The 55,706-nt window shown below is 70.8% G+C and carries 56 protein-coding genes, 1 pseudogene and 1 riboswitch (2 of these 58 running past the window's edge); of the genes and pseudogenes, 31 read left to right on the forward strand and 26 right to left on the reverse strand.

Annotated elements, in window-relative coordinates; genetic code table 11:
* The 4 genes from ABH920_RS10645 to ABH920_RS10660 form a co-directional block, all read left to right on the forward strand.
* Window positions 1-87, forward strand: partial view of a hypothetical protein gene (locus ABH920_RS10645; RefSeq protein WP_370348738.1) — the 3' end only. It extends 807 nt beyond the left edge of the window; 87 of the gene's 894 nt are visible here — the last part of the coding sequence; its start codon lies off the left edge, out of view; its stop codon occupies window positions 85-87.
* Window positions 88-169: 82 nt separating this feature from the next.
* Window positions 170-370 (forward strand): hypothetical protein, encoded by a 201-nt coding sequence (locus tag ABH920_RS10650; protein WP_370348739.1) that lies wholly within the window; start codon window positions 170-172, stop codon window positions 368-370.
* 44 nt (window positions 371-414) lie between these two features.
* Window positions 415-1,260 carry an ATP-binding cassette domain-containing protein gene (locus tag ABH920_RS10655; RefSeq protein WP_370348740.1) on the forward strand — a complete coding sequence of 282 codons (846 nt, stop codon included), beginning with the start codon at window positions 415-417 and terminating at the stop codon, window positions 1,258-1,260.
* Window positions 1,260-1,919, forward strand: a complete 660-nt coding sequence (locus ABH920_RS10660; RefSeq protein WP_370348741.1) for an ABC transporter — start codon at window positions 1,260-1,262, stop codon at window positions 1,917-1,919. The genes ABH920_RS10655 and ABH920_RS10660 overlap by 1 nt, the downstream gene beginning before the upstream one ends.
* A 171-nt stretch (window positions 1,920-2,090) precedes the next feature.
* Here the strand turns inward: ABH920_RS10660 and ABH920_RS10665 are convergent, their stop codons facing one another.
* Window positions 2,091-3,050 (reverse strand): carbohydrate kinase family protein, encoded by a 960-nt coding sequence (locus tag ABH920_RS10665; RefSeq protein ID WP_370348742.1) that lies wholly within the window; start codon window positions 3,048-3,050, stop codon window positions 2,091-2,093.
* A gap of 28 nt (window positions 3,051-3,078) precedes the next feature.
* Window positions 3,079-4,020, reverse strand: coding sequence for a pseudouridine-5'-phosphate glycosidase (locus ABH920_RS10670; RefSeq protein ID WP_370348743.1), 942 nt, complete (start codon window positions 4,018-4,020; stop codon window positions 3,079-3,081).
* 83 nt (window positions 4,021-4,103) lie between these two features.
* Between ABH920_RS10670 and ABH920_RS10675 the strand changes: the two genes are divergently transcribed.
* Complete coding sequence (locus tag ABH920_RS10675) at window positions 4,104-4,394, forward strand: GNAT family N-acetyltransferase (RefSeq protein ID WP_370348744.1); 291 nt, start codon at window positions 4,104-4,106, stop codon at window positions 4,392-4,394.
* 12 nt (window positions 4,395-4,406) lie between these two features.
* Here the strand turns inward: ABH920_RS10675 and ABH920_RS10680 are convergent, their stop codons facing one another.
* Window positions 4,407-6,059, reverse strand: coding sequence for an acyl-CoA dehydrogenase family protein (locus ABH920_RS10680; RefSeq protein ID WP_370348745.1), 1,653 nt, complete (start codon window positions 6,057-6,059; stop codon window positions 4,407-4,409).
* Between the two features lie 153 nt (window positions 6,060-6,212).
* On the opposite strand from ABH920_RS10680, the gene ABH920_RS10685 reads away from it, so the two are divergent.
* The 3 genes from ABH920_RS10685 to ABH920_RS10695 all read left to right on the forward strand — a co-directional run bounded on the left by ABH920_RS10685 (window position 6,213) and on the right by ABH920_RS10695 (window position 9,513).
* Window positions 6,213-7,295 (forward strand): YihY/virulence factor BrkB family protein, encoded by a 1,083-nt coding sequence (locus ABH920_RS10685; protein WP_370348746.1) that lies wholly within the window; start codon window positions 6,213-6,215, stop codon window positions 7,293-7,295.
* A 147-nt stretch (window positions 7,296-7,442) separates the two neighbouring features.
* Window positions 7,443-7,784 carry a hypothetical protein gene (locus ABH920_RS10690; RefSeq protein ID WP_194920988.1) on the forward strand — a complete coding sequence of 114 codons (342 nt, stop codon included), beginning with the start codon at window positions 7,443-7,445 and terminating at the stop codon, window positions 7,782-7,784.
* Window positions 7,785-7,998: 214 nt separating this feature from the next.
* Complete coding sequence (locus ABH920_RS10695) at window positions 7,999-9,513, forward strand: globin domain-containing protein (protein ID WP_370348747.1); 1,515 nt, start codon at window positions 7,999-8,001, stop codon at window positions 9,511-9,513.
* A 77-nt stretch (window positions 9,514-9,590) separates the two neighbouring features.
* On the opposite strand, the gene ABH920_RS10700 is transcribed toward ABH920_RS10695, so the two are convergent.
* The 5 genes from ABH920_RS10700 to paaA are packed head-to-tail and all read right to left on the reverse strand — an operon-like array spanning window position 9,591 to window position 13,388.
* Window positions 9,591-10,643 (reverse strand): 2Fe-2S iron-sulfur cluster-binding protein, encoded by a 1,053-nt coding sequence (locus tag ABH920_RS10700; protein WP_370348748.1) that lies wholly within the window; start codon window positions 10,641-10,643, stop codon window positions 9,591-9,593.
* A 22-nt stretch (window positions 10,644-10,665) separates the two neighbouring features.
* On the reverse strand, window positions 10,666-11,343 hold the full coding sequence (paaD, locus tag ABH920_RS10705; protein WP_370348749.1) for a 1,2-phenylacetyl-CoA epoxidase subunit PaaD: 678 nt from the start codon (window positions 11,341-11,343) through the stop codon (window positions 10,666-10,668).
* Window positions 11,344-11,371: 28 nt separating this feature from the next.
* The gene (gene paaC, locus ABH920_RS10710; protein ID WP_370348750.1) at window positions 11,372-12,151 is read right to left on the reverse strand and encodes a 1,2-phenylacetyl-CoA epoxidase subunit PaaC; all 780 of its coding nucleotides are present in this window, start codon (window positions 12,149-12,151) and stop codon (window positions 11,372-11,374) included.
* Window positions 12,148-12,432: a 1,2-phenylacetyl-CoA epoxidase subunit PaaB gene (paaB, locus tag ABH920_RS10715; RefSeq protein WP_370348751.1), complete on the reverse strand. Its 285-nt coding sequence runs from the start codon at window positions 12,430-12,432 to the stop codon at window positions 12,148-12,150. The genes paaC and paaB overlap by 4 nt, the downstream gene beginning before the upstream one ends.
* The gene (paaA, locus tag ABH920_RS10720) at window positions 12,429-13,388 is read right to left on the reverse strand and encodes a 1,2-phenylacetyl-CoA epoxidase subunit PaaA (protein WP_370348752.1); all 960 of its coding nucleotides are present in this window, start codon (window positions 13,386-13,388) and stop codon (window positions 12,429-12,431) included. The genes paaB and paaA overlap by 4 nt, the downstream gene beginning before the upstream one ends.
* Before the next feature lie 122 nt (window positions 13,389-13,510).
* On the opposite strand from paaA, the gene ABH920_RS10725 reads away from it, so the two are divergent.
* Window positions 13,511-13,930, forward strand: coding sequence for a nuclear transport factor 2 family protein (locus ABH920_RS10725; protein ID WP_370348753.1), 420 nt, complete (start codon window positions 13,511-13,513; stop codon window positions 13,928-13,930).
* Window positions 13,931-13,995: 65 nt separating this feature from the next.
* On the opposite strand, the gene map is transcribed toward ABH920_RS10725, so the two are convergent.
* Together map and ABH920_RS10735 are read right to left on the reverse strand one after the other, a co-directional pair.
* Window positions 13,996-14,763, reverse strand: coding sequence for a type I methionyl aminopeptidase (gene map, locus ABH920_RS10730; RefSeq protein WP_370348754.1), 768 nt, complete (start codon window positions 14,761-14,763; stop codon window positions 13,996-13,998).
* On the reverse strand, window positions 14,760-15,299 hold the full coding sequence (locus ABH920_RS10735; RefSeq protein ID WP_370348755.1) for a GNAT family N-acetyltransferase: 540 nt from the start codon (window positions 15,297-15,299) through the stop codon (window positions 14,760-14,762). The genes map and ABH920_RS10735 overlap by 4 nt, the downstream gene beginning before the upstream one ends.
* Window positions 15,300-15,561: 262 nt before the next feature.
* A riboswitch (M-box (ykoK) riboswitch) is annotated at window positions 15,562-15,730 on the forward strand.
* Between the two features lie 355 nt (window positions 15,731-16,085).
* Here ABH920_RS10735 and ABH920_RS10740 point away from each other — a divergent pair.
* Window positions 16,086-17,747 carry an NRAMP family divalent metal transporter gene (locus ABH920_RS10740; RefSeq protein WP_370348756.1) on the forward strand — a complete coding sequence of 554 codons (1,662 nt, stop codon included), beginning with the start codon at window positions 16,086-16,088 and terminating at the stop codon, window positions 17,745-17,747.
* A gap of 510 nt (window positions 17,748-18,257) precedes the next feature.
* Here the strand turns inward: ABH920_RS10740 and ABH920_RS10745 are convergent.
* The 3 genes from ABH920_RS10745 to ABH920_RS10755 form a co-directional block, all read right to left on the reverse strand.
* Window positions 18,258-19,868: a Na+/H+ antiporter gene (locus ABH920_RS10745; RefSeq protein WP_370348757.1), complete on the reverse strand. Its 1,611-nt coding sequence runs from the start codon at window positions 19,866-19,868 to the stop codon at window positions 18,258-18,260.
* A 52-nt stretch (window positions 19,869-19,920) separates the two neighbouring features.
* Entirely contained in the window at window positions 19,921-20,589 is a 669-nt protein-coding gene (locus tag ABH920_RS10750; RefSeq protein ID WP_370348758.1) for a hypothetical protein, read from the reverse strand.
* 130 nt (window positions 20,590-20,719) lie between these two features.
* A complete protein-coding gene (locus ABH920_RS10755; RefSeq protein WP_370348759.1) occupies window positions 20,720-21,850 on the reverse strand; it encodes a peptidoglycan-binding protein in 1,131 nt (376 codons plus the stop codon).
* 146 nt (window positions 21,851-21,996) lie between these two features.
* On the opposite strand from ABH920_RS10755, the gene ABH920_RS10760 reads away from it, so the two are divergent.
* Window positions 21,997-23,319, forward strand: a complete 1,323-nt coding sequence (locus ABH920_RS10760) for a DUF5925 domain-containing protein (RefSeq protein WP_370348760.1) — start codon at window positions 21,997-21,999, stop codon at window positions 23,317-23,319.
* A gap of 51 nt (window positions 23,320-23,370) precedes the next feature.
* Here ABH920_RS10760 and ABH920_RS10765 read toward each other — a convergent pair whose 3' ends face one another.
* The 3 genes from ABH920_RS10765 to ABH920_RS10775 all read right to left on the reverse strand — a co-directional run bounded on the left by ABH920_RS10765 (window position 23,371) and on the right by ABH920_RS10775 (window position 26,095).
* Window positions 23,371-24,222, reverse strand: a complete 852-nt coding sequence (locus ABH920_RS10765; protein ID WP_370348761.1) for a hypothetical protein — start codon at window positions 24,220-24,222, stop codon at window positions 23,371-23,373.
* Complete coding sequence (locus ABH920_RS10770) at window positions 24,219-24,770, reverse strand: SigE family RNA polymerase sigma factor (RefSeq protein WP_370348762.1); 552 nt, start codon at window positions 24,768-24,770, stop codon at window positions 24,219-24,221. The genes ABH920_RS10765 and ABH920_RS10770 overlap by 4 nt, the downstream gene beginning before the upstream one ends.
* A gap of 83 nt (window positions 24,771-24,853) precedes the next feature.
* Window positions 24,854-26,095, reverse strand: a complete 1,242-nt coding sequence (locus ABH920_RS10775) for a nitric oxide synthase oxygenase (protein ID WP_370348763.1) — start codon at window positions 26,093-26,095, stop codon at window positions 24,854-24,856.
* Window positions 26,096-26,186: 91 nt separating this feature from the next.
* On the opposite strand from ABH920_RS10775, the gene ABH920_RS10780 reads away from it, so the two are divergent.
* From ABH920_RS10780 to ABH920_RS10795, 4 genes are all read left to right on the forward strand, one after another.
* Window positions 26,187-26,501, forward strand: a complete 315-nt coding sequence (locus ABH920_RS10780; protein WP_194922211.1) for a DUF6295 family protein — start codon at window positions 26,187-26,189, stop codon at window positions 26,499-26,501.
* A gap of 10 nt (window positions 26,502-26,511) precedes the next feature.
* Window positions 26,512-28,104: a GMC family oxidoreductase gene (locus ABH920_RS10785; protein WP_370348764.1), complete on the forward strand. Its 1,593-nt coding sequence runs from the start codon at window positions 26,512-26,514 to the stop codon at window positions 28,102-28,104.
* A gap of 411 nt (window positions 28,105-28,515) precedes the next feature.
* Window positions 28,516-29,127: a YidB family protein gene (locus ABH920_RS10790; protein ID WP_370348765.1), complete on the forward strand. Its 612-nt coding sequence runs from the start codon at window positions 28,516-28,518 to the stop codon at window positions 29,125-29,127.
* Between the two features lie 33 nt (window positions 29,128-29,160).
* Window positions 29,161-30,105 carry a ribose-phosphate diphosphokinase gene (locus ABH920_RS10795; protein WP_370348766.1) on the forward strand — a complete coding sequence of 315 codons (945 nt, stop codon included), beginning with the start codon at window positions 29,161-29,163 and terminating at the stop codon, window positions 30,103-30,105.
* Between the two features lie 24 nt (window positions 30,106-30,129).
* Here ABH920_RS10795 and ABH920_RS10800 read toward each other — a convergent pair whose 3' ends face one another.
* Window positions 30,130-30,894, reverse strand: coding sequence for a dienelactone hydrolase family protein (locus tag ABH920_RS10800; protein WP_370348767.1), 765 nt, complete (start codon window positions 30,892-30,894; stop codon window positions 30,130-30,132).
* 10 nt (window positions 30,895-30,904) lie between these two features.
* Window positions 30,905-31,744, reverse strand: a complete 840-nt coding sequence (locus ABH920_RS10805; RefSeq protein ID WP_370348768.1) for a methyltransferase domain-containing protein — start codon at window positions 31,742-31,744, stop codon at window positions 30,905-30,907.
* Between the two features lie 118 nt (window positions 31,745-31,862).
* Between ABH920_RS10805 and ABH920_RS10810 the strand changes: the two genes are divergently transcribed.
* The gene (locus ABH920_RS10810; RefSeq protein WP_370348769.1) at window positions 31,863-32,216 is read left to right on the forward strand and encodes a hypothetical protein; all 354 of its coding nucleotides are present in this window, start codon (window positions 31,863-31,865) and stop codon (window positions 32,214-32,216) included.
* 43 nt (window positions 32,217-32,259) lie between these two features.
* On the opposite strand, the gene iolB is transcribed toward ABH920_RS10810, so the two are convergent.
* Complete coding sequence (gene iolB / locus ABH920_RS10815; protein WP_370348770.1) at window positions 32,260-33,045, reverse strand: 5-deoxy-glucuronate isomerase; 786 nt, start codon at window positions 33,043-33,045, stop codon at window positions 32,260-32,262.
* Between the two features lie 85 nt (window positions 33,046-33,130).
* On the opposite strand from iolB, the gene ABH920_RS10820 reads away from it, so the two are divergent.
* The 11 genes and pseudogenes from ABH920_RS10820 to ABH920_RS10870 all read left to right on the forward strand — a co-directional run bounded on the left by ABH920_RS10820 (window position 33,131) and on the right by ABH920_RS10870 (window position 44,627).
* Complete coding sequence (locus ABH920_RS10820; protein ID WP_370348771.1) at window positions 33,131-33,871, forward strand: GntR family transcriptional regulator; 741 nt, start codon at window positions 33,131-33,133, stop codon at window positions 33,869-33,871.
* A 61-nt stretch (window positions 33,872-33,932) separates the two neighbouring features.
* On the forward strand, window positions 33,933-35,327 hold the full coding sequence (locus ABH920_RS10825) for an extracellular solute-binding protein (RefSeq protein ID WP_370348772.1): 1,395 nt from the start codon (window positions 33,933-33,935) through the stop codon (window positions 35,325-35,327).
* Window positions 35,296-36,210: a carbohydrate ABC transporter permease gene (locus tag ABH920_RS10830; RefSeq protein WP_370348773.1), complete on the forward strand. Its 915-nt coding sequence runs from the start codon at window positions 35,296-35,298 to the stop codon at window positions 36,208-36,210. Before ABH920_RS10825 ends, ABH920_RS10830 begins: the two co-directional genes overlap by 32 nt.
* Entirely contained in the window at window positions 36,207-37,037 is an 831-nt protein-coding gene (locus ABH920_RS10835) for a carbohydrate ABC transporter permease (protein ID WP_370348774.1), read from the forward strand. Before ABH920_RS10830 ends, ABH920_RS10835 begins: the two co-directional genes overlap by 4 nt.
* 49 nt (window positions 37,038-37,086) lie before the next feature.
* Window positions 37,087-38,187 carry an ABC transporter ATP-binding protein gene (locus tag ABH920_RS10840; protein WP_370348775.1) on the forward strand — a complete coding sequence of 367 codons (1,101 nt, stop codon included), beginning with the start codon at window positions 37,087-37,089 and terminating at the stop codon, window positions 38,185-38,187.
* Window positions 38,187-39,410, forward strand: coding sequence for a CehA/McbA family metallohydrolase (locus tag ABH920_RS10845; RefSeq protein WP_370348776.1), 1,224 nt, complete (start codon window positions 38,187-38,189; stop codon window positions 39,408-39,410). The genes ABH920_RS10840 and ABH920_RS10845 overlap by 1 nt, the downstream gene beginning before the upstream one ends.
* Before the next feature lie 116 nt (window positions 39,411-39,526).
* Window positions 39,527-40,318, forward strand: a complete 792-nt coding sequence (locus ABH920_RS10850; protein WP_370348777.1) for a TIM barrel protein — start codon at window positions 39,527-39,529, stop codon at window positions 40,316-40,318.
* A gap of 80 nt (window positions 40,319-40,398) precedes the next feature.
* Window positions 40,399-41,361, forward strand: coding sequence for a Gfo/Idh/MocA family protein (locus tag ABH920_RS10855; protein ID WP_370348778.1), 963 nt, complete (start codon window positions 40,399-40,401; stop codon window positions 41,359-41,361).
* A pseudogene (locus ABH920_RS10860) lies at window positions 41,358-42,071 on the forward strand (alpha-mannosidase); the annotation flags it as partial. The gene ABH920_RS10855 and the pseudogene ABH920_RS10860, both read left to right, overlap by 4 nt.
* Before the next feature lie 178 nt (window positions 42,072-42,249).
* Window positions 42,250-42,648: a hypothetical protein gene (locus ABH920_RS10865; protein ID WP_370349042.1), complete on the forward strand. Its 399-nt coding sequence runs from the start codon at window positions 42,250-42,252 to the stop codon at window positions 42,646-42,648.
* Window positions 42,649-42,953: 305 nt separating this feature from the next.
* Entirely contained in the window at window positions 42,954-44,627 is a 1,674-nt protein-coding gene (locus ABH920_RS10870) for a hypothetical protein (RefSeq protein ID WP_370349043.1), read from the forward strand.
* 6 nt (window positions 44,628-44,633) lie between these two features.
* Here the strand turns inward: ABH920_RS10870 and ABH920_RS10875 are convergent, their stop codons facing one another.
* Both ABH920_RS10875 and ABH920_RS10880 read right to left on the reverse strand, forming a co-directional pair.
* Window positions 44,634-44,816 carry a hypothetical protein gene (locus tag ABH920_RS10875; protein ID WP_370348779.1) on the reverse strand — a complete coding sequence of 61 codons (183 nt, stop codon included), beginning with the start codon at window positions 44,814-44,816 and terminating at the stop codon, window positions 44,634-44,636.
* Between the two features lie 221 nt (window positions 44,817-45,037).
* A complete protein-coding gene (locus tag ABH920_RS10880) occupies window positions 45,038-45,343 on the reverse strand; it encodes a UBP-type zinc finger domain-containing protein (protein ID WP_194918642.1) in 306 nt (101 codons plus the stop codon).
* Window positions 45,344-45,625: 282 nt separating this feature from the next.
* Here ABH920_RS10880 and ABH920_RS10885 point away from each other — a divergent pair, with 282 nt between their 5' ends.
* Window positions 45,626-46,606, forward strand: a complete 981-nt coding sequence (locus ABH920_RS10885) for a phosphatase PAP2 family protein (protein WP_370348780.1) — start codon at window positions 45,626-45,628, stop codon at window positions 46,604-46,606.
* A gap of 95 nt (window positions 46,607-46,701) precedes the next feature.
* On the opposite strand, the gene ABH920_RS10890 is transcribed toward ABH920_RS10885, so the two are convergent.
* Entirely contained in the window at window positions 46,702-47,388 is a 687-nt protein-coding gene (locus ABH920_RS10890) for a TetR/AcrR family transcriptional regulator (RefSeq protein WP_370348781.1), read from the reverse strand.
* Between the two features lie 86 nt (window positions 47,389-47,474).
* Between ABH920_RS10890 and ABH920_RS10895 the strand changes: the two genes are divergently transcribed.
* A complete protein-coding gene (locus tag ABH920_RS10895; RefSeq protein ID WP_370348782.1) occupies window positions 47,475-48,851 on the forward strand; it encodes a serine hydrolase domain-containing protein in 1,377 nt (458 codons plus the stop codon).
* A gap of 46 nt (window positions 48,852-48,897) precedes the next feature.
* Here ABH920_RS10895 and ABH920_RS10900 read toward each other — a convergent pair whose 3' ends face one another.
* A complete protein-coding gene (locus ABH920_RS10900) occupies window positions 48,898-52,107 on the reverse strand; it encodes a bifunctional [glutamine synthetase] adenylyltransferase/[glutamine synthetase]-adenylyl-L-tyrosine phosphorylase (RefSeq protein ID WP_370348783.1) in 3,210 nt (1,069 codons plus the stop codon).
* Window positions 52,108-52,230: 123 nt separating this feature from the next.
* Window positions 52,231-52,734 (reverse strand): NUDIX domain-containing protein, encoded by a 504-nt coding sequence (locus ABH920_RS10905; RefSeq protein WP_370348784.1) that lies wholly within the window; start codon window positions 52,732-52,734, stop codon window positions 52,231-52,233.
* Between the two features lie 195 nt (window positions 52,735-52,929).
* Between ABH920_RS10905 and ABH920_RS10910 the strand changes: the two genes are divergently transcribed.
* Together ABH920_RS10910 and ABH920_RS10915 are read left to right on the forward strand one after the other, a co-directional pair.
* Complete coding sequence (locus ABH920_RS10910) at window positions 52,930-53,547, forward strand: RNA polymerase sigma factor (protein ID WP_370348785.1); 618 nt, start codon at window positions 52,930-52,932, stop codon at window positions 53,545-53,547.
* Complete coding sequence (locus ABH920_RS10915) at window positions 53,540-53,809, forward strand: hypothetical protein (RefSeq protein WP_370348786.1); 270 nt, start codon at window positions 53,540-53,542, stop codon at window positions 53,807-53,809. The genes ABH920_RS10910 and ABH920_RS10915 overlap by 8 nt, the downstream gene beginning before the upstream one ends.
* 44 nt (window positions 53,810-53,853) lie before the next feature.
* Here the strand turns inward: ABH920_RS10915 and ABH920_RS10920 are convergent, their stop codons facing one another.
* Entirely contained in the window at window positions 53,854-54,711 is an 858-nt protein-coding gene (locus ABH920_RS10920; RefSeq protein WP_370348787.1) for a maleylpyruvate isomerase family mycothiol-dependent enzyme, read from the reverse strand.
* A gap of 97 nt (window positions 54,712-54,808) precedes the next feature.
* On the reverse strand, window positions 54,809-55,706 hold the 3' portion of the coding sequence (locus ABH920_RS10925; protein ID WP_370348788.1) for a zinc-binding dehydrogenase. Its footprint extends 62 nt past the window's final position; the window shows 898 of its 960 coding nt (coding positions 63-960); the start codon falls outside the window, past its right edge — the gene reads right to left on this strand; it ends in the stop codon at window positions 54,809-54,811.

Consider the following 55,706-nt stretch of genomic DNA (forward strand, 5'->3'; position numbering starts at 1 on the left):
GGGATCGAGGCCGACCGGCTGTCGCTGGGGTGGGGGCAGACGGTGCGGATCCGGGCGGCGGAGCGGCATCTGCGGTTGGTGGTCTAGCTGGTGGTCGGGCTGGTGGTCTAGACAGGATCGGACTGGGCACTCTTAGGAGTGAGTGCTCTGATCGGGGATGGGGACGGCCATGAAGAACTCGGAACAGCTCGCGCTGGCGGGGTTCCTGGCGTTCGTCGCGGGGATCGTGTGGAACGTGCACTATTCGCTGCTCGCGCTGGCCGCTCCCGCGCACACCTATGACGGACCGCTGATGATCGGCGGGTTCATCGCGGCCGCCGGGGTGATCGCGACGGTCGTGGGCTTGCGCGGCCATCACAGCGGTCGATGATGCCCGGGCTGCGTTCGCCTGCTCCGGGGCGGCAGACTGGGAGCGTGCTTCTCGAGGGGATCGGCAAGCGGTATCGCGTCGGCGGGCCATGGGTACTGCGTGACGTGCGGCTGGAGCTGCGGCCGGGGCGGGTCGTGCGGATCCACGGCCACAACGGCAGCGGGAAGTCGACGCTGCTGCGGGTGATCGCGGGGATCGCGGAGCCGTCCAGAGGTCGGGTGAACGGACGTCCGTCGACCGGCTACGTGCCGGAGCGGTTCCCGCCCGCGCTGCCGTTCACCGCCGGGCAGTACCTGCGGCACCACGCACGGATGCGGGGCGTCGCGGCGTCGCAGGGCACGCGGTGGCTGGAGCGGTTCGGGGCGGCGCAGTTCGCCGGGACCGCGATGAAGGAGCTGTCGAAGGGGACGTCGCAGAAGATCGCCGTGGCGCAGGCGCTGCTCGGCGATCCGGAGCTGCTGGTGCTGGACGAGGCGTGGACGGGGTTGGACGTCGCGGCCCGCGACGAGCTCGCTGAGGTGGTGCGGGAGCGGGCCGGGGACGGGGCGTGCGTGGTGTTCGTGGACCACGATCCGGCGCGGCTGGGGGACGGCACGGACGAGCGGTGGGTGGTGCGGGACGGGGCGCTTCATGCGGCTGACGAGGAGTTCGCTCGCGATGCCGTTGCCAAGTCGCAGCTGATCACCATCGAGGTGACTGGCATCCCGACCGAGCTCTCACTCCTGCCGGGGGCCGAGATCACCTCAGGGGGCGATGGCCTGCACCGGATCGTCGTCGATGCAGCCCTCTCGGACGAGGTGCTGAGGCGTCTCCTGGCCCTCGGACCGGAGCTACACATCGTCGCTGTATCGCAGTCCTCCGCTCAGATCCGTGCGAAGGAGGCATCCTGATGTCGGCACTGATCCGCTACTACGTCGCACTCCTCCTGCGCTCCGGCCGCTGGCTCCCGGCGACGATCTTCTACGCGGCGATCGTCAGCATCGGAACACAGGGCTCGGCGAAGGTCGGCGAAGCCCTCGGGTACGCCGGCGCGGGCCTGGTCCCGTCGGTGGCCTGGCTGACGCGCGCCGCCCTGACCGCCGAACCCGAGGCCGCGCGGCACTGCGTGGCCGGAGCCGTGGGCCCGCGGCGCCCGCACATCGCGGCACTGGCCGCGGCGGCGATCGTCGGCTTCGTCCCGGCGGCCGGCGGCGCGGCGGGCATGCTGGCCGCGGTCGGCAGCGTCCACCCCACGACCGCACTGACCGCGGGCCTGCTCACGATGGCGACCTGCGTCGTCGCCGGCAGCGCAGTCGGCGCCCTGTGCAACCCGCCGCTCCTGATCCGCGCCACCTGGGCCATCCCGATCGCCGGCATCCTGGCCATCACGGTGCTGGTGGCCGCCGGCTCGCCGGTGAACGCGGCCATCCGCGGGATCACCCCGATCGACCGGGCCCCACGGCTGCCGCTGCTGCCGGCGGTGTTGGTGATCGCCGCGACAGCGGTGTGCTGGACGGTGTCGACGTATGTGGCCGCGCGCAAGGAGTTCCACGTCGGCGAGACGGACTGAAGCCGCCGCCGAATCCGGCCGGCGCGCCCGCGCTCCAGCCCCGACTCAGCTCACGCTCCGGCCCGCAGCCGACTCAGCTCACGCTCCGGCCCGTAGCCGACTCAGCTCACGCTCCGGCCCGTAGCCGGCTTGGGCCCGGTTTCGCACTGCCGCCGAATCGATCAACTCCCCCTAAGGCCGCGCGCCGACCTTCCGAATCACCCGAGCCGCCAACCGGCACCCGGCCGCCAGCGCCTCCTCCGGATCCTCGTCCCGCATCCACGCCGCCAGGTACCCCGCCGCGAACGCGTCCCCGGCGCCGGTCGTGTCGACCAGCTCCCCCGGCGCCAGCTGCTCCGCCGGGACCCGGATCGTGCGGTCGAACAGCGCGTCGTGCCGGACCACGCCGTCCGCGCCGAGCTTCACCACCACCTGGTCGCACAGCTCCGTCAGCGCCCGGGTCGCCGCCACCGGGTCGTCGTCGATGCCGGTCAGGACCGCCGCCTCGTCGCGGTTGGCGATCAGCATGAAGGGGTCGCCGATCCAGTCCAGGAAGCGGTCCGGTCCCACCGCGGCCAGCGGCCCCGCCGACGCCACGTCCACCGAGGTCGTCATCCCCCGACGGCGCGCGAGCTCCAGGGCCGCGACGCCGGCCGCCCGGGTCGAGGGGTTCAGGATCGTGTAGCCCGACAGGTGCAGGTGCCGGCCCGGGAGGAACTCGTCCTTCGGCAGGTCCATCGGGGTCAGCGCGCTGTTCGCGCCGGAGTCCGGGACCATCGTGCGCTCGCCGGTCGGGTCGACCAGCACCACCACGGTGCCGGTCGGCCGCGACGGGTCCACCTTCAGCATCGTCCGCACCCCGCACGCGTGCAGCGCCTCCGCCGCCTCGCGCCCCGGCAGGTCGTCGCCGACGCAGCCCACGAACAGCGCCTCGGACCCGGTGGCGGCGAGCCAGCACGCCGTGTTGGCCGCCGATCCGCCGCCGCGCATCGAGATGCTGCCCGGGCTGTCGGAGGCGGCGACCAGCGGCCCGTTCAGCCGCGCCAGGACGTCGACCATCAGGTCGCCGATCACCAGGATCGGCGCCGCCGCGCCCGCCATGCCCGCCGTGCCCGCCGCACCGGCCGCGGATATCGGCGGCCCAGGCGGCATCGGCGGCTCCGGTGGCATCAGGGCTGCGCTATTGGTTCGGCGCGGCGTCGATGATCTCCGCCGCGATCCGGGTGGCGAGCTCGGCGTTGCGCTTCACCAGCAGCACGTTCGCGCGCAGCGACTCGCCGCCGGTCTCCCGGTGGAAGAACTCCAGCAGGAACGGCGTGACGTCCTTGCCGCTGATCCCGTCCTTCTCCGCCGCCGCCATGGCCTCGTTCAGGATCCGGTCGTGCAGCACCGGGTCCAGCTGGTCCTCGACCGGGATCGGGTTGGCGATCAGCACGCCGCTGGACACCGCCGGCCACGCCAGCTGCCAGTGCTGCAGCACCGCGTCGGCGATCTCCTCGGCGAAGTCGAAGCTCCACTCCAGCGCGTGGCCGGAGTCGGCGAGGTAGAAGCCGGGGAACTGGGTCGTCCGGTAGCCGAAGACCGGGACGTTCAGCGTCTCCAGGCGCTCCAGCGTCGCCGGCACGTCCAGGATCGACTTCACCCCGGCGCACACCACCGCCATCGGGATCCGCGACAGCGCGGTCAGGTCGGCGGACTCGTCCCAGGTGTCCCGGGCGTGGCGGTGCACGCCGCCGAGGCCGCCGGTGGCGAACACGTCGATATCGGCCTGAGCCGCCAGCGATGCGGTCGCCGCGACGGTCGTCGCGCCGTGCAGGCCCTTGGCCGCGGCGACACCGAGGTCGCGCACGCCGAGCTTGACCACGTCGTCGGACTCCGCGATGAGCCGCAGCTCCTCGTCGAACAACCCGACGCACGGCTTGCCCTCGATCACCGCGATGGTGGCCGGCACACCGCCGTGGTCCCGCACGGTCTGCTCGATCTCGCGGGCCACCCGCAGGTTGTCCGGACGCGGCAGCCCATGGCTGATGATCGTCGACTCCAGCGCCACCACCGGGGTGTCCGACTCCAGCGCTTCGATCACCTCGGGGTGGATCCGGAGGCCTTCGCCGTCCACTGTCACTTCTGCCTCCTGGGCATAAAAACCGTCCCGGTTACGCTGGTGCGAACACTACTGAAGATCGTAGAGGGAGCCGGAGGCGGGTTGTGAACGACGAGGTCACGGTGGTCGACAACCAGGAGCGCAAGCGGTACGAAGCGCGCGTGAACGGCGCGCTCGTCGGCGTCCTGGCGTACTCCGTGCACGAGGGGGTGGTCGTCATGCCGCACACCGTCGTGGAACCGCAGTACGAAGGCCGCGGCTTCGGCGGACTGATGGCCGAGCGAGCGTTGGACGACGCGCGGGAGCACGGCCTGAAGGTGTTGCCGCAGTGTTGGTTCGTCGCCGCGTACATAGAGAAGAACCCTCAGTACGCGGATCTGGTCGTCTCGCGCTGAGCGGGTCTGCCTTCAGACCGCCAGCGCCCGCGCGGCGATCTTCTCGATCTCCAGACCGCGCGGCAGCGTCCCGAAGCTCCGGCCCCAGTCGCCGGCAAGCCGGGAGGCGACGAATGCGTCGGCGTTCTCCGTAGGCGCGTAGCGGAGCATCAGAGAGCCCTGCAGAAGCAACGCCATGCGCTCCACGAACCGACGCGCGCCGGCCTCGTCCACCGAGGACAGCTCGTCCTGGAGCTCCTTGAACGCCGCGTCGAAGCGCGCGTCGGTCCCGCGTGCCGCGCCGACCTCTGTGCAGAACGCGTCCCACACTCCGTCTTCCCTACCCAGAGCGCGCAGTACGTCCAATGCGTTGACGTTCCCAGAGCCTTCCCAGATGGAGTTCAGCGGCGCTTCCCTATAGAGCCGCGGCATACCGGACTCCTCGACGTAGCCGTTCCCACCGAGGCATTCCAGCGCCTCTGCCGCGAAGGGCGCACAGCGCTTGGTGACCCAGAACTTCGCCACGGCCAGGCCGATGCGGCGGAACTTCCGCGCCGACTCGTCGGAGCCGGCGTCCGTGGCCGCCGCGAGGTGCAGGGAGGTGAGCGTCGCCGCCTCGGACTCCAGCGCGAGGTCGGCCAGCACGTTGCGCATCAGCGGCTGGTCGGCGAGCAGCTTGCCGAACGCCATGCGGTGCCGCGTGTGGTGCACCGCCTCGGCGAGTGCCGCGCGCATCAGCGAGGCGGAGCCGGTGACGCAGTCCAGGCGGGTCATGGCGACCATCTCGATGATGGTGGCCACACCGCGGCCCTCGTCGCCGAGGCGCCAGGCGCGGGTGTTGTGGAATTCGACCTCTGAGGAGGCGTTCGCGCGGTTGCCCAGCTTGTCCTTCAGGCGCTGCAGGCGGAAGGAGTTGCGGGTGCCGTCCGGGAGCACGCGCGGGATCACGAAGCACGACAGGCCGCCGGGGGCCTGGGCCAGGACCAGGAACACGTCGCACATCGGCGCGGAGGTGAACCACTTGTGGCCGATCAGCGTGTACTCGCGGTCGGAGCCGGAGACCTGGGTGGCGCGGGTGGTGTTCGCACGGACGTCGGAGCCGCCCTGCTTCTCGGTCATACCCATCCCGGCCAGGCAGCCGGCCTTGGTGGCGGGGTCGCGCAGGCCGAAGTCGTAGCTCGTGGACGCCAGGCGCGGGGTCCACTCCGCGGCCAGCATCGGGTCGGCGGCCAGCGCCGGGACCGCCGCGTAGGTCATCGAGACCGGGCACAGGTGGCCGCCCTCGGTCTGGCCCCAGACCAGCATCTTGGCGGCGCGGGCGGTGTGCCGCAGGGTGCCGGCGTCCTCCAGCCAGGGCGCGGCGGCGATGCCGTGGCGCACGGCGACGGTCATCAGCTCGTGCCAGGCCGGGTGGAACTCGACCTCGTCGATGCGGCGGCCGTAGCGGTCGTGGGTCCGCAGGATCGGGTGGTTCGCCTCCGCCAGACGTCCCCATTCGCGGGCCTCGAAGGAGCCGGCCAGTGCTCCGAGCCCGGTCAGCTCGGTGTCGGTCGCCGAACCGCTGCCGAACAGCCGCGCCACGGCCGCGACGAGCGCCGGGTCGGCGGTGTAGGCGTTGTACCCGGCCAGCGGCGGAACCTGGTTCAGGGGCTCGTCGGCGGGGCCGACGAGGGTGCCTTCGGGCATGAGCCGGTCATCTCCGTTTCGGCGTGATGCTGGTACTGCGTCGTGCTGCCGTTAACGTAGTACCCGATCCTAGTGTTCGCTACCCGTTAGTAACAACGACCCGATTGTCCGTTGACCTTTGTGAACCTCCCAGTCGGACCCGAGGACCCGCGCATGCGCCCAGTGCTCGACCTGCCCGCCGGCTCCGGCGCCACCCCCGACCCCGGCACCCTCGTGCCGGCGCCCCGGGAGCAGCCGGACCTGCCGGAGCACGCCGAACCGCACCTTCACCTGGGGCCGCGCGAGCGCTTCCGCGCGCAGGCACAGAACTGGTGGCGCGTCACTAAGATCACCTTCTCCATCTGCATGCGCTACCGCATCACCGGCCTGGCGGCCGAGGCGGCGTTCTTCGCGCTGCTGTCGCTGCCGCCCCTGGTGATCGGGCTGGCCGGCACCCTGGGCTACCTGAACGGCTGGATCGGCGCCGCGCGGATCGCCCAGATCAAGCACAACATCCTCGGCGCCGCCGGCACGATGCTGTCCCAACCCGGCATCCTGAAGCTCGACGGGCTGCTGACGAACCTGCTCGCCAACGGGCACCCCGAGTTCATCTCCATAGGGTTCGTGCTGGCGCTGTGGGCCGGATCGCGCGCCATGAACGTTTACGTGGACACCATCACGATCGCCTACGGCCTGTCGGGCCGCCGCGGGATAGTGCGCACCCGCCTGCTGGCGTTCGGGATGTACATGCTGGGCCTGCTCCTGGGCTCGGTCGCGCTCCCGCTGCTGGTGCTCGGGCCGGACCTGCTGGTCAGCGCGTTCCCGCCGATCACCGGGCTGATCCACGCCGTGTACTGGCCGCTGATGCTCACGGTGCTGGCGGCGTTCCTCAACACCCTGTACCACCTGGCCGTGCCGGTGCGGACCCCGTGGTCGCAGGACCTGCCGGGCACAGTGCTGGCGCTGCTGTTGCTGATCGGCGGGTCGGCGCTGCTGCGGGACTGGGTCTCCAGCACCTTCGCCGACACCGACCCGACCAATTCGCTGTATGGAGGGCTCGCCGCGGCCGTGGCGATCCTCGTCTGGCTGTACATGACGGCGCTGGCCGTACTGCTCGGGGCGGCGCTGAACGCGGCCGTGGAACAAGTGTGGCCCTCGCGGCGGTTGTGGCTTGCGAGGCTGGCACTGCGCCAGCGGGTTGCCGCTCAGAGGGACGTCGACACTCCCGGTCCGGAAGGGTTTCCTACGGACGACTGAGCTGGCAGAAAACCTTGCGACAACGCGTCGCAGCCGTACGTACCATGAAGCGATCTTCCGGGATTTCGGTAGATACCGGGACAGGCGATGGACCTGGAACCCGGTCGACAAGAACCGGACAGAACAGTGAAAGCTGGGACAGCATACGTGTCAACCGCAGCTCCGATGGGCTCACAGCGGCTCCGGGCGCTGGGCTGGACGGAGGGCCACGAGAAGGCCTTCGCGGTCCTGCAGGAAGCAGCCGGCGCCGACCTCATACCGGCGTTGGTCACGGAAGCCGGTGAAGGCGGATGTACGGCCGAATCCGGCACCGGCACGCTCAGAGCCACCTACGGCCCCAATCTGCTGCTCTCCATGGCAGCGGACCCTCTCCGACGACCCCTCACCGACGACTGGATCGCCGTCCGCCGCTGGCCGGACGGACGCGCCACCGCGGAGGCCATCCTGAGCCGCCGCGTGACCCTGATGCGCCAGGAACCCTCGCGCTAGCGCCGCGGCCTCACCGCGGAGCCCCGGACTCCTGGCGGACTTCCAGGACTTTTCCCCGCGCCATAGCGGACAATCCCTCCCTTACCAGACCGGACTTCCACCGGACTTCAACGTTCCGCGACGCCGCCGGAGCCTAAGGTAATCGCTTGCGCTGGGTATGCATTCCGTGACGTAGGGGTCACGGAGCCGGCGGAAGGCTTTGGGGGCGCGAGATATGGTGCGGCAGGCAGCGGCGAGCAGCACCGCGAGTACCGAGAGTGCCGGGAACACCGGAAACACCGGAAACTCCGAGGGTGCCGGGAGCGGCGGAAGTACCGGACGTGCCGGGAGCACCGACCTGGACCCGGCACGCGTCCCGGCGCTGATCCGGGAGAGCTTCACACTGGTGGCCGACTGCGCGGACCAGGTCCTGTCGCACTTCTACGCGCTGCTCTTCACCGAGGACCCGGCGCTGCGGGACATGTTCCCGCCGATGATGGACGCGCAGCGCGACCGCCTGTTCCAGGCCCTGGTGCACATAGTCGGCCAGGCCGAGCACCCTGACGGCCTGGCCGACTATCTCAGGGACCTGGGCCGCGACCACCGCAAGTACGGCGCGCGGCCGGAACACTACGACGTGGTCTGGCGGTGCCTCATATCAGCGTTGAAACGCTATGCGGGCACCGCGTGGACCCCGGACATGGACACCGCCTGGCTGGCGGCGTACCAGCTCGTCGCCGGGACGATGATCGAGGCCGCGGAACAGGACGCGAAGCTGACGCCGGCGTGGTGGAGCGCGCGGGTGGTCGGGCATGAGCTGCGCACTCCGGACATCGCTGTCATCACGCTGGAGCCGGACGCGCCTTATGCGTTCCGCGCAGGGCAGTACTTATCGCTGGAGACACAGCGTTGGCCGCGGGTGTGGCGGCACTATTCGATCGCGAACGCCCCTCGGCACGACAACACTCTGACTTTGCACGTGCGCGCCATCCCCGCCGGGTGGGTGTCGACGGCGCTGGTGAACCACACGAAGGTCGGGGACGTCGTCCGGCTGGGCCCGCCGTCGGGGACGATGCTGTGCAACTCGCAGTCGATGCGGGACGTGCTGTGCATCGCCGGGGGCACGGGACTGGCGCCGATCAAGGCGATGGTCGAGGACATGGCGACGTGGAACACGACACGGCAGGTGCGGCTGTTCTACGGGGCACGCCATGACGACGAGCTGTACGACTTGGCAGAGCTCGAACTGCTGGCGTACCGGCGGCGCTGGCTGTCGGTGGTCTCGGCGGTGTCGCACGACCCGCGGTACCCCGGGGAGCGCGGGATGCTGCCCGACGTGGTGGCGCGCCATGGGGAGTTCTTCGAGCACTGGGCCGGGCACGACGTGTACGTGTCGGGGTCCGTGCCGATGGTGCGGGCGACGGTCGCGCGGCTGCAAGAGTTGAACATTCCGCTGGCGAGCATCCGGTTCGACGCGTACGGCGGGATGGACGGGCTGTGGCAGCCGGGGGCGGGGCAGGGCGTGCCGATGCCTCCGACGGCCCCGGTGGGGCCGGGGACGGGCGTGGAGGAGCCTCTGGATGCTGTGAGGCCGGAGGTTTCCGGGGCAGCCTCTGTCGGGTCCGCGGTGGGGTCCTGGGCGGGTTCGCGGAACGGGTGGCGGAAGGACGGCGGTTGGCGCGCCGGTGTGGCCGGGCAGGTGGGGACTGCGGAGACGCTGGACGAGTGGCTGCTTTCGCAGGCTTCTTAGGAGTCCGCTTTCCTTTGCCCGGCTGTACCTCTGAGTTGCCGTACCTCTATGCGGCTGTACCTCTACGCAGCTATTCCCTATGCGTCGAAGTCAAGTTCCACCGCCGACGTCAAGGGCCGGGACTGGCACGCCAGGACGAACCCTTCCGCCTTCTCCTCCGGCTCCAGGGCGTAGTCGTGGGCCATCGCGACCTCGCCCTGGACGATCTTCGCGCGGCAGGTGCCGCAGACGCCGCCGGTGCAGGAGTAGGGCGTGTCGGGGCGGGCCTTGAGCAGGGCGGCGAGGACGGAGTCGTCGTCCTTCGACATGGCCAGCTGGGTGCGGCGGCCGCCGAGGGTGACGGTCACGTCGACGTCGCCCTCGTCCAGCACCTTGGCGGTCTCGGCGTAGGCGGCCGGCGGCGGGGCGTCCTCGGCGTGGAAGAGCTCGAAGTGCACGTGCCCGCGCGTCACCCCGCGCTCGGCCAGCACCTCCTTGGCGGTGTCGACCATCGCCATCGGCCCGCAGAGGTAGTAGTGCGCCTCAGGGCCCGGCGACGCCGCGGCCAGCAGCTCCGGCAGCCGCTCGGCGTCGATCCGCCCGGTCAGCAGCGCCGCCTCGCGCGGCTCGCGGGAGAGCACGTGCAGCACCATCAGCCGTTCGGCGTAGCGATCCTTGAGATCGGCGAGCTCCTCCAGGAACATGACAGTGGCGGCAGTCCGATTGCCGTAAATCAGAGTGAAGCGATCCCCGCGAGCCAACGCGACCTCGGCCATGGCCAAGACCGGCGTCACCCCGCTCCCGGCGACGATACCGACGTGCTCAGGGCCCTCCTGCAAGACGAAACGCCCCGCCGGCGGCAGCACATCCACGAGGTCCCCGACCCCGAGCTTGCCCGCCGCGATCTCCCCGAACCCCCCGGGCCCGAGCTCCTTGACCGCGATGCTCAGCGTCGCGGCCCCATCGCCCCACGGTGCGGCACACAGCGAATAGGCCCGCCGAGCCTCGACCCCGCCGAGCTCCACCCGCACCGTCACATGCTGCCCCGGCACGAAGCGGAACCCGTCCCGCTCCCCCGCGGGCACCTCGAACACGACGCGCACGGCGTCATCAGTGAGCCGGTCCAGGCCGACGACAGGAAGGAAGGTCACAGCGCTCTCACAGGGGACTAGATCACAGGGACTTAATGGCCCCGAACGGCTCCCCGCACGCCCGACAGGCACGCAGGGACTGGCACGGGGTGCTGCCGAACGCGCTGATCTCGCGCGTGTCGGCACTGCCGCAGCGGGGGCAGGCGGGGGCGGCGGCGGCGGTTCGAGCTGCGGCCTGGGCTGCGCGATTTTGGAAGGGCGGGTGGGGGGCGGGGGAAGGAGAGACAGGACTGCTGCCAGCCGACGCGCGATCAGATGCGCCGCCGGACTCGACCGCGCGCCCATCGCCGACGCGCCCGATCGTCACGGCGACCGGACCGCCCGCGTGCCGTGCCGCGCCGGTCGGCGGGGCGATGCCGTGCTCGGCGAGCTTGCGGCGGCCGGCGGCGCTGATCCAGTCGGTGCTCCAGGGGGGTGACATCGCGGTGCGTGTGCGCACCTCGATCTCGGAGGCACCGGACTCGCGGAGGCGGTTCGCGACCGCTGTGCGGACGTCGGTAGCGATGACTTCGGTGGCCGGGCAGCCCACGAACGTCGGGGTGATGCGCACCTCGACCGCGCCGTCGTCCGCGAGCGAGACGCCGCGGATGATGCCGAGGTCGCCGAGGGTCACCACCGGGAGTTCCGGGTCGGGGACCGCCGATGCGGCGGCTTCCAGCGCCGCCAGGTCGAGCGCCATGCGCTGCTCGACAATCGCCATCTTCGCCACCTCCGTCGTCTTCTCGCGTCTACCAGCTAGCCCCGGGGTACTGCCGGTGCAGCGCCTGCATCTCGCCCAGCAGCAGCCCGAATCCCTCGCTGTGCCGTCCGGTGCGCCCGCCGTGCGGCTGCCAGCCGTCGGCCGGCATCGTCAGGGTCGCGGCTTCGACCACGCCGGCGACCGAGGCCTCCCACGCGGGCCGCAGCGTGCGCGGGTCGACCGCGACGCCGGATTCCACCAGCGCGGAGGCGATCGGATCCGCGAAGAACAGTTCCGCCGTGTACGGCCAGAGCTGCTCCAGTCCGGTCTGCATGCGGCGGTGACTCTCCTCGGTTCCGTCGCCGAGGCGCAGCGTCCACTGCACGGCGTGGTCGCGGTGGTAGGCGACCTCCTTCACCGCCTTCGCCGCGAGCGCGGAGAGTTCCGGGTCCGTCGAATCGCACAGGGCCGCGTACAGCTCGCTCTGGTACGTCGCGAAGTACAGCTGCCGCGCGATGGTCGCCGCGAAGTCGCCGTTGGGCTGCTCCACCAGCAGCACGTTGCGGAACTCCCGCTCCGTGCGCAGGAACGCCAGGTCGTCCTCAGAACGCCCTGCGCCCTCTAGAGAGCCCGCATACGTGAGCAGCGTCCGCGCCTGTCCCAAGAGGTCCAGCGCGAGGTTCGCCAGGGCGACGTCCTCCTCCAGCTCCGGAGAATGCGCGCACCACTCCGACAGCCGGTGCGACAGGATCAGCGCGTCGTCGCCCAACTGGAGCGCGTACTGCGCAACCGGCGCAGAGGACTCAGAGGGCTCTGTAGAGGTAGTCACAGGTTCTTCACGCCTTCCGGAACCCGGTAGAACGTCGGATGCCGATAGACCTTGTCCGCAGCCGGGTCGAAGAAGGGCTCCTTCTCGTCCGGCGAGGAAGCGGAGATCGCAGCCGCCGGGGCGACCCAAATGGAGACCCCCTCGCCGCGCCGCGTATAGAGATCTCGCGCATTGCGCAGCGCCATCTCCGCGTCCGAGGCGTGCACGCTCCCGACGTGCTGATGCGACAGCCCACGCCGCCCGCGGATGAAGACCTCCCACAGAGGCAGACCGCTACTCACGCCGCCACGTCCCTCTCACTGTCACTGTGCTTGGCCGCATAGGCCATAGCCGCCTGCCGAACCCACTCGCCGTCCTCGTGCGCCTGCACCCGCGCCGCGACGCGCTGCCGGTTGCACGGCCCGTTGCCGGCCAGGATCTCCTGGAACTCCGTCCAGTCGATCACGCCGAAGTCGTAGTGCCCCCGCTCCTCGTTCCACCGCAGGTCCGGGTCCGGGATGGTGAGCCCCAGCGCCTCGGCCTGCGGGACGCTGATGTCGACGAAGCGCTGCCGCAGGTCGTCGTTGGAGTGCCGCTTGATGCGCCAGGCCATGGACTGCGCGGAGTGCGAGGACTCGGCGTCCGGCGGGCCGAACATCATCAGCGACGGCCACCACCAGCGGTCCAGCGCGTCCTGCGCCATGGCGTGCTGCTCGGGCGTGCCGTGCGCCAGGTCGTTGAGCAGCTCGAAGCCCTGCCGCTGGTGGAAGGACTCCTCCTTGCAGATGCGCACCATGGCCCGCGCGTAGGGACCGTAGGAGCAGCGCTGGAGCGGGATCTGGTTGATGATCGCCGCGCCGTCCACCAGCCAGCCGACGGCGCCGATGTCGGCCCAGGTCAGCGTGGGGTAGTTGAAGATCGAGGAGTACTTCTGACGCCCGTTGTGCAGCGCGTCGAGCAGGTCGGCGCGGTCCACGCCGAGCGTCTCGGCGGCCGCGTAGAGGTAGAGCCCGTGCCCGGCCTCGTCCTGCACCTTCGCCAGCAGGATCGCCTTGCGCCGCAGCGAGGGGGCGCGCGTGATCCAGTTGCCCTCCGGCTGCATCCCGATGATCTCGGAGTGCGCGTGCTGCGCGATCTGGCGCACGAGCGTCTTGCGGTACGCCTCCGGCATCCAGTCCCGCGGCTCGATCCGCTCGTCGGCGGCGATCAGCCCGTCGAAGCGCTCCTGCAGCGCCGACGTGTCCAGCGGCTCCGTCACGGCATCCACCTCTCAACCGACCGAACGTTCGGTTCCATGGTCCCGCCGGGATGGCGGCGGTGTCAACAAGGAGACGGCGAAATCATCGGGAACGCCGCACGTCCCGCTGTGATGATGGGCCCATGTCCCGAACGCCGCAGCAGATCTTCCAGAGCTACATCTACGCCGGCACCATGACCCGGAACCCCGACGCCCTCGCCGAGAACTTCACGGAGGACGGCGTCTACGAGGCCCCGCTCGTGCCCGCCGGCGCCACGTTCCCCAGGAGGCTGGAAGGTCGCGAGCAGATCCGCAGCGGAATGGCGGCCTACTACGAGCAACTGCCGAAAGACGGCCGCTCCCCCAATTTCGAGAAGTCCGGATTCGTCCTGCACACCACCGCGGATCCCGACGTGTTCATCGTCGAGATCGACACGGCCTTCGACGCCGACGAAGAAACAAATGAGGCGGACACGGTCGTCTCCCTCGTGCAGATCTTCCGCATCCGCGACGACAAGATCGCGCAGTTGCGCGACTACTTCGCACCCGACCTGGTGAGCTGAAAAACAAAAGAAAATCGGCGCCGACAAAGCCGGCACCGACCAGAAAAAACCACAAAAACAAAAAATCAATCCACCCGGGTAAGCACCCGAGCCCCATCCTCGGTAATCGCGATCGTGTGCTCCGAATGCGACCCGCGCGACCCGTCCTGGAACCGCAGGGTCCAGCCGTCCGGGTCCGTGAAGATCTCGTTCGACGTCGCCGACCACCACGGCTCCAGCGCCAGCGTCAGCCCCGGCCGCAGCACCAGCCCGCGGCCCGGGCGGCCGGCGTTCGCGACGTGCGGGTCCTCGTGCATCGTGTGCCCGAGGCCGTGACCGCCGAACTGCATGTTGACCGGGTACCCGTACTCCGTCGCGACCGCCTGGATCGCCGCCGAGACGTCACCCAGCTTGGCGCCCGGGAGCGCGGCGGCGATGCCCGCCTCCAGCGCGACGCCGGTCGACTCCACCAGGCGGACGTCCTCCGGGCGCGGCGTGCCGACGATCACCGTGCGGGCCGAGTCCGCGACCCAGCCGTCGATCGAGACCGCGAAGTCCAGGGTCAGCACGTCGCTGTCGCGCAGCGTGTACTTGTGCGGCAGACCGTGCAGGACCGCGTCGTTCACCGACAGGCAGATGACATTGCGGAACGGCCCGCGCCCGAACGAGGGCGCGTAGTCCCAGTAGCACGACACCGCGCCGCGCTCCTTGATCCGGCGCCGCGCGCGCTGCTCCAGGTCCATCAGGTTCACGCCGGGGCGGGCCAGCTCGGCGAGTTCGGCCAGCGTCTCGCCCACGAACCGGCCGGTGACCGCCATCTTCTCGATCTCCTGCGGCGTCTTCAGCTCGATCACCGGGTCTTCTCCGTCCGTTCGGGATCCTCGTCCACCGTCTGCCCCGGCGCACCCTGCGCGCGCCAGCGCTGCTCGCCCTCGTCGTCCAGCTCGCCGGTCGGCGCCAGGCCGATCCGCTCGGCCACCCGGGCCGAGGCCGTGTGCCCAGGATGGATGTTCGCGCCGATCTCCGCCACGCCGCGCTCCCGCAGCCACGCCACCAGCGCCGACGCCGCCTCGACCGCGTACCCGCGGCCCTGCCACGCCGCGCCCACGACCCAGGCCACGTCCGCGTGCCGGCCGCCGTCGGCCACCGTCGCCTGCACGGTGCCGACCGCCACGCCGTCCTCGGCGCGGCGCGCGATCCAGTTCACCCACTCCTGCGAACCGTCCGGAGAACGCCCTATGGCCAAGCGCGCGTAACGCGCCTGCAGAGCTTCCAAGGTTGGCGGCTCTCCGCCGATGAACGTATAGAGCTCCGGGGCGCCGAGCACCCCGACCATCTCCTCAGCGTCGGATTCCGTTAAGGGTTTCAGCACCAGACGTGCTGTCGTCATCGGCTCGCTAAACACCCTTGCATGCTATGCGCGGTATCCGATGTCACCGATCCAGCGGCAGTCCCGCTGTTTGTAATAATCCCCGGACGACTCCGGCGGCCCTGACATCGACCGCGATCGTGCCAGGCCACAACAGACCACACCCTGATACCCGCAAACGTTTCGACCCCTCGTTCCGGTTGCCGCCGTATCCATATCGTTACCCACCTGTGACGAGGTGAGTTGACAGTCCCACAGCGCTAGAGGATGCTTTGTTTCCGTTAGGACACCTCGTTCGGTGAGGCGTCTTCACGGACAAAGGCCACTGATCCCATCGGTCGAGAGACCCTCCGGATCAGGACAGATCTCCTCGGATTAAGGGGTGATCCCAAGTGGCTGCGCAGCTGACGCTACGCCGTGAAGTGCCGAAGCTCTGACGAGAGAGGTGGCCGGGACTCGTGTTGGCCTTGCCGTGATTCGGCGGGGCGATCGGGACCCTCCCGGGCTGACCTCCCGAGGTGTCGAGTAGGACCGGTCCGCCCGCTTCGGGCGGAACCGCGCGAGACACAGGCGCCGCGGCGCCGCGGCGGGCAGGGAGGTGGTAGCGATGAAACCTGGTAGTAGGTCGGGCCACGATCGGCCCCGCATCGCGCACGACCCAGCCCACCGCCCTTCCCTCGGCGCGCGTTAACCGCATCAGTTCCCTGCCACCACCCGGCCGCACCGGGGCTCCGGCCCCACCGCTGCCGGCGGGGTGGACGCGTGCCTCCCGACCAGCCGCTCCTACTCGGCAGCAGGGGGTGTTCCATGACCACGGCCACACTGAACAGCGAAGCCCGCGACACGCACCGCCACGGCGCAGTCCTAGACGACGCGCACGTCGGCGACATCAAGGGTGCGTTCGGCACCATCAAGCTCGGCGACCACGACACCCGTCCGGGCCTGTCGGCCAAGCTCAAGACCCTGCTGGCGATCGTCGGCCCCGGGCTGATCGTGATGGTCGGCGACAACGACGCCGGCGCCTTCGCCACCTACGGCCAGGCCGGCCACGACTTCGGCACCAAGCTGCTGTGGACGCTGTTGCTGCTGGTCCCGGTCCTGTACGTGAACCAGGAGATGGTGCTGCGCCTCGGCGCCGTCACCGGCGTCGGCCACGCGCGCCTGATCTTCGAGCGCTTCGGCAAGTTCTGGGGCGCGTTCAGCGTCATCGACCTGTTCATCCTCAACGCCCTGACACTGGTCACCGAGTTCATCGGCATCACGCTGGCGACCAGCTACCTCGGGCTGCCGAAGGTACCCTCCGTCGTCATGGCGGCGCTGATCATCGTGGCGGCCGCGATGAGCGGCTCGTTCCAGCGCTTCGAGCGGATCGCGCTGACCCTGTGCGTGGGCTCGCTGCTGCTGATCCCGATCTCGATCATGGCGCACCCGAGCGCGGGCGCGATGACGCACGGCTTCATCACCCCGGTGCTCCCCGGCGGCTCGGGCCAGATGGCCACCGTGATGCTGGTGGTGATCGGCATCGTCGGCACCACCGTCGCACCCTGGCAGCTGTTCTTCCAGCAGAGCTACGTCATCGACAAGCGCATCACCCCCCGCTTCATGAAGTACGAGAAGGCCGACCTGGGCCTCGGCATCGTCGTGGTCGTGGTCGGCGCGGCGGCCACCATCGGCCTGGGCGCGGTGGCGGCGGCGCACCTGGCCGGCTCGTTCACCGACGCCACCGACGTGGCCCGCGGCCTCACGGTCTACGGCGGCCGGGTCCTCGGCGACATGTTCGCCGTGGCGCTGCTGGACGCCTCGATCATCGGCGCCTTCGCAGTCTCCCTGTCCACCGCCTACGCGATGGGCGACTGCCTGAAGATCAACCACTCACTGCACCGCGGCGTGAAGCAGGCCAAGGGCTTCTACGCGGTCTACGCCGGGATCATCGCCTTCGCCGCGGTGATCGTGCTGGTGGCCAGCGACCACGTGCAGGGCGTGCTGACCGTCGGCGTGCAGGCCCTGGCCGGCGTACTGCTGCCCTCGGCGTCGGTGTACCTGCTGCTGCTGTGCGTCGACAAGGAAGTCCTCGGACCCTGGGTCAACAACCGCAAGACCACGGTCTTCACCGGCACGGTGATCGCGGTCCTGGTGGCGCTGTCCCTGGTGCTGACCGGCTCGGTGCTGGACCAGAACATCACCGCCGGGCAGATCGAGGCGATCCTCGGCGGATGCGGGGTCGTCACGCTGGGCTTCGGCGCTTGGATGGCTGTCAAGGCCCTGCGGGCACGGCGGGCCCCGGACTACGTCGCCGAGTTCATCGACCGCTCGGGCCGGGACGAGTGGCGGACGCCGCCGCTGGACCAGCTCGGCCAGGTCCGGTTCTCGGCCGGCACCCGGGTCGGGCTGACCGTGCTGCGGGCCTACCTCGCGGTGGCGACGGTGCTGGTGGCGGTCAAGCTGGTCTCGATGATGCTCGGGCACTGACTTTCCCCCAGACCCGGAGACTCCCGAAAGACAGACAGCAAGGCGCTGGGCGAAGCGATCGCCCGGCGCCTTGTGGTTGCAGCCCGCGACTTCCCGCGCTCCCCGACGACTCCTTTTCAGAGCTACGAAAAAACATGGGCGTGTTGTTCCCGCGGGTCACTCGGTTGGCGCAGCGCTTCGGCTCCGGCTCGGGCTTCGGGTCCGGCTCCGGACTTCGGACTTCGGCTTCGGCTCCGGACTTCGGCTCCGGACTTCGGCTTCGGGCTCGGCTTTGGGCTTGGCCCCGGGCTCGGCTTCGGCTTCGGGCTCAGCTTCGGGCTCGGCTTCGGGCTCGGCTTTGAGCTCGGTTGCGGGCTCGGCTCGGCCTTGGGCTCGGCCCCGGGCTCGGTTCGGCTTTGGACTCGGCCCCGGGCTCGGCTTCGGCTTCGGGCTCGGTTGCGGGCTCGGCTTTGGACTCGGCCCCGGGCTCGGCTTCGGACTCGGTTGCGGACTCGGCTCCGGCTGCCGAACCTACCGCCGCTCCATGTACGCCTCTTCGAGGTCCAGCTGGTGCAGCACCCGCCGGTACACGTCGTCGTTGATCTCCCGCAGGTCCCGCAGGTGCTCGATGGCTGCGCGCTCGGCGTCCAGCATCGACCGTCGCGCGTCCTCGACCGCCGCCGCGCTCGCGCTTGGGCCGCCGGAAGCGACCTGCATCGCGTACTTCTTCGCCTTGTCGCCGCGCCATCGGGCCTGGTCGCGCATGCGGTCCACGGCCGGGTCGGGGAGTGTGGCCTCCAGCTCGTCCAGGCGCGCCAGGCCGGCGGTGGCCGCCGTTCCCATTGCGCTGCAGTAGGCGAACGCGTCCTCCTTCACCTCGTCCGTGGCCTCGACGCCGAGGCGGCGGATCAGCGGTGGCAGGGTCAGGCCTTGGACGATGAGCGTTGCCAGCACCACGAACAGCGTCAGGAACTGGACCAGTTCGCGGTCCGGAAGCGGTCCGCCGTGGTTGTCGGTCAACGGGATCGCGGCCGCCGCGGCCAGTGAGACCACGCCGCGCATGCCGGCCCAGCCGACCACGAACAGGATCCTCGGCGTGCGGGTCTGGGGTGGTGGAGGCGCGAGTGGCGCGTTGCGGCGCAGGTGCCGGACCAGGAAGCCGCCGATGTAGCCGAACGTGTAGACCCCGCCGAACCGTGCCAGCACCACGATCGTGAAGGCCGCCATGCCATAGCCGATCAGCTGCCAGGCCCCCCAGTTGTCCACGTCGCGCAGGATCGGGATCAGCTGGAGGCCGATCAGGGCGAAGACCGTGGCTTCCAGGATCTCGACGATCACGTCCCACAGCGCGGTGTCCAACATCCGTGTCGCGTATCCCGCGCGGACCCGGCGATGTCCGAGGTACAGACCGAGGATGACGACGCCCATGACGCCCGAGACGTGCACCGCCTCGGCCGTGATGTAGACGACGAACGGCAATATCAGCGAGATCGCGCTCTCGGCGCGCGGATCCCGCATCCGGAAGCGGATCGGGTCCCACACCATCGCCACCACCGCGCCGATCACGATGCCCCCGGCGGCGGAGAGCACGAAGCGCCCGACCGCGTCGAAGACCGTGACGGTCTCCCCCACCGCGGCGGCCAGCGCGATGCGGAACGCGGTCAGCGCGGTGGCGTCGTTGAACAGCCCCTCGCCGACCAGCACGTCGACGGTCCGGCGCGGCAGTCCCAAGCGTTTCGCAATGGAGATCGCCGCGACGGTATCGGGTGGCCCGAGCACCGCCCCCAGCACGAACGCCACCGGCAGCGGCATCCCCGGGATCAGCCAGTGCATTGCGAACCCGGTGAGCAGTGTGGTGACCAGCACCATCGCCACCGACAGGATCAGCACCGCCGACCAGTTCTCGCGCAGCGACGGCACCGACGTCTCCACCGCCGCCTGGTACAGCAGCGGGGGCAGCAGGATCATCAGCACGAACTCGGGCTCGAGGTCGTAGTCCGGGATGAACGGGGCGATCGACACCAGCAGTCCGACGACGACCAGCACGAGCGGACCGCTGAGGTCGAAACGCCGGGCGAGCGCGGACACCACGACGGAGAAGAACGGGACGCCCAGCAGGAAAAGGAGGTGTTGAGCCGTCATGACACCTGATCATCCCATGACAGACGGGTCGAACGGCGCGCCCGCGGACGGATCACCCGCGAGCCGTGCGCCACACCTCCTCCGGAAGGGCCTCGGCGAGCGCCACCAACATGTTGAGACAGGTCTCCACCCAGTGCGGCTTCACGTTGCCCTTGCCCCAGGTCAGCAACCTGGTTCCCTCGATCCGCCAGGAGAAGTCCGGCCAGGAGGCGATCAGCCGCAGCACCTTCGGGTCCAGGATGTCGGCGGCCAGCTGATGACTCGTCGTGGTGACCTGGTAGCGCTGGTCGAAGGCGGGATCGCCGCGGACGAACTCCGGCGCGCCGGCCAGGACGCCGGGACCGATCTGCTTGTTCTCCCGCGACGCGCGCGCCACGACTTCCAGCGCGGGCAACGGCGCGGGCAGGTCGTCGACGCAGGCCGCCCAGTAGTGGTGGGTGTCGTCGCCGTCGCTGCCCGGGGTCTTGTATTCGTAGTCGATCACGAGGATCGAGCGGCCGTCGTGCCGGCCGCGCAAGACGATCCGCGCGACGCGGCCGTGCCCGGAGGCGAACGGCCGGCCGCCGAACGTGCCCGGCAGCTGCCGGTCGTTCGTCGCCAGATCCCAGCGCTTGACGGCGGCCATCGCGACCAGCGCGCGCCGGCGCCGGACGTTGGCGGCGATCCCGGCAGCCATGATGACCGCCAGGAAACCTATGAAGATCAGCAGAGGCACACCCACGGGGTCATGCCTACCATCGCGGCGCGGATGCCGTCACCCGCGCGGCACAACGGTTTCCCCATCGCCACGAGGCTTCCCCACCGATCAGCGCGCGCCGTCGCGGACGATCAGCGAGCGCCGTCGCGGACGCTCAGCGCGTGCCGTTGCAGTAGTACGCGGTCCCGTTGAAGTACTGGTTGTCCCAGAAGTACAGGTCCGCCCACGTCTGCGGACCGGCGACGCCGTCCACGGCCAGCTTCGGGTAGGGCGGGTTGCCGCCGGGCGAGTGCACGGTCGGGGAGTTGTTGCAGCCCTGGAACGCGGTCATCGCCGACTGCGTGTCCGCGCCCCACGAACCGTCGATCACCAGCGGCTTGATGCCCAGCTCGGACTTCTTGAGCAGGCACTGGAGTTCCTTGACCGCGTTGACGTTGCCCGAGCCCTCCTTGATGGTGGGCATCTGCGAGGCTGGCAGGTCCAGGTACGTGCAGTCGCTGGACGGCGCGGCCGCGGTGCTCGGCTTCGGCGGCGCGGCCGTCGGGGCCGGAGCGCTCGACTTGGGCGTGCTGGGCGCCGGGTTCGACGGCGCCGGGGCTCCGTGCGTCGAGGTCGCGGGGCTGCCCGGGTGGGAGGTGGTCGGGTGCCCGCCGGGGGTCGTGGTGGTACCGCCGCTGGAGCTGGAGGTGGAGTTCTGGCCCGGCTGGCCGCCGGTCGTGGCGCCGGAGGCCGCGGACGAGGAGGTCGGGGAGCCTTGAAGATTCGCGCCCTGCGCGCCGTTGCTCGACGGGCCCGCGGCCATGCTGTCGCCGTCGGGCTTGCCGCCGCCGTTGGCGACGACCGCCGAGCCGTCGCCGCCGCCGCTGGAGCTGCCGGTCACCGAGGCCCCGGCGCCGGCCAGGGAGGTCTTGTCGTGCTTCGAGGTGTCGCGGCTCAGGTAGGCCACCGTGCCGCCGATGCCGACCACGGCCACCACGGCCAGGGCCGAGACGAGCAGGGTCCTGCGGTTGCGGCCGGGGCCGTCGCGACCGCCGTCACCAGGACCGTAGCCGTTGGGACCGTAGCCGCCGGGTCCCTCGGGGCCGCCGGACAGCGGCATCCCGTACGGGGACATCATCGACGGCGGCGCAGGTTGCCCGGGGTCCTGCGGCGACGACGACTGGGGGGCGAGATACGGCGGTTGCGCCGATTCCGGTCCCGGCCCGAACGGCGGCTGCGCGCCGCCGGCGGGGCCGGACGGTGACTGGGGCGTCCCCCAAGGTGAGTGGTGATCGGGCGAGCTCATGGTCGGTCATCGTATCTTCGGCGCCTCCGGGACCGGTCCCCGGCTCGGCAAAGTGCGGGTAAAACCACCCTCGCGGCACGCCCATCACGCATGAACCTCGACAAACGTGTTGTGGCCGGACGTCCCGGGGCGGGATCATCGAGGACATGACGCTGCCCCGCCAGCGCCCTCAGGGGCCTGCCACGCGACCGGCCCCCGTCCCCGACGACAAGACCAAGGAGACACCGGGCAAGGAGACTCCGGGCAAGGAGACACCGGCGAAGGAGACACCGACCCAGGACAAGCACCCGGCGACCGACAAGCGCCCGGCGCACGACCCCGGGGACCGGCTGCCCTTCCGGGTGACGATCGACGACTCCGACACCCCCTACGACGTCGTGGACGCGCTGCTGCTCACGCCGTTCACCACCGGCGTCCAGCCGCACGCCCGGCACGCCCGCCTGGACGCGCTGCGCGAGGACGCGACGCTGGTCCCGGCCGAGGGCGAGGTCCTGCGCTCGGTGGTGGAGGACAAGCGCGAGTCCTGCCTGACCGCCGGCCCCGGCTGGACCGCGCGCTCGGTGCGCTGGTCCAGCGGCGGCGGCGAGGTCACGGTGGTCGCCGAGACCCCGGAGCTGGCCACCAAGATCCTCGACCAGGCCACCGACGGCGTGGCGGCCGAGGAGGAGCCGGAGGAGGAGAAGGTCTCCGTCGGCTTCTGGTACGCCGCGCCGCAGCGCGGCCCCTACCGCACGGTGCGGACCATCACGGCCGAGCCGTGGGAGGCCGTCCGCAAGAACTACTCGGCCTCGGCCGCCACCGCGATGGACAAGCTGATGGCGGTCCGCCGCACCGAGGCCGCCGGCCGCATGATCCTGCTGCACGGCGCCCCGGGCACCGGCAAGACCACGGCCCTGCGCACCCTGGCGCGCGAGTGGCGCGACTGGTGCCAGGTCGACTACGTCCTGGACCCCGACGCGCTGTTCTCCTCCCCCGGCTACCTCATGGAGGTGGCGATGGGCGTGGAGTACCACGGGCACGGCGAGGACGAGGAGAACCGCCGCCGCTGGCGCCTGCTGCTGCTCGAGGACTGCGACGAGCTGATCCGCGGCGAGGCCAAGGCCACCAGCGGCCAGGCCCTGTCCCGGCTGCTGAACCTCACCGACGGCCTGCTCGGCCAGGGCCGCGACGTGCTGGTCGCGATCACCACGAACGAGAACCTGGCCAGCCTGCACCCGGCGGTGATAAGGCCGGGGCGCTGCCTGGCGCAGATCGAGGTCGGCCCGCTCCCCCGCACCGAGGCGCTGGCCTGGCTGGAGCGCGAGGGAACCGACCCGGCGCGGGTCACCGCGGCGCGCCTGGGGCGCGGCGGGGGCGGCGGCGGGACCGCGATCGGCGGGCTGACGCTGGCCGAGCTGATCGCGGCGCGGGATGGGAGCGAGCCGGTGGCGTCCAGCGGGGACGACACGGGGACGGGGTTGTACCTGTAGGGCTGTGGGCGGCTGTAGGCGCCGCCGGCCGCCCGCCAGTCGTCCTCGCCGCTAGCCGCCCGAGCTGCTCGGCGAGGACGCCGCCGTGAAGTTCCACTCCCGCCCCACGAACACCTTCCCGTCGTAGCCGTAGTGCGCTTCCAGCAGCGGCACGACGGTGCCGGGGTCGGAGGTGTAGATCGTGATCGTGCCGTCGTTCTCCAGCGCGGTGCCGAAGGTCACGCCCCGGCTCTTCCAGTAGGCCGTGTCCTGGTCCATCCGGTGCCCCAGGAACCACTGCTCGGAAGCGTCCAGGACGCTGTCGCGGAACACCACGGTGAACGGGTACGCGGCCTGGATCGCGTCGTGTTCCAGCGTCGGGTCGATGCCCGGCTTGCGATAGACGAGGATCGGGTTGTTATCGGAGATGAGAAGGACTCCCATGTAGGAGTTGTCGTGGCCGTCCTGCAGCACGTTGGCCACGCGGTCGGCGGCCTGCTGCTTCGGCGAGTTGGTCCAGGGCGGGACGACCAGCGTCGTCGAGGGCTGCGACGGTGGCGGTGGCACGGGGCGCGAGGTCGGCGACGACGGGAGCGGCGGCGGGGACGTCGAGGACGTCCCGGCCGCGGCGACGGCGTTGCCGACGTCGGCGGTGACGGGCTTGTGACCGCCCCACCCGGCCAGCGGCGCCACCGCCAGCACGCAGCCCGCGACCACGGCGATCGCCCCGACACCGCCGAACGTCCGGGCCCGCGCGCGCCGGCGTGCCGCACTGGCCAGCGCGCGGTCGCCGAGCGCCACGGTGGTGGGGAATTCGGGCAGTGCGGACGCGAGCAGGTTGCGGACCAGTTCGTGCTCGGACACGGCGTGCTCGTCGTCTTCGGCCAGGTCGCGCTCGTCCTCGAAGTCGTTCTCAGAAGTCATACCGAGACCTCCTGGGCTCGCTGGGTTCGGGACATCCGGGTGCGCAGGGTGGCGAGTGCCTTCGAGCTCTGACTCTTCACGGTGCCGTTGCTGCAGCCCAGCATCGCCGCGGTCTCGGCCTCGGACATGTCGAGGTAGTAGCGCAGCATGACGACGGCGCGTTGCCGCGGGGGCAGGGAGCGGAGCGCGGCGGCGAGCTCGGAGCGGTCGTCCACGGCCTCGTATCCCCCGTCGGACGTCAGGACCCCGTTCGCCGGCTCCCACGACGACGCGCGCCCCGCCGTCATCCCGGGCAGGTGGCCCGAGGGCACCTCGCCGTGCCACTTCCGGCGCCACCACGACGTGGCGGTGGTGACCATGGTCTTGCGCAGGTAGGCCTCGACCGCGCCGTCCCGGGCCAGCCGCTCCCACCGCGGCAGCACCTTGACCAGGGCCGTCTGCAGCAGGTCCTCGGCCAGATGCGCGTCTCCGGTCAGGAGCCACGCGGCGCGCAGGAGAGTTGACTGGCGCGCCGCGAGGAACTCCCGGAAACCGTCCGGTTCTCGCACCTTCGCCCCCCGTCGTTGTGGGCGCCCGGGCGGGCGCCATCCCTGCTAACGCGGCGGGGCTGGGGCGGGGTTGCCCGGTTCTCTCAGGTGCTGTGCCGGACGAAGTTCGGCCGGACGTCCGCCTCGTCGTAGTACCGGTGGAACACCGCCGTGGCTCCGCCGGACAAGGGTGGCACGATCCACGACCACTCCGCCGGGCAGACCCGTCCGGCGTGTTCCTCCTTGGCCACGTGTTTCAGGAACCGGTGTGCCTCGGTGTGGTGGTCGGCCATCGTGACACCGGCTTGTTCGTAGGAGTGGAGTACGGCGACGTTCAGCTCGACCAGGGCCCGGTCGCGCCAGAGCGTGCGGTCGGACGTGGTGTCCAGGCCGAGGTTGGCCGCGACGGTCGGGAGCAGGTCGTAGCGGTCGGCGTCGGCGAGGTTGCGGGAGCCGATCTCGGTGCCCATGTACCAGCCGTTGAACGGCGCGCAGGAGTAGTGCAGGCCGCCGACTTCCAGGCACATGTCGCTGATCACGGGCAGGGCGTGCCAGCGGATGCCGAGATCGGCGAACCAGGGGTGGCGGGGGTGGGAGAGCGGGACTTCGAGGACGCAGTCCTGCGGGAGTACGTGGACATAGGGACGGTAGCCCTCGGCTTCGATGACCAGCGGGAGGATGTCGAAGGCGGTGCCGTGGCCGTACCAGCCGAGGGCTCGGACGCTGTCGGTCAGAGCGATGTTGCGCGGGTCCCCGAGGGTGCTGGGCCGTGTGCCGGGTTGTGTACCGGGTTGCGTGCCGAGTTGCGTACCGGGCTGCGTGCCGGGCCGTGCGCGCGCCGGCGGCAGCGTCGTGCCGTCCGCCGGCGGGACGCCGTCGTCGACGCGGTACCCGGCGTAGCGGATGAGCTGTTCGTTGCGGATGCGCGGGCCGGGGCGGTCCGGGCGGTCCGGCGCGAAAACCGTGATGGTGGGCCGGATGCGGCCGTCGTTCGTGGCTTCGCGCAGGTGGCCCACGCACTCCTCGGCGATTCGCAGGGGCCTGTCGGCCGCACGCCGGTCGCGCAGCCTGAGGGACTGCCAGTAGAGGCGGCCGATGCAGCGGGAGGAGTTGCGCCACGCCACTCGGGCGCCGTATTCGAGTTCGGCGAAGGTGTGGTCGTACGTCGCCTCGGCGCGGATCGCGGCGGCCACGGCGCGGCGGCGGGCGGGGAGTTCGGCGGTGCGGTCCAGTTCGGTGTAGCACTGGTGCAGGAAGCGGTCGGCCTCTTCGGAAAGCTCTTCGATGCTGGCTAGGCTGGATAATCGGTCGCCAGGGCACTTCTGGCGTATCGCATGACGGAACACGGGGATCCCCTCCGCTCGGCAGGCGAATGCAGAGCGTCATCGTATGTCTACAACTGGTGTGCGTACTACCGATTGCGAGGATCCGGCTCCGATGTGTACCTATCAGACGTTCAAGCTGGCGGTTGCGGGCAGCGCCAAGGGGACTCCCGGGTGGATCCGCGTCACCGAGGCGAGCGTGTACTACGACCATCCGGTGCACGCCATGGACGAGCACACGCTGAACATCGACCTGCGCAATCCCGAGCGCGGACCGTCGGCGCGGATCGCGGTGGAGCTGACCGCGCAGGCGGCTTACGACCTGGCGCAAGCCATTCTCACGGCGTTGGAGAGCGTGCCGGAGGGCATGCTCCCGGCGGGCGTGCGCGTGGGGCGTGCGGGACTACTCACGGAGTCGTCGCAGGTCTAACGTCATAGACATGGCCACCGACGACGCACGAATCGATACTGGCAGTGTCTACGACTACGTGGTGGTGGGAGCCGGCTCGGCCGGATCCGCGGTCGCCGCGCGGCTGTCGGAGGACCCCGGGTGTCGGGTGGCGTTGTTGGAGGCCGGGCCCGCTGATCGCAACCCGCTGATTCACATTCCGGCGGCTTTCTCGGAGCTGTTCGAGAGCAAGCTGGACTGGGCGTACCGGACGGTGAACCAGCCGAAGCTCGGCGGGCGGCAGATCTTCTGGCCGCGGGGGCGGATGCTCGGCGGGTCGTCGTCGATCAACGCGATGATGTGGGTGACCGGCTTCGCGGCGGACTACGAGGAGTGGGCCGCAGCGGCCGGACCCGAGTGGGGGCCGGACGCGATCGGGGCCGTCCTTCGGCGGGTCGAGGCCTTCACGGCCGCGCCGGACGGCGCCGCGCACGGCAAGACCGGGCCGGTGCGGGTGGAGCGGCAACGTTCGCCGCATCCGTTGACGGGGCGTTTTCTCGAGGCGTGCGCGGCGCTGGGGATGCCGGGCGTCCAGACGGCGGTGACGCAGCACGCGGGTCGCCGGTGGTCGGCGGCTGACGCGTATCTCAAGCCCGCGCGCCCACGCCCGAACCTGGTCGTCTACACGGGCGCGCTGGCGACGCGGGTGCTGTTCCACGACCGCCGCGCGACTGGCGTGCGCTACCTGGACGGCCGACGGGTCGGCTCGGTGGCGGCGCGCCGCGAGGTGATCCTTTGCGGCGGCACGGTGAACACGCCGCAGCTGCTGATGCTCTCCGGCGTCGGGCCGGCGGAGCACCTGCAGCAGCGCGGCGTGAAGCTGGTGGCCGACCTCCCGGAGGTCGGCCGCAACCTTCGGGACCACCTGGCCGCGGGCATCGTGGTGAAGACGAAGAACACCAAGTCGCTGATCAGCGGCCGCACCCCGGCCGGCTTCGCGCGCTACCTGGCGCGTCACGAGGGGCCGCTGACGTCGAACGTGGGCGAGGCGTACCTGTTCACGAAGAGCGAGGACGGGCTGGACCAGCCGGACATCGAGGTGCTGTTCGCCCCGGTGGCGTTCCTCGACGAGGGCCTGACCCGCCCGAAGGAGCACGGGTACACGATCAGCGCGGTCCTGCAGAAACCGCGCTCCCACGGCACCATCACCCTGTCCACCCTCGACCCCACGGCGGCGCCGAGAATCGACCCGGCCTACCTGACCGACGCCGACGGCCTGGACTACGCGACACTGACCCGCGGCATGGCCCTCTGCGAGAAGATCGCGGCGGCACCCCAGCTGGCGCCCTTCAACGACGGCTACATGCTCCTCCCCGGCCTGTCCGGCCCGGACCTGTACGAGGCCTCGATCCGCCGCTACGCCCAAACCCTGTACCACCCGGTCGGCACCTGCCGCATGGGCAGCGACGCGGGCTCGGTCGTCGACCCGGAGCTGCGCGTGCGCGGAATCGAGGGACTGCGGGTGGCGGACGCCTCGGTGATGCCGGCGATCATCCGGGGTCACACGAACGCGCCGTCGATGGTGATCGGGGAGAAGGCCGCCGAGCTGGTGAAGGATGCCGACCGGGCGGGGCGGCGGGGGTAGGTGGCGCGCTGGCTCGCGTACCGGACCAGGCGGCTGCAGCACCCTCGCAGCGCCAAAGACCAGCTCACACTGGCGCCGATCGGACTCGGCCGCCAGCCGGTCACACATGGGAACGCGCGCCGCCCCGCCAACTGGCCGCCATCCCGATGACCTGCGGCCCCGGCCCGCCGCGACCGGCCAGCCGGCCAGAGCTGCGACCCGGATCCGCGCCGCGCCGCCGACCAGCCGCTACGCCGGCGACCTGCACCCAGGCCTGGCCACCGCCCACCCGGCCCCACGCGAGCCCGCCAGTGCGCCAGTCCCCGCCCCTCCCGACTGGCGCGGGCACCCGCCCTGCCCGAGGCTGGGTCGTGGGGCGCGGCGGTGCGTGGCCGCCGGGCGGGCGCGGCCCGAGCGTCAGGAGCGCGCGTCATGGCAGGTTTCGACATCAATTCGCTGCTGAATCAGCTGATGGGCAAGCAGGAGCAGCAGGCGCCCCCGCAGGAGGGGCAGGGCGGCGAGCAGGGGCAGATGCAGCAGCCCGCGCAGGCTATGGGTGCCGCGCCGGCTGGCGGTGCCGGCGGGCTCGGTGGGTTGCTCAGTAGTGGGATGCTGCAGAAGCTCGCGCCGATGATCGGTGGGCTGGTCGCCGGGGGCGGCCTGTCGAAGCTCATGGAGCAGCTGAAGGGTGGCGGGCTCGGGTCGCAGGCGAAGTCGTGGGTCAGTTCCGAGCAGCCGAACCAGCCGGTCAGCGGGGAGCAGATCACGCAGGCCCTGGGGCAGGAGCAGATCTCGCAGGTCGCCAACACTCTTGGGATGAGCCACGAGGAGGCCGCGCAGACCATGGCGGCGACGCTGCCGCAGGTCGTCGACGCGATGACGCCGGAAGGCCACCTTCCGGAGGCGGCCACGGCCGGCGCGCCCGGGGCGGCAAACGCGGGCGCTCCGCAATCCGTGCAGCAGAGCGCCCAGCAGCCCGGATCGCAAGGTCAGAACCGCCCTCCGGCCGGTGGGGCCTCCGAAGGACGTCCGCAGGGCAGTTGATCCGCCCGGGTGGGAGATCGCTACCATGCACACATGCGCGACATCGCAGTGTTCAGCGGAAGCGCCCATCCGACCCTGGCCGCGGAGATCTGTGCGCACCTGGAGACCTCACTGAACCCGGTGCGCACCATCCGCTTCGCCAACGACTGCCTGGAGGTGCAGCTCCAGGCCAACTGCCGCGAGCGCGACGTGTTCCTGGTGCAGCCCCTGGTCGCGCCGGTCCAGGAGCATCTGGTCGAGCTCCTGCTCATGTGCGACGCGGCCCGCGGCGCCTCGGCGGCGAGGATCACCGCCGTGGTGCCGCACTACTCGTACGCCCGCAGCGACAAGAAGGACGCCCCGCGCATCTCGATAGGCGGACGCCTGGTCGCCGACCTCATGGTGGCCGCCGGCGCCGACCGGGTGCTGGCGATGACGCTGCACTCCCCGCAGGTCCACGGCTTCTTCTCGGTCCCGGTCGACCATCTCAACGCGCTGCGCGAACTGGCCAAGCACTTCCGCGACTACGACCTGTCCAACACCACCGTCGTCTCCCCCGACCTGGGCAACGCCAAGGAGGCCGCGGCCTTCGCGCGCCTGCTCGGCGTGCCGGTCGCGGCCGGCGCCAAGCAGCGCTTCGCCGGCGACACCGTCGCCATCAGCTCCGTCATCGGCGACGTGACCGGCCGCGACGTCATCGTCCTCGACGACGAGATCGCCAAGGGCAGCACCGTCATGGAGCTCCTGGACCGCCTGCGCGACCTCGGCGCTCGGAGCGTCCGCGTGGCCTGCACCCACGGCCTGTTCGCCTCCGGCGCCCTCAAGCGGCTCTCCGACCAGCCCGACGTCGAGGAGATCGTGTGCACCAACACGGTGCCGATCCCCGCGACAGAAGAGTCGGACAAGCTCACCGTCCTGTCCATCGCCCCGGCACTGGCCGAGGCGATGCGACGGATCCACAACGGCGAGTCGGTCAGCGCGCTGTTCGAAGGGGTCTGAGAAGCATCCGCGGACAAACCGCCGTCAGGACAAGTGCTCCCCGTAGAACTCGAAGATCCGCTCCCAGGCGTCCATGGCCGCCTCCGGCCGGTACGACACCCGGTTCACGTTGAAGAAGGCGTGCCCGGCACCCTCGTACGTCTTGAAGTCGTACGTCTTCCCCAGCTTGTCCAACGCCGCCTCCAACCGCGCCGTCTCCTCCGGTGACGGATACCCGTCGTCCGCACCGAAGTTCCCGAGCAACGGGCACGACAGCTCGGCCAGCCGCCCCTCCAGCGACGTCGCCCGCAGCCCCGTCGACTCCGGGCTGTCCACCATCACGAACGCCCCGTAGTTGTCGACCGCCGCCTGCAGCTCCAGCCCGCACGCCGCGAGCAGCGCCTGCCGCCCGCCCGAGCAGTGTCCGATGACGCCGATCTTGCCGTTCGCCGAAGGCAGCGCACGCAGGTACTCCGCGGCCGTGCCGACATCGGCGATCAGCCGCTCGTCCGACACGCCACCGCCGGCGCGCACCGCGGCCGCCGCGTCCTCGTACGACACGCCCGGCCCGCCCTCGCGGCTGTACAGGTTCGGCACCACCGCGTTGTACCCGTGCACGGCGAACGTCCGCGCGTACTCGCGCGTCGCCTCGTCGTAGCCGGGCAGGTGGTGGATCAGCACGATGCCGCCGCGCGGCGCCTCGTCCTGCGGAACCGCCAGGTAGGCCTCGATATCAGCGCCGTCGCCAGCGGGGTAGTGGACGGTCCCGGCCGAAATGGCATTCGTCATCGCGATCTGCATGCCGCACATAGTGGCACGCTCATATCGGAGACAGAACGTAGGCACGGACGGCGACCGTCACCGCGCCGCCCGATCGGACCTCTCCTGCGCGCTCGTGCCAGGCGTTCGGCCCCATCCCGACGACTTGCGCAACCTCAGTCGCCGACAAAGCGAGCGTGGCCCGACAGGTGTGCTCGGACTCGACCGTGAACCGGTCCGCGAACTGCTCGCGCAACCGCTCCGGCTTGCGGTCGTCGACCGCCATCAGGCCGTACTCCTCGATCAGCTCCCTGAGATGGTCCGGCTCGGGCACCACGACGACCGCCCGGCCGCCGGGGTGCAGCACGCGCCGCATCTCCCGCGGATTGCGCGGTGCGAAGACGTTGAGCACCACCGAGGCCGCCCGGCCCCGCACCGGCAGCCCGGCCCAGGCGTCGGCGACCACCGCGCCGATCCGCGGATGGGCCCGCGCGGCGAGGCGGGCGGCGTGCTTGGAGATGTCCAGCGCGATGCCCGGCTGGTCCACGGCGTCCAGGACCCGCGCCAGGTAATAACCGGTCCCCGCACCGAGGTCGAGCACACAACTCTCGTCAGGCGCCACCGAAGCGCCATCAACCGCCACCGCCGCCACCCCGGCGACCAGTTCCGCGATCCCGTCGTAGTGCCCGGCCCCGAGGAACGCGGCACGCTCCGCGACCATCTCCGCGGTGTCAGCCGTACCGGCGGCTCCCCCACCAGCCAGCAGCGAGACGTAGCCATGCCGCGCGACGTCGAAAACGTGCCCCTCCTCACACACCAACCGCATCCCCGGAGAACCCTCGACGATCAAGGCGGTGGCACAATGCGGGCAGGACAACCAGTCGACGACGTCCGAGATCACCTCCCCAGTGTGACCGAATACTTGGCAGAAACGGGAACAGGCGGAGGCACCCTCCTCGTTGATACAATTCAAACGCGATACAACGCGTCTTTGGGGCCGCTGCCGAGAGGGACTAGCCATGGCCATGAGAACGACGATCCGCCACGACGGTGACCACGCCCCGTCCGCCAAGCCGTTGATCCTGCTCACCACGATCGCGGTGCTGCTCCTGGTAGCCGTGCCGATCTCGATCCTGGTGGCACTGTTCATGATCGTATTCGGGCACGTGACCGGCGGCTTCGCCGTCATCGGGGTCACCGTGCTGGCCGCGATCGTGGCCGTGGTGGCCGCCGGTGCCAGCGGCTTCCGGCACCTGCAGAAGGTCGTCGAGCACAAGTCGTTCCGAGTGGTGCAGCTCGGGCAGCGCGACTACCACTACGAAGGCGACAACTGCGGGCACGACCACTCGAACGACGAGATCCGCATCATCTGAGCCGGGACCCCCAGAACGCCCAAGGCCTGGAAGCGCCGTCCCCTCAGGCGCTCCAGGTCTGCCGTATCCACGCGTGCCGCGGGTCGTCGCTGAACGCCATCGAGCGCGCCGCGCCGCGGTCCCGGCCGGCCAGCACGTTCAGGTAGTACAAGTCGTAGCCCGGCATGGCCATCGACGGCCCGTGGTAGCCGTACGGGATGAGCACGACGTCCCCGGCCCCGACCTCCCGCAGCACGTCGATGTCGCCCGCCGACGAGGAGTAGACGCGCTGGTACCCCGGCCCGCCCTCGTAGTAGTAGATCTCCTCCTTGGCCCGCTCCCCGCCCTCGACGTCCTCGTCGTGCTTGTGCGGCGGCCAGGACGACCAGTTCCCGCCCGGCGTGATCACCTCCACCGCCAGCAGGCGGTCGGTCTCGAAGGACTCCGGCGCGCAGAAGTTGTTCAGCGTCCGCGCGGCCGATCCGGCTCCGCGCTGCTCCACCGGCACTGCCTTGCGTGCGCCGTACCGGAACGGCAGGTCCGCCTCGGCCCACGCGGTGGGGATCGCGACGCGGCACGGTCCGTCGACCGCTGTCAGCCGCACCATGCTGCGCCGGGGAATGTAGGCGAAGTCGCTGGGGCCGGCGAAGACGTTCTGGCGTCCGTGCAGCAGGAATTCGGCACTACCGCACCGGACTGTGCACGAACCAGCCAAAGGCAGGACTAACGCCTCATCCTCTGCGGTAAAGAACTGATATGAACCGCCGAACGTCGCGGTCTTCAGTCCCGCATAACGCCAACCCGCCGACTCGGGGGTGATGTCAATGGTGGTGTCGCCGACCGATGTCATACCGCCTCCCGTTTGCTGCATAGCAGGACGGAGTTCGCCGGTCAACCTGTTGTCCGGACAAAGTGACCGCAGCATACTGACCCCCATGGGGATCCGACCGCGGATCGAGGTGGACCGCTCCTCCCCGATCCCGCTCTACTTCCAGGTCGCCGAGCAGATCGCCGAGGCGATCCGCACCGGCGAGCTGGCGCCGGGCGACCAGCTGGACTCCGAGGTGCAGATCGCCGAGTCGCTGGGGCTGTCCCGGCCCACGGTGCGCCAGGCGATCGGCCACCTCGTGGACCGCGGCATGATCGTCCGGCGGCGCGGCGTGGGCACGCAGATCCTGCCGATGCCGGTCCGGCGCGAGATGGAGCTCACCAGCCTGCACGACGACCTGGCCCGCAGCGGCCGGGTCCCGGCGACCGACGTGCTGCTGCTGGCGCGGGTCCCGGCCGAGCCGGAGGCCGCGACAGCGCTCGGGCTGCCGGCCGGCACGCCGGTGACGAAGGTGGTGCGGCTGCGCCGCTCGCAGGGCGAACCGCTGGCGGTGATGCGGAACTGGCTGCCCGAGCCGGTGCCGCCGTTGACCGTGGAACTGCTGGAGACCCGGGGCCTGTACGAGGTGCTGCGCAAGGCGGGCATCCGCATCTGCGTGGCCCGGCAGCGGATCGGCGCGTGCACCGCCGACGCCGAGCAGGCGGCCCTGTTGGAGGAACGGCGCGGCGCGGCTCTGTTGACCATGGAGCGCACGGCTTTCGACGACAGCGGGCGGGCGGTGGAGTTCGGCAACCACATCTACCGCGCCTCCCGCTACAGCTTGGAAGTCACAGTCACCGAGCACTGAGATCCCCGCGGAGGCACCGATGGGAGCACATTCCGCACAGTCCAGAAACCTTCGAACCCTGATGGCGATCGGCGCGGCCGCTGCCGTGCTCGTCGCCGGCTGTTCCGGTTCCTCCTCCGGCTCCGGTTCCAAGCCGGCGAACGTGAGCTCGGCCAACCAGCCGAAGAACCCCACACTCGTGATCACCGCCAACGACATCGCCGGCGGCAAGAACAGCAACGAGGCGACCTGGATCCAGCAGACCCTGATCCCGGACTTCGTGAAATCCGAGGCGGCCAAGGGGATCACGGCGCACGTCACGTTCCGCCCCAACGGCGTCGACGACAACTCCTACAAGTCCAAGCTCGCCCTGGACTTGCAGTCCGGCACCGGCGACGACGTCTTCGCCCTGGACGGCATCTGGGTCGGCGAGTTCGCCGACGCCGGGTATCTCAAGCCTCTGACCGCCGTGGCCGGCCCGCAGGTCGACAGCTGGGACGGCTGGTCGCAGATCTCGCAGTCCGTCCAGGCCCTCGGCGAGTACCAGGGCCAGCGCTACGGCGTCCCGAACGGCACCGACGCCCGCGTCATCTTCTACAACAAGAAGCTGTTCGCGCAGGCCGGGCTGCCTGCGGACTGGCAGCCGACGAGCTGGCAGGACGTCTACGACGCCGCTGCGAAGCTGAAGGCCCTGCCCGGGGTCACGCCGGTGCAGTGGGACGGCGGCGTCCCGATGGGCGAGGCCACCACCATCCAGGGCTTCCTGCCGCTGCTGGCCGGGGCCGGCGGCACGCTGTGGAGCAACGGCAAGTGGATCCAGGCCGGCGCGGCCTTCAAGGCGGCCCTCGGCTTCTACCAGAAGATCTACGGCGGCGGATTCGGCGACCCGGTGCTCCAGGAGGACGCCAAGGGCCGCGACAAGTCGTTCACCGAGTTCGCGGCGAACAAGATCGGCATCTACGCCGAGTCCGACTACATGTGGCGCTCGGTGGTGAACCCGAAGGGCGGCACGGCGCCGATGGCCGACCGCGACACCGCCGTCGGGTACGCGCTGATCCCGACCGAGGCCCCGGGTTCGGGCGTGAAGGGCCAGAGCTTCGTGTCCTACTCCGGCGGCTCCGACTGGTCGATCAACCCCAAGACCAAGTACCCGCAGGCCGCCTGGGACTTCCTGGCCTTCCTGAACTCCAAGGCCGAGACCGAGTCCCGGATCGGCGGCGCGGCGCTGATCACCGCGCGGACCGACGTCAACCAGGAGGTCCTGGCCGGCGACCCGATGCTGAAGTTCGCCACCGAGAAGGCCCTGCCGGTCACCAACTTCCGGCCCTCGCAGGCGGCGTACAACGACGTGTCGAACCTGGTCCAGAAGGCGGTCGCGGACGTGGTCGGCGGCAAGAGCCCGGCGGACGCCGCGGCGGCCTACGAGAAGGCGCTGGAGGCGCTCGTTGGCGCGAGCGACGTCGCCCCGGGTCCCTGAGGATCCCGCGGGGCTCGGCAGGGCGCGCGCGGCGGGCATCGCCGCGCCCGCCCTGCTGGTGGTCGCCGCGTTCCTCGTCTTCCCGGCGCTGTGGACGCTGTATCTGGGCACGACGAACTACCGGCTCACCGGCTTCGCCGCGCGCCATCCGCGCAGCGTCGGCCTGCAGAACTACACGAACGTCCTCCAGGACCCTGATTTCCGCCACTCGCTGTGGCTGACGTTCGAATACGCCATCCTCTCGGCGGTGATCGGGCAGGCGGTCCTGGGCTTCACCATCGCGTGGCTGCTGCGCGACGCCACCGGCTGGTTCAAGCGGCTGATCGAGGCGCTGGTGCTGCTGGCCTGGATCCTGCCCAGCTCCGTGGTGGCCTTCCTGTGGGTGGCCATGCTGGACCGCGACGCCGGGACGCTGAACGCACTGCTGGACACGCCCGGCACGGCGTGGGCGATCGAGCACCCGATGGCCGTCATCATCGTGTTCAACATCTGGCGCGGCACCGCGTTCTCGATGCTGCTGTACAGCGCGGCGCTCACCGGCGTGCCGCCCTCGCAGCTGGCGACCGCGCGGATGTTCGGCGCGAGCTCCTGGCAGCAGCTGCGCGACGTGGTGTTCCCGCACATCCGCGGCCACATCCTGACCAACCTGCTGCTGATCTCGCTGTGGACGTTCAACGACTTCACGCCGTACCAGATCACCGCCGGCGGCCCGAACGGCAAGTCGGAGATCCTGCCGGTGTACATCTACCAGACCGCGCTGTTCGACGGGCAGATGGGTCTGGGGGCCGCGATCTCGTTGCTGATGCTGGTGATCAACCTCGTGGTGGCGCTGGTGTACCTGCGGCTGCTGCGGGAGCGACGCCAGGATCGGGTGGCGGTATGAAAGATCCGGCCGTGCGCGCGGCCCTGGCGAAGATCGGCCGCTACACCTTCCTGTCGGCGCTGCTGGGCTTCTTCGCGCTGCCGATGCTGTGGCTGGCTTCGGCGCCGTTCAACGCGCACCCGACCCTGGACGTGAGCATAAGCTCGTTTACTCTTCACAACTTCTCGGTCCTGCTGAAGGATCCCTATGCGCTGCCGTCGCTGTGGAACTCTCTACTGCTGGCAGGGGGTACGGCTCTGCTGACAGTGGGGTTCGCAGCGGCGGCGGCGTACGCCCTGAGCCGGGTGCGGGTTCCGGGCCGCGACGGGATCCTCTACGCGCTGCTTCTGTTGTCCTCGATCGTGACCGGAACGGCAGCGATGGTGCCGCTGTTCCAGTTGGCGTTCAAGCTCCATCTGATCGACTCCCGGGTCGGGGTGATCCTGGTGTTCACCGGCGGCCTGATCCCGGCGGCGATCTTCATCCTGAAGGACTTCACCGACAACACGCCGAAGTCCTACGAGGAGTCGGCACGGGTGTTCGGGGCCTCGCCGTTCCAGATCATGCGGCACATCGTGCTGCCGATGATCCGGCCCGGGCTGGCCACGGTGACGGTCTGGGCCGTGGTGAACGTCTGGAGCAGCTTCCTGATCCCGTACATCCTGGTCCGCAACCCGGACAAGTACCCGGCCTCGGTGGTGCTCTACACCTTCTACACCGAAGGCGGCCAGCCGAACCTCGCGCTGATCTCGGCCTTCTCGCTGTTGTACTCGATTCCAGTCATCGTTTTGTACCTGTTCGTCAGCCATCGCTATGGTTTCCGGTTCCACGGCGGCATCAAGCGGTAGGAGAAGCGGTCATGGCAGGTGTTTCCCAAATGGCGCAGGGGTTTGACACATGGCACAGATAAGGACCGTCGACCTGACCAAGACCTTCGCCGACGCCGACGCCGGCGGCGGCGTCACGGCGCTGGACGCGCTGAACCTGACGATCGAGGACGGGGAGTTCTTCGCGCTGCTGGGCCCGTCCGGCTGCGGGAAGACCACGCTGCTGCGGACGCTGGCCGGGCTGGAGACGCCCAGCAGCGGCGCGGTGCACATCGGCGAGGCCGACGTGACGCGCACGCCGCCGGGCAAGCGCGGAGTGGCCATGGTGTTCCAGGACTACGCGCTCTTCCCGCACATGACCGTCACGGAGAACATTGCGTATCCCCTGCGGGTACGCGGGGTTCCCAAAGCCCGACAGCGGGAAGCCGTCCTCGCCGCCGCCTCCGAGCTCGGCCTGACCGGGACCGAGACCACAGTGGGTTTGCTGGACCGGCGGCCGGGCGCTTTGTCCGGCGGACAGCAGCAAAGAGTGGCTTTGGCCCGGGCCACCGCGGCTGAACCGTCCGTTTTTCTCTTTGACGAACCCCTGTCGAACCTTGATGCTCGTCTCAGGCTGGAGGCGCGGACGTTCCTCAAGCGGCTGCAACGCGAACTCGCCACCACCACGGTCTTCGTCACGCACGACCAAGCCGAGGCGCTGGCGCTCGCGGACCGCATCGCGGTCATGCGGTCCGGCCGGATCCGCCAGCTGGGGACACCGCGCGAGGTGTACCGCCGGCCGGCGAACACGTTTGTGGCGTCTTTCATCGGCTCCACGCCGATGAACCTGCTGGAGGGGGTAGTCCGTGACGGACGCGTTCTGGTCGCAGATTCCGAGATCGCGATGCCTGACGGGGCCGGGGAGCGCCTGGCCGAACGCACCGAGGTGGTCCTTGGCGCGCGCCCGGAGTACTTCCGCGTATCGGCGGGTCCACGCGATGGGGCGTTTCGGGGCACGGTAGAGGTCGCCGAGAACCTTGGCAGCTCCCTGCTGCTGACGCTCGACGTCGCCGGCACCGCGGTGCAGGTCGTGGTCGCCGAAGAAGACGAGCCGGAACCCCAAGCCACGGTGTGGGCGTTGCCCCGCAAAGACCGGACTCTGCTCTACGTGGATGGGGAGTTGGTGGGCTGATGCGGCTGGACGGCGTGTGGTGGCTGGAGGACCGGCTGCGGCAGCAGCTGCGGCCGGTCCCGTTCGAGGTGCCGCCCGGCGTCTCGGGGATCGACGTCCGGCTGGAGTACGACCAGTCCGCGGGTGCGGTCCTGGACCTCGGCTGCGCCGGCCCGGAGGGCTTCCGCGGCTGGTCCGGCGGGGCGCGGCAGGAGTTCACGGTCGGCGCCCGGCGCTCGACGCCGGGCTACCTGGCCGGGGAGATCCTGCCGGGGGTGTGGCACGTGTGGCTGGGACTGCACCGGGTCCCGCCGGAGGGCGTCCGGTACTCGCTGGAGATCACCTTCAGCGACAAGCGAACGGCTCGCGCGCTCGAATACGACCAGGCCGGGGCCGCGGCCCTGGAACGGCCGCCGGCCCGGGAGCTGCCGACCGTCGGCGCCCGCCGCTGGTACGCCGGCGACCTGCACGCCCACACCGAGCACAGCGACGGCACGCTGACCGTCGGCGGCCTGGCCTCGCTGGCCGCGCAGACCGGCCTGGACTTCCTGGCGGTCACCGACCACAACACGATCAGCCACTACCCCTTCCTGGACAAGGAGTCCGCGCGCAGCGGCGTCACGCTGATCCCGGGGCAGGAGGTCACCACCGACCTCGGGCACGCGAACGTGTGGGGTTCGAAGGAGTGGATCGACTTCCGGCGCCCGGCCTCGCAGTGGATGAAGCAGGCCGAGAAGGCCGGCGCGCTGTTCTCGGTGAACCATCCGCTGGCCGGGGACTGCGCGTGGCGGCACCAGCTGACCACGCAGCCCTCCATCGCGGAGATCTGGCACTGGTCCTGGTTCGACCGGACCTGGGGCTGGCCGCTGGCCTGGATGAAGCGGCACCCGGCGGCCATCATCCCGGTCGGCGGCAGCGACTTCCACGAGCCTGACGGCATGCCGGCCTCGCTGGGCGCGCCGATCACCTGGGTGCTGGCCGACGAGTGTTCGACCACTGCGATCCTGTCCGGCATCGCCGCCGGCCGCACCGCGGTCTCCGCCGACCGGACCGGCCCGCTGGTGCTGCGCTGCGGCGACGAGATCACCACGGTGGACGCCGACGGCCTGATCCTGGTGCGGCCGGACGAGACCCGGGTGGTGGTGCGCGCGGACCGGGCGGGGCGGCAGTCGTTCCCGGCTTCGCAGACCGGGGTGTACCGGCTGGAGACGTGGCGCAACGAGGTGGTGGCTTTGTGCGCGTGACGGGGTCGGGGACGGGGGCTGGCGCGGGGCCGAGGACAGGGACTGAGGCGGGGCCGGGATCGCGGCCGCAGCCAGGATCGCGGCCGCAACCGCAATCACGGCCGCCGGTCTGGCCGGTGAAGGTCGCGACGGCGCCGGTGAACTTCGGGATCTACTCGGCCGAGAATCCCTTCATCAGCGCGGCGGAATACGCCCGGATCGCTGCGGACTGCGGGTATGAGGGCACTGATCTGGGGCCGCACGGCTACCTGGACGAGGTGCTGGCCGACGCCGACTCCGCCCCGCCGCTGGCCGGCGGCTGGCACGACCTGCGGTTCGGGCAGCAGGAGGGCTTCGCCGACGACTTGTCAGCCCTCGAAGACACCGCACGCCTGCTGCGCATCCGCAACCGGTACCCCGACATGAGCAGCTTCGCGCCGAAGCCGACGCTGGCCTGCCCGCCGTCCGGGCCGCTGGACGCCGCCGGGTGGGGTCTGCTGGTCCGGCAGGCGTACCGGGCCGCGTCCCGGTGCCGGGAGCACGGACTGGAGCCGGTGTTCCACCACCATCTGGACACCAGCATCGAGACGCCGGACGACATCGACCGGCTGCTGGAGCTGACGGAGCTGGAGTTGTGCCTGGACACCGGGCATCTGCTGGCGGCCGGCGGGGATCCGTTGGCGACGCTGGCGCGGTGGGGACATCGAGTGCGGCATGTGCATGTGAAGGACGCGCTGGCGGACGGGACGTTCTGCCGGCTCGGGGAAGGTCGGCTGGATCTCGGGGCGTTCCTGGACGCGTTGCGGGCGCTGGCTTATGAGGGGTGGATCGTGGTCGAGCAGGATGTGCCGGACCGCGGTCAGGATCTCGGGCGGATCATCGGGGATATGCGGCACAACCGTGCGGTGCTGGCCGGGTTGGGGGTGTGATGGCGGCTGGGGGTTCGACTTCGGCGGCGGGTGGCGGGGCGGTTTCCGGGTCGGCTTCCGGATCTGTTGTGGGGCCGGTCGTGCGGGTCGCGGTCGTCGGGTTGGGGCGGGTGGCGCGGCACGTGCACCTGCCGTTGCTGGCCAAACTGGACAAGTACTTCGCCGTCACAGCGGTCTGCGACGCGCAGCACGGGTACGCCGCCGACGTCGCGCGCCGGATGCGCGTGCCCGGTTCCGGGGTCTTCAGCGATGTGCGGAGCATGTTCGGGTGCGGCGAGTTCGACGCGGTGCTGCTGTTGACGTCCGGGTCGCACGCGGCGCTGGCCGCCGAGGCGCTGAAGCGCGGGTATCCGGTGTTCTGTGAGAAGCCGCTCGCGCACACGCTGGATGAGGCCGGGGTGGTGCGGGAGGCCGGCGATCGTTTGATGCTCGGGTATATGAAGCAGTACGACCCTGTGGTCACCGAGGCGTTGGGCGGCCTGGATCTTGGGGCCATCCGACATATCGATGTCAGTGTTCTGCATCCTCCGGAGCGGTTTCCGCAGACGGACTGGACTCCGGCTTCCGGTTCCCATTCCGGAACCGCGTCGGCGCCGGAGCACGTCGGGCCACGTGTGCATTGGGAGTACCGCGCTGTGCTCGACAGCGTGTGCCACGATCTCGCGCTGATCCGTCTGCTGGATGGCGGCATCGGCGTGGATGTCGATGCGGCGTACTCGTGGGGCGCGCGGGACGGGGAATCGGGTTCGCTGGAGTTCTCGGGGCCACTTTCGCATGGCGGTCGCTACAACGTGCGCTGGCATTACCTGCCGGACTATCCGGAGTATGAGGAGCACGTGCGCGTGCACACCGAGGACGGGACGCACGACCTGGCGTTCGGGAACCCGTACTTCTTCGGCGCCGACTCGGGCTTCGAACGCGAGCTGCTGGCGTTCCACTCCTTCGTGACCGCCGGCACGCCGCCGCTGAGCGGCATCGCCGAGGGCACCGCCGACATCCGCACCGGGATGCTCGTCCTCGACGCCCTGGGGAAAACGGGATGAGCGAGCCCGCGGAGCTGGTGATCGTCCCGCACACGCACTGGGACCGCGAGTGGTACCAGCCCTTCCAGCGCTTCCGCCTGCGCCTGGTGGCGGTACTGGACCGGCTGCTGGCACAGCTGGAAGCCGACCCGCGAGCACGCTTCACACTCGACGGCCAGACAGCCGCGATCGACGACTACCTGGAGATCCGACCGGAGCAGGAGCAGCTGGTCCGCACACTGACGGCACGAGGGCAGCTGGCGCTGGGCCCGTGGCGGGTATTGGCGGACTCCTTCCTGTGCTCAGGCGAGAACCTGCTGCGCAACCTGGAGATAGGCCTCCGCCGCGCCGACGAACTCGGCGGCGCCATGCGCATCGGCTACCTGCCGGACCAGTTCGGCCACGCGGCCCAACTCCCGCAGATCCTCCGCCACGCGGGCATCGACACGGCATGCGTCTGGCGCGGCGTGCCGGAGGCGGTGCATACGACGGAGTTCTGGTGGCAGTCGCCGGACGGCACGACCCTGCGCACGCGCTACCTGCCCGAAGGCGGCTACGGCGGCGCGGCGGGCGTGTTCGGCGAGGCCGACGCGGCGGTCGTGCGGCAACGGGCGGAGGAGCATGTACGGGCGCTGAGACGGTGGCAGCCGACGGGGCCGCTGCTGGGGATGTACGGCACGGACCACTCGGCGCCGGTCGAAGGGCTGGCGGATTTGGTGGCGGGGGCTGCGGACGGGGCGGTGCGGATTCGGCTCGACACGCTGGCCGGGTTCTTGGACCGGCTGGACAGGTCAGCAACAAGCGATGGCAGCGCGGCTAGCAGCGGGCTGGCATCCGGTGACGTGGCGAGTGAGGCCGAGGCCGGTGCGGGAGCAGTTGCCGGCGCCAGAGCTGGTGAAGCGAGCAGCCTTGGTGCTGGTGCTGGTGCTGGTGCTGGTGCTGGTGCGGGTGCTGGCGGTGGCGCTGGTGCTGGTGATGGCGGTGGTGCTGGCAGTGGTGGTGTTGGCGCTGGTGGTGGTGTTGGCGCTGGTGGTGGTGCCGGTGCCGGTGGTGGTGTTGGCGCTGGTGGTGGTGGTGGTGGTGGTGCCGGTGGTGGTGTTGCCGATGGTGGTGTTGCCGATGGTGGTGTTGCCGATGGTGTCGGTGGTGGCACCGGTGGTGTTGGGACTGGCGCTGGCGCTGGTGTCGGTGGTGTTGGCACTGGCGCTGGCGCTGGTGGTGGTGGTGTTGGTCTTAGTGGTGGTGATGCTGGTCTTAGTAGTGGTGATGTTGTTGGTGTTGGTGTTGGTGTTGGTGTTGGTGAAGTAGTAGTTCGGGGCGAGTTGCGCTCCCACGCGCGGGCCAACATCCTCCCCGGCGTCCTGTCGTCGCGCATCGGGCTCAAGCAGGCGTTGAGTCGGGCCGAGCGGCTTGTCGAGCGGTATGCCGAGCCTGTCGCGGCGCTTTATGGCGTGCGGGGGGCGTGTCGGCCTTTCTTGGAGCTGGCGTGGCGGCGGTTGGTCGACTCGTCGTGCCATGACAGTGTGACCGGGTGCGGGGTCGATGGGACTGCCGAGCAGGTTGCCGCGCGGATCGGGGAGGCCGGTGATCTGGGGCGGGGGGTTGTCGATCTTGTGCTCGGGCCGGTTGCGGACACCGTTCCGGATGGCGGGCATCTGCTCTTCAACCCGACGCCGTGGCGGCGGACGGAGGTCGTGGTGCTCGAGGTGCCGGCCGGTCGGGTGTTGAGGGCAGCCGCGCATGTTCCGCATCAGGTTCTCGAGACCGTCGAGGAGACCTTTGCCGACGAGCAGGTCGCGCCCGCCGAGCTCGATCGGTTCCTGCGCAAGATTCATGGTCGCGAGCTCTATGGGCGGCAGATCGCCGCGTGGCATGTCGATCCCCGCGCCGCGACGATCGTCTTCGAGCTGGCGCCGACCTCCGAGTTGGTCTTCGACGTCGCCGACGTGCGTGCCGCCGTCGCTGCGACCGCGGAGCCGGCCGTCGAGAGCTGGTGCGTCAAGGTACGAATACAGCCGCGCGCCAAGGTGGCCGCGCTGGTCGACGTCGGCCCGCTCGCCCTCACCGCAGTCACCGCAGCGGCCGGAACGCCCGCGCCGCCGGGCCCGCAGAAGAACATCGCCACCGGACGCCGGGCGCTCTCCGACCTCGACAACGGCCTGATCCACGTCGTGCTCCGCTCCGACGGCCTCCTCGACGTGCTCGCCGCGGACGGCACGCATGCCGCGGGCCTCGGGCTGATCGTCGACGGCGGGGATCTCGGCGACGAGTACAACTACGCGCCGCCCGGGCGCGATCGCGTCGTCGACTCGCCCGACGAGATCTGGAACCGCGAGCGGTGGAACGGGCCGCTCACCGGGTCGTTGGAATCAGCGCGCTGGTTCAACTGGCCGACGCACGGTGTCCCCACACACGGTGTCCCGGCACACGGTGTCCCGACGTACTATGTCCCCGCCGCGGCCCCCGGCGGAGCCGCCGTCAGCAGCCGCGCCGAGTCCGTCCACACCACCGAGCTCAGCACCCGCATCGAGCTGCGCCACGGCGAGCCCTTCGTGCGCCTCACCATCGCCTTCGACAACCGCAGCGACGACCACCGCGTCCGCCTGCACCTCCCGCTCCCCCGTCCGGCCGCGCGCTCGCACGCCGAGGGCCAGTTCGCCGTCGTCGAGCGGCCGCTGCACGCCGAGGGCGGCTTCGGCGAGCGCCCCGTGCCGACCTTCCCGGCCTACGGCTGGGTCGCGGCCGGGGGCCTGGCCGTGCTGCTGGACCACGTCAGCGAGTACGAGCTCGTCGACGACGGCCGCACCCTCGCCCTCACCCTGCTGCGCTCCGTCGGCCTGCTCTCGCGCAACGACAACGCCTGGCGCGAGGAGCCCGCGGGCCCGCAGCTGCCCACGCCCGGCGCGCAGTGCCACGGCGTGCGCACCGTCGAGCTCGGCCTCTACCTCTACGCCGGCGAGTGGCACGAATCAGGGCTCCTCGACGCCGCCGAGCGCTACCGCCACCCGTTCACCGCGCTCCCCGGTCGGAGCCAGAACCCTGACAACATCCCGGAGGTCCCCGGCGGCGGCTTCGAGATCGGCGGACGCGGCGTGGTCCTGAGCAGCTGCCGCGACGTCGGCGACAACGGCGGCGGGGAGGCACCCGAGGTGCGGCTGGTGGCCCTCACTCCGGAGCCGACCACGGCGACCATCAGCACCGGGCAGGAACATCAGCACATGGAAATGCGCCCCTGGCAGGTCGCCACGACCGTCGCCAGGAGCGCGTCAAGCGCGTCAGAGGTATAGCCCGGACTATCGGGTCCCCGCCCAGTGCCCGTTGGCCTGCCGATACTCAGGTTGTTTGCGGTACTTGCGGAACAGCTGTTCCTTGGAGTGGCGGATCACGTGGGAGACGCGGGTGTGGAAATAGAGGAGCTTCCCTTGCCCGCGCGCGCCGAGTCCGTGGTGCCCCTTGGCCGGGCTGTTCTTCGCCATGCGTTTTCAACTCCTTGCCTGCCGGAGCCGCGGGAAGACGGCTTCCGTGACCTCACGCTAAGCCGGGCCACGGCGTCAGGCCACCGGAGCGCCGGCCAAGAAGCGCGGCCTGAAAAACGTCACCAAAAACGCCGCCGAAAGCAGTGGCCCAAAGGCGGCCGCAAAAGCCGCCCCCGGGCCCAGCCGCTGCCTCCTTCTCAGCAGCCTCAGCCGAAACAGCCTCAGCAGCAGTCGGCCGGCAACAACATCGCCTCGTCCGGATAGCACCAGGCCCAGACCTCGCCGGGCTCCAGTGACCGGATCAGGGGATGGCCGGTGGCGCGCCAGTGCGCCGTGGCGTGCCGGCTCTGCGAGTTGTCGCAACAACCCACATGGCCGCAGACGAGGCACTCCCGCAGGCTCAGCCAGCGACCGCCGGTGGCCCGGCACTCCCGGCACTCGTCCGTGGAGTCCGGTTCGGCGTCGCGGAGCTGTTCCAGGTGGTCGCAGCGACCACCGTTCGCGGGGACGTACACGGGGATGGGCATGAGGTGGCTCCTCGCGTGTCTGATTCGTCACGCCGCGCCCCTTGTGACCGGGTGCACAGACGCTTGGCGCGGAGCGTACCGGCTGGAGATGACCTGCCATGGGACGCGCGGGAAACAGCTGATCCGGATAAGCTGGCGTACTCCGCCCGAGAGACCCTTACGGCGGGACCGCCTCACACCTCCGCCAAAGCCCTACCATGGGGTGATGCGGAATGTGGACCCGGGGTATGACGCCTTCGCGGCACGTACCCTGGCAGACTTGCTTGTCATGGGGGTGAACTCGTGACGACGACACAGCCGCTGGAAAGCAGCACGGAGGCTACAGCGCGCGACGGGAACGTCGACTCGACGGCGCCCGGCGCCTCGGCCGGCGGACGGCGCCGGAGCTGGATCCCGGGACCGGTCCTGCCGCAGAGGTTCCGCCCGACGAACCGGCCCAAGCTGTGGCTGGAGATCGCGCTCATCGCGCTGGGCTACTACCTCTACACCCTGACCCGGCTGGCCGCGCCGTCCCACGAGTCGGCGGCCCAGCAGCGCGGCCACGACATCCTGCGCCTGGAGCACTACCTCGGGCTGAACTTCGAGCGCACCTTCAACCACTGGGTCTACAGCGTGCGCTGGCTGGCGTTCTCGATGAACGTCTACTACGCGACACTGCACTTCATCGTGCCGATCGCGGTGCTGGTCTGGGTGTACTTCAAGTTCCCCGACCGCTACCGCGCGGTCCGGACCGTGATGATCGCGATGACGCTGATCGCGCTGTTCGGGTTCTACTTCTACTCCCTGGCCCCGCCGCGGATGCTGCACGGCGGCGACTTCATCGACACGTTCAAGCTGCTGAACCCCTGGGGCCAGACGGCGGCGACGTCCGACGGGGTGGCCGGGCTCGGCTCGTCGACGAACGAGTACGCGGCCATGCCGTCGCTGCACATCGGCTGGTCCACCTGGTGCGCGCTGGTCATCGCGCACCTGGCGCAGCGCCGGTGGGTCAAGGCCCTCGGCATCGCCTACCCCTTCTGCACCTTCGCGGTCATCATCGGCACCGCCAACCACTACGTCCTGGACGCGGTGTTCGGCCTGGTCACCCTGGCCCTGGGCTTCCTGGTCCAGCGGATCCTCCAGGGCCGGCCGGTGTTCGCGCCGCCGAAGCCGGCCGGGGACGCGCCGCTGCCCCGGCAGCCGGAAGGGCTGACGGCCGGCAACGCCGTCGACGACGGCGCCTCGGCGGAGCTGGTGCGGCCGTCGATCCACCTGCGAACCTGAACCAACGAGCGTGAGCCATCGGCCTTGAGCCGCAGCACGTGAACCACCGAACGGGCCCCTCCTCGGGGCCCGTTCTTCGTTCGTGCGCAGTTTCCTCAGTCGTCCAACGCCTGCGCCGCCAGCCGCGCCTCGAACCCGTCCAGCAGCGCCGCGAGCCCGAACTCGAAACTTTCCTCGGGCGTCCCGGCGTAGGAGGCCGCCGGGCTGTCGATGCGCTCCCGCAGTCTGGGGAATGTCCGCGCGATCGCCACGGACTTCTCCTTCGCCTCGGTGAACGACCGCACCGCGTCCTCCCCGCCCAGCGCCAGCCGCCGGTTCAGCGCCACCATCGCCGCCGGGGCGAGTGAGTTGCCCAGCACGTACGTGAAGACGGCCGCGGCGGCGCGGTCGGCGTCGGCGGGGGCGAAGCCCGCGGTCTCGTAGACGGCGAGCAGGTGGTCGTCGTGCCCGGACTTGCCGGGGCCGTAGAGCAGGTAGCCGCCGAAGGCCTGGCCCATCCAGGGGTGGCGCGTGAACATCGCGTGCTCGCCGGTCGCGGTCCGCACCGCCGCCTCGCGCCAGCCGACCAGCGCCGGGTCCGGCAGCTCGACCTCGGCCCAGGCCGCGTCGGCGGCCAGCCGGACCAGCTCGTCCTTGGTCTTGAGGTGCCAGTAGACGGCGGTCGCGGCCACGTTCAGGCGCTTGCCGAGGGCGCGCATGTTGAGGCCGTCCAGCCCCTCCTCGTCGAGCTGCGCGATGGCGGCGCGAACGATCTGGTCCACGGTCAGCGTGTTCCTAGGCATGGCAGAAGTGTACTTGCACTTAGTTCAAGTTGGGGCTACCGTTCCACTTGAACTAAGTGCAAGTGACTCGGCAAGGGGAGATCGAGATGACTGTGCAGGAGACCGTCCAGGACCTGACCGCGTTCGTGGCCGAGGCGGCGAAGGCGTACGACGTGCCCGGCATCAGCGTCGGGGTGCTGGTCGAGGGCCACGAGTTCTTCGCCTCGGTCGAGGTGGACGAACGAACCCTCTTCCACATCGCGTCCGCGACGAAGTCCTTCACCGCCACCGCTCTGATGCGTCTGGAAGCCGAGGGCCGGATCGACCTGGAGGCGACGGTCCGGACCTACGTGCCGGAGCTGAAGCTGGCCGACGAGGCGCACGCGGCGCGGATCACCGTCCGCAACCTGCTGGACCACACCGGCGGCCTGGAATGGAACCTCATCGATCCCGACCACGGCGACGGCTCGCTGGCCACCTTCGTCGCGAAGCTGGAAGCGCTGCCGCTGATCGGCGAGCCCGGCGCCCGGGCCTCCTACAGCCAGGCCGGCTACAACCTCCTGGGCCGAGTGATCGAGAAGGTCACCGGACAGCCCTACGAGCAGGCCGTGGCCGAGCTGGTGCTCACCCCGCTGGGCCTGACCGACACCGTCTTCGACCTCGACGACGTCATGACCCGCAAGCACACCGTCGGCCACAACCGCGACGCCGACGGCGTCCTGCACACCGCGACGCCCTGGAAGTCGTACCCGGCCGGCACCCACGGCAACAACCCCGGCGGCGGCGGCGTCTCCTGCGCCGCGGACCTGCTGCGCTGGGCTCGGTTCCACCTCGGGGAGCAGGTCGGAGGCCAGCCCGGAGCCGCCGACGAGGTGCTGAGCGTCGAGGCGCGCCGCTCGATGCAGGAGCCGAAGTCCGAGCTGCGCGGCTCCACCCTCGGCGACGCCTTCGGATTCGGCTGGTTCCTCAACGGGATCGGCGGCATGCGCACCTTCGGTCATGGCGGCAGCGGCAACGGCCAGTTCGCCGAACTGCTCGTGGTCCCCGAGCGCGGCTTCGCGATCGTGGCGCTGAGCAACTGCGCCCCGGAGGGCTACCAGCTGAACCAGGACGTCGTGAAGTGGGCCCTGGAGCACTTCCTCGGCGTCGTCGAGGAGGACCCGGAGCCGGTGCCGTACGACGCCGCGCGCAACGGCGACGTCGTCGGCCGCTACGAGATCGACGCGATGAACCTGGACGTCGCCGACGACGGCGCGCGCCTGACCCTCGCGGTCGGCATCAAGCCGGAGATCCGCGCCGCCTCCGACACCGAGATGCCGCAGGACTATCCGGCCGCCGCGATGGGCTTCCTGGCCGAGGACGGCGACGACTACATCATCACCGACGGCGGGTTGAAGGGGCAGCGCGGGCTGTTCACGCGGGACGAGAGCGGCGCGGTCGTCGGGATCGACATCGCGGGGCGGTTGTTCGGCCGCGTCCGCTGATCACCGCCGGCGGGCTCGGCGCGAGGTGGGCCGGACGCGGGGCGTCTCACGAATCGTGGGAACGCCCCGCGTCGCTGCTCCAGTCGTAGAAGACGCGCTCGACGACGGCGCGGGCCCGCCGGGCGCCGCGCCGGTACTCCTCGACGAACTCCTCGCTGTTCTCAGAGCCCAGATACATGGCGATGCCGGCGCGTTCCTTGATGTCGTTCGGGATCGAGTCGCCGGCCCGGCCGCGGACCAGCATGATGCCGTTGCGGACGCGCGTGGCCTCGATCCAGGCCTCGTCCAGGATCTCGGCGTCGTCGGGCTCCAGCAGGCCGGCGTCCGCGGCGCCGGACAGGGCCAGGCGGGTGCGCGTGGTCTGCAGGGCCGGGACCTCGTGCGCGTGGCAGAGCTGGAGCAGCTGCACGGTCCACTCGACGTCCGACAGGCCGCCGGGGCCGAGCTTGGTGTGCAGCGCCTTGTCCGCGCCGCGCGGCAGCCGCTCGGCCTCCACGCGGGCCTTGATGCGGCGGATCTCGCGCACCGCGGTCTCGTCGAGCCCTGATACCGGACGGCGCAGCGGGTCAATCAGCTCCATGAACTCGCGGCCCAGCTCGGGATCGCCGGCCACCGGTTCCGCGCGCAGCAGCGCCTGCGACTCCCAGACCTCCGACCAGCGGCGGTAGTACTCGGCGTAGGAGCTGAGGGTGCGCACCAACGGTCCCTGCCGGCCCTCGGGGCGCAGGTCGGCATCGATGATCAGCGGCGGGTCCGGGGTCGGGATCTGGAGCAGCCGGCGCAGTTCGTTGGCGACGGCGTGCGCGGCGTCGGTGGCGGCACGTTCGCGCTGCGGGGAGACGGGAGAGGCGCGGCGGACGGAATCCGTCGCGGCGGCGCCGTTGCTCGCCACCGCCGCACTGGACGGCGCCGAACTGTTCGCGGTCGCGCCCCACGCGATCTCGTCCGGATCCGTCTCGACACCGTCGTCCGGCAGCGGATCGTGGACGAACAGCACGTCCGCGTCGCTGCCGTAGCCAAGTTCGCGGCCGCCGAACCGGCCGACGGCGATGATCGCGAAACGGGTCGGCAGCGGCGTGCCGAGACGGTTCTCGATCGCCGTGGTGGCGGCCTGCAGCGCACCGCTCAGCGTCGCCGCCGTCACCGCGCTCAGGCCGTCGCCGACCTGCTCGACGGTCAGCAGACCCAGCAGATCCGCGGCGGAGATACGGAAAAGCTCGCGACGCCGCACCGCGCGCGCCGCGGCGACCGCCGCCTCCGGAGTCGACGCGCGGCCGACCGCGGACAGGATCTCGGCCTCCAGCACCGGCCGGGCCCGGGGCACCAGGTTGGCCGGATCCCCCAGGATGGCGACGGCTTCCGGCGCCCTGAGGAGCAGGTCCGGCGCGTAGCGGCCGGAGGCCAGCACCCGCGCCAGGTGTTCGGCGGCGGCGCCTTCGTCGCGCAGCAGCCGCAGGTACCAGTGCGTGTCCCCCAGCGCCTCGGACGCCTTGCGGAACGCCAGCAGGCCGCCGTCGGGGTCCGCCGCGTCGGCGAACCAGTCCAACATCACCGGCAGCAGCGTCCTCTGGATCGCCGCCCGCCGGCTCACCCCGGAGGTGAGCGCCGTCAGATGACGGAGCGCTCCCGCCGGATCCGTGTAGCCGAGTGCTTCCAACCGTGACTGCGCAGCCTCCGGTGACAAGTGAACAGCACCACCCAATGCGGCCTGGCCCGGCGTCAAACGGGCCACCGCGTCTAACAACGGTCGGTAAAAGAGCTTTTCGTGCAGCCGCCTTACTTCCCGCTTGTGACGTTTCCATTCACCGTTCAGCTGATCCACGGGATCTTTTCGAAACCCCATGGACCTCCCGAGGCGGCGCCGCTCGACCTTCTCCTCCGGCAGCGTGTGCGTGCGCCGGAGCCGGTGGATCTGCAGCCGGTGCTCCAGCGTCCGCAGGAAGCGGTAGGCGTCGGCCAGGGCCGCCGCGTCCGTGCGACCCACGTATCCACCTGCGGAAAGAGCCGCGAGGGACTCCAGGGTTCCGCGCTTGCGCAGCGCGGGATCCGTGGGGCCGTGGACCAGCTGCAGCAGCTGTACGGCGAACTCGATGTCGCGCAGACCGCCGGAGCCGAGCTTCAGCTCGCGCTCGGCGTCCTTGGCCGGGATGTGTTCGACGACACGCCGCCGCATCGCCTGCACGTCCGCGACGAACCCGTCGCGCCGCGAGGCCGCCCACACCATCGGCGTGACGGCCTCGACGTACTTGGCGCCGAGGTCCCGGTCCCCGGCGGCGGCGCGCGCCTTGAGCAGCGCCTGGAACTCCCAGGTCTTGGCCCAGCGCTCGTAGTAGGCGATGTGGCTGGGCAGCGAGCGCACCAGCGGGCCGTTCTTGCCCTCGGGGCGCAGGTTCGCGTCGACCTGCCAGATGGCGCCCTCGGAGGTGGTGTCGGAGCAGACCCGCATCAGCGTCGCGGCCAGCTGGGTGGCGGTGCGCAGGGCGAGGTGTTCCTCGTCCGGGTCGGTGCCGTCGGGGGCGGCGGCGACGAACACCACGTCCACGTCGCTGACGTAGTTGAGCTCCCGGGCCCCGCACTTGCCCATGGCGATGACCGCCAGGCGCGCCGGCGGGGAGTCCTCGGGGAGTTCCGCGCGCGCCACCGCGAGCGCCGCCTCCAGGGTGGCGGTGGCCAGGTCCGACAGATCGGCGGCCGTTTGGTCGTACGTGGCGGTGGCGTCGTTCTTCTGCGCGCTGCCGATGTCCCGCGCCGCGATGCCGAGCAAGGCGTCCCGGTACGCGACGCGCAGGGCGTCCCGGGCCGGGATCCCGGCCAGCGCGGCCACCGGGTCGGGGGCGTCGGGGGCGGCCCCGACCGCCTCCAGCATCAGCCGCCGGAAGGCCGGGGCCAAGTCCTCGACGTCGAACTCCACGAGCCCGTGCCAGCCCTCCGGATGACGCTCCAGGTGCTCCCCGAGCGCCACGCTGACCCCGAGTACGCCGAGCAGCCGGTCCTGGAAGGGTTTGGCGGCGGCGAGGGTGGCGGCCAGGGTGTCGGCGTCGTCGGCGGCCGCGAGCAGCCGGCCGGTCGCGGCCAGCGCCTGGTCGGGGTCGGCGGTGCGGCCCAGGGCCTCCAGGAACAGCGGATCGCCGCGCAGCTCGCCGAGCGGGGCCTCGTCCAGGGTCCGTAGGGCGGATTCGGGGTCGGCGAATCCCAGCCTGACCAGTCGCGAGCGCGCCGACTCCGGTTCCCGGCCAAGTGCCGCCGTCTGTGCCACCCGGCCCAATCTAGCCGACGACGATCGCGACCGGCGCGTCGTGTCCGGGGGCCGGTCGCGGCGCGGACAGGGCCGGGGATCGACAGGGCCCGATCACGCCCGATCGCCGCTGATCACCGCCGATCACACCGCCTGGCCGCGCATCCGCCGATAGAAGTACAGGCTGTCCGGACAGAACTGGTTCTGCGCGATGCTCTCTTCCAGCTCGGCCTCGGTGAGGAAGCCGAACCACTCGACCTCCTCCGGCTGCGGCACCACGGGGCCGGTGACGGTCGCGGTGTAGACCGAGCCCCACTGCGGCACCCGGTCGTGGTCGAAGCGCCACCGGCCGATCGGCCGGAGCACGACGTTGCGCTGCCCGACCTCCTCGGCGGCCTCCCGGCGCGCGGCCTGGTCGTAGGACTCGCCGGCCGGGACCATGCCGGCCACGAACATGTCGTAGTACTGCGGGAAGACGCGCTTCACCGCGGCGCGCCGGTGCACCAGGATCCGCCCGGCGTTGTCGCGGAACAGGATGTCGACGCTGCGGTGCCGCAGGTTGTTGTCGGTGAGTTCGCCGCGGCGCACGATCCGCAGGATCCGGTCGCTCTCGTCGACTTCGTAGACGAGCTCTTCGTCGGGGTTCACCGGGTTATCAAAGCATGGCGGAGGCCCCTGAATCCTTCTGGCGCGTGCGCACCTCTTATCCCCGGAGCCGGTCGTGCGGCGGGCTCGTCGAGCGGGAGAGGACGCCGGGGATGATATGGACGGGTGCGGGAGTCGTGGCGGCGGTGCTGGTGTGCGCTTGCGTCGTTTCGGTAATGCGGAAGCGGGGTCGGACGCGTGGGTGAGGCGGTGCCGGCCTGGCCGGGCGAGCAGCTGGTGCGGGCGGCGCAGGAGGGGGACGCCGAGGCCGTGCGGGCGCTGGTGTCGGGGTCGTATCCGCATGTGCTGAGGTTCGCCAAGACGCTGTGCGCGACGCCTCAGGACGCGGAGGACGCGGCGCAGGAGGCGCTGATCATCCTCTACAGCCGGATCGGGATGCTCCGGGCGACGGCGGCGCTGGCCTCGTGGATGTTCCGGATCGTGCGGAACGAGTGCCTGCGGCGGGCTCGGTTCTGGGCGCGGAGCGGGCCGCGGGGCGGTGGTGCCGGCGGCGGCTTCGGGGCGGGCGCTGGCGGCGGCGGCTTCGGGCCGGGCGCCGAGGCCGTCTGCGGGCCGGCGGAGGACGACGTGCTGGCGCGGCTGGAGGCCGAGGCCGTGGTCGCGGCGATCGTGGCGCTGCCGGAGGACCTGCGCAGGGTCCTGATCCTGCGGGACGTGCAGGGGCACTCGGGCCGAGCCGTCGCCGACGCGCTGGGGCTGAGCCTGGCGGCGATGAAGTCGCGGCTGCACCGGGCTCGGGCGCAGGTGCGGGCCACGCTGCTGGCGGACGGCTCGGAGGAGGCGGGCCGTGGCTGAGGGCGGGCAGTTCGCGAGCGCGTCGCTGACCCGGCATCTGGCGCGCGGCGTGATCGGCTTCGGCGGGATCGCCGGCGGCATGGCCCTGATCCCCGTCGTGGGGATCGCCGGGCTGCTGCTGGTCCCGGTCGGGATGGTGGCGCTGCGCGGCTGTCCGATGTGCTGGACGATGGGGCTGGTGCAGACGCTGTCGGCCGGGAGGGTGCGGCGCGAGTGTGTGGACGGCCGGTGTGAGCTGCGGCTGCCCGGCGGTGACTCTTAGGAGCGTTCTCAGCGGCGTTCTCAGGAGCGCGCTCAGGGGCGTTCTCAGGGGTGATCGAAGAGCCGCCCGACCATCGGGCCCAGCCACGGCTTGCGCCCGAACGAGAACATCCGGCCGGCCGCGATCTGCCGGGCCTGGGAGCTCCGCCTGCTCGCGGTGAGCACGAAGGCCACCGGGTCGACCCAGATGTGGCAGTCGGTGGCGCCGGGCGCCGGGTCGCGGTGCGTTTCGACCCGGGGCCCGTCGATGTCGATGCCGATCGTGACGCCGCCCCGGACGTGGACGCGCACCGCGGCGTGCAGGGACGCGGCGCGCGCCACGTCGACGGTGCGCGGGATGGTCTCCAGGTAGGTCAGGGAGATGATGAGCCGCGCGATCTGCGGCGGGACCAGCCACTTCTGACCGGTGGCGCGGGCCACGTCCAGGGTGTGCAGCACGGTCTCGCTCAGGAACAGGCCGACGACGGCGGCCAGCGGCAGCGGGGCGTCGTTCCCGAACCACGGGACCGGGCACGGCTCCTCGGGGTCGCGGTCCTCCAGCGCCGCGACCAGCATGGCGGCGCCGTCGCGGATCTGGCCGGGGGCCGCGAGGTAGGCGTCGGGGGCGGCGTGCGAGAGCGTCGTGGCGTTCAGCACCGCGACCCGCTGCGCGAGATCGGGGTGCTCGGGCACGAAGGTGTCCCAGTACTCGATGTCGAAGACGCCGGCCGCCACCGCGGCGTAGGCGGTGCACGCCAATCCGAGGTGCACGGCGACGTCGGCGGCGTTCCAGCCGGGCAGCAGCGAGGCGGACTTGGGGTTCCCGATCGCGGCCACCACCCGCGCGGCGCGCTCGGCGAGCTCCGGAGCGGCGGCCCGTGCTGCTGCCAAATCTTCGGCGAGGGTGGTACGGGTGCGCGACATCGGGCCTCCCGCTGGGGTCAGACTCCTTGGACCAGGCGTCTGCCAGGACAGCAGCCGGGAGCGGGCCGGTCAAGGGGCGGGCGGCGCGGCGCCCGCGTCACCCTGCTGTTTTGCCCGTCACAAGGAGGGTCTTCCCCACAGTCCGCCGGTCCTGGATCGCGGTGTGCGCGGCCCCGGCGTCCTCCAGCGGGAACCGCTGGCCGATCACCGGCCGCAGCGTCCCGTCGGCGGCGGCGCGCAGCGCGGACTCGGTCAGGCGGCGCATGTCCTCCGGGCCGGCGGTGGGGCGGACGATCCTGATGCCGCGGGCCTCGGCGTCGTCCTCGGGGATGGCAGTCCACTGGCCGCTGGCCAGGCCGTAGGTGAGGATGCGGCCGCCGCGGCGCAGCTGGCGGTAGGCGGTGTGGCCGGTGGCGCCGCCGACGCCGTCGAAGACGACGTCCACGCCTTCGTCGAGCTGCTCGGGCCAGGCCGGGTCGAGGTAGTCGACGGCCTGGTCGGCGCCGAGGGCGGTGGCGGTCGCGGTCTTGCGGGGCCCGCCGGCCAGCGCGATCACCGTGCCGCCGGCCGCCTTCGCGAGCTGGACCAGCAGGGTGCCGACGCCGCCGGCGGCCGCCTCGATCAGCACGCGCTCCCCGGGGCGGATCGCGGCGGCCTCGACGAGCAGGGAGGCGGTGCGGCCGTCCGCCAGAACCGCGACCGCGGCGTCGAGGGCGAGTCCGTCGGGCACGCGGTAGAGGACGTCCGCGGGCACCAGCGCCACCTCGGCGTAGCCGCCGGAGCCGCCGGTCGAGCCGACGACGCGGGTGCCGACCAGCGCCGGATCCACCCCGTCGCCGACCGCGCGGACCACTCCCCCGACACCGTTGCCGGGGATGGTCGGCAGGGTCGGGCGGAAGGGGCCGTTGCCCGCGCGGACCTGGGTCTCGACGAAGGTGATGTTGGCGTAGGCGACGTCGACCAGCGCGGTGCCGGGCGGGGCGGGGGCGGGCTCG

The organism is Catenulispora sp. EB89 (assembly GCF_041261445.1).
Classification (GTDB): Bacteria; Actinomycetota; Actinomycetes; order Streptomycetales; family Catenulisporaceae; genus Catenulispora.

Bases quoted from the DNA above. Each gene is read 5' to 3' on its own strand.
- ABH920_RS10650 (WP_370348739.1), top strand. From the start codon at position 170: ATGAAGAACTCGGAACAGCTCGCGCTGGCGGGGTTCCTGGCGTTCGTC.
- ABH920_RS10660 (WP_370348741.1), top strand. From the start codon at position 1,260: ATGTCGGCACTGATCCGCTACTACGTCGCACTCCTCCTGCGCTCCGGC.
- ABH920_RS10665 (WP_370348742.1), bottom strand. From the start codon at position 3,050: ATGCCGCCTGGGCCGCCGATATCCGCGGCCGGTGCGGCGGGCACGGCG.
- ABH920_RS10680 (WP_370348745.1), bottom strand. From the start codon at position 6,059: ATGCCCGAAGGCACCCTCGTCGGCCCCGCCGACGAGCCCCTGAACCAG.
- ABH920_RS10685 (WP_370348746.1), top strand. From the start codon at position 6,213: ATGCGCCCAGTGCTCGACCTGCCCGCCGGCTCCGGCGCCACCCCCGAC.
- ABH920_RS10695 (WP_370348747.1), top strand. From the start codon at position 7,999: ATGGTGCGGCAGGCAGCGGCGAGCAGCACCGCGAGTACCGAGAGTGCC.
- paaD (WP_370348749.1), bottom strand. From the start codon at position 11,343: ATGGCGATTGTCGAGCAGCGCATGGCGCTCGACCTGGCGGCGCTGGAA.
- ABH920_RS10725 (WP_370348753.1), top strand. From the start codon at position 13,511: ATGTCCCGAACGCCGCAGCAGATCTTCCAGAGCTACATCTACGCCGGC.
- ABH920_RS10735 (WP_370348755.1), bottom strand. From the start codon at position 15,299: ATGACGACAGCACGTCTGGTGCTGAAACCCTTAACGGAATCCGACGCT.
- ABH920_RS10740 (WP_370348756.1), top strand. From the start codon at position 16,086: ATGACCACGGCCACACTGAACAGCGAAGCCCGCGACACGCACCGCCAC.
- ABH920_RS10745 (WP_370348757.1), bottom strand. From the start codon at position 19,868: ATGACGGCTCAACACCTCCTTTTCCTGCTGGGCGTCCCGTTCTTCTCC.
- ABH920_RS10755 (WP_370348759.1), bottom strand. From the start codon at position 21,850: ATGAGCTCGCCCGATCACCACTCACCTTGGGGGACGCCCCAGTCACCG.
- ABH920_RS10760 (WP_370348760.1), top strand. From the start codon at position 21,997: ATGACGCTGCCCCGCCAGCGCCCTCAGGGGCCTGCCACGCGACCGGCC.
- ABH920_RS10765 (WP_370348761.1), bottom strand. From the start codon at position 24,222: ATGACTTCTGAGAACGACTTCGAGGACGAGCGCGACCTGGCCGAAGAC.
- ABH920_RS10780 (WP_194922211.1), top strand. From the start codon at position 26,187: ATGTGTACCTATCAGACGTTCAAGCTGGCGGTTGCGGGCAGCGCCAAG.
- ABH920_RS10785 (WP_370348764.1), top strand. From the start codon at position 26,512: ATGGCCACCGACGACGCACGAATCGATACTGGCAGTGTCTACGACTAC.
- ABH920_RS10790 (WP_370348765.1), top strand. From the start codon at position 28,516: ATGGCAGGTTTCGACATCAATTCGCTGCTGAATCAGCTGATGGGCAAG.
- ABH920_RS10795 (WP_370348766.1), top strand. From the start codon at position 29,161: ATGCGCGACATCGCAGTGTTCAGCGGAAGCGCCCATCCGACCCTGGCC.
- ABH920_RS10800 (WP_370348767.1), bottom strand. From the start codon at position 30,894: ATGTGCGGCATGCAGATCGCGATGACGAATGCCATTTCGGCCGGGACC.
- ABH920_RS10810 (WP_370348769.1), top strand. From the start codon at position 31,863: ATGGCCATGAGAACGACGATCCGCCACGACGGTGACCACGCCCCGTCC.
- iolB (WP_370348770.1), bottom strand. From the start codon at position 33,045: ATGACATCGGTCGGCGACACCACCATTGACATCACCCCCGAGTCGGCG.
- ABH920_RS10820 (WP_370348771.1), top strand. From the start codon at position 33,131: ATGGGGATCCGACCGCGGATCGAGGTGGACCGCTCCTCCCCGATCCCG.
- ABH920_RS10825 (WP_370348772.1), top strand. From the start codon at position 33,933: ATGGCGATCGGCGCGGCCGCTGCCGTGCTCGTCGCCGGCTGTTCCGGT.
- ABH920_RS10835 (WP_370348774.1), top strand. From the start codon at position 36,207: ATGAAAGATCCGGCCGTGCGCGCGGCCCTGGCGAAGATCGGCCGCTAC.
- ABH920_RS10840 (WP_370348775.1), top strand. From the start codon at position 37,087: ATGGCACAGATAAGGACCGTCGACCTGACCAAGACCTTCGCCGACGCC.
- ABH920_RS10845 (WP_370348776.1), top strand. From the start codon at position 38,187: ATGCGGCTGGACGGCGTGTGGTGGCTGGAGGACCGGCTGCGGCAGCAG.
- ABH920_RS10875 (WP_370348779.1), bottom strand. From the start codon at position 44,816: ATGGCGAAGAACAGCCCGGCCAAGGGGCACCACGGACTCGGCGCGCGC.
- ABH920_RS10880 (WP_194918642.1), bottom strand. From the start codon at position 45,343: ATGCCCATCCCCGTGTACGTCCCCGCGAACGGTGGTCGCTGCGACCAC.
- ABH920_RS10890 (WP_370348781.1), bottom strand. From the start codon at position 47,388: ATGCCTAGGAACACGCTGACCGTGGACCAGATCGTTCGCGCCGCCATC.
- ABH920_RS10895 (WP_370348782.1), top strand. From the start codon at position 47,475: ATGACTGTGCAGGAGACCGTCCAGGACCTGACCGCGTTCGTGGCCGAG.
- ABH920_RS10920 (WP_370348787.1), bottom strand. From the start codon at position 54,711: ATGTCGCGCACCCGTACCACCCTCGCCGAAGATTTGGCAGCAGCACGG.